We start from the raw sequence: 54,160 nt of genomic DNA on the forward strand, positions 1-54,160 counted from the left end.
GCATACGCTGAAGTGAATGTTGTATAAGAATGATCATTTGATTATGACCATAGTGGTCTATCATCATCGGATATGTTGTTCCCTAAATTGATGAATTTATATCACTGAAAATGAGTTAGCATGGAAACCGGGTGCCATGCTAACTCATTTTTTGCAAAGTGTTTTAGGTTGATTATTCCAGTTAAAACGTCTATACTATAAATGATCATATGTTCAAAACAAAATTTATTAGGAAATAAGCTTTGTTTAGTATAATTGCAAGATTAAAGTTGCGAGAATATGCTAAGATACTTGTTTATCTGGATTTATGAGAGAGGGGATAAAAAAATGAGTACAACAGAATGTTCATCTGATGTAAAACAGTTAGCAGGTCAGTATTTTAAAGAAGGTTATAATTGTGCAGAAGCTGTATTGCGGGCTTTTAGACAGGAACTTAACCTTGATTTGAGTGATGAAGCATTGAAAGTTGGGACTGGATTTGGCGGTGGAATAGGACATGCGGGATGTGTTTGCGGGGCTCTGGCTGCATCTGTTATGGTGCTGGGTATTTTACAAGGTCGTGTAAATACCCGTCAGAGTTTGGCACCTATTTATAATATAAACGAGGAGTTTCACCATAAATTCAGCGAAAAATTTGGGGGATCTTGTTGTCGTGTTTTAAATCGTTATCCTTTTAATTCTAAGGAACATTTGCGCAATTGTTTAAAGTTGACAGGTAGTACAGCCGAATTATTGATGGAATATATTGAAGAAAAGAAGTTGCATTAACTATGTATCAAAGTATCTGAGCTTTTTTCTCTTGAAAATATATTATTAAAAAAAGCACACTATTGAGTGCGCTTTTTTAATGCCCAAATTAGGAACCTTCTTTCCTATGGATAATTGTATTTCCTTAATAAATGGAACGAAGATGCACAGATGTTGTTGGAGAGGTGCATCTTCGTTCATGAAAACTGTCATCAAGTTGGCTGTGATAGTTTCCAAATCGGTTCCACATAAAAATAGTGTACTGACTGTGTAACTATATTATAAAAGTCTGGCAATAATAAGAGTTGAATTTGAAGTAACATTTCAATCCCCCAAAAATTTTAATGATTGATTTTAAACAAATAATAGACTATATTAATATTATAGCCCCCGGGGGTATAGGGAGTAATTGAGGAGCATGATTATGACTAATGAACAGCTAAGAAAAAGTGTGCTTCAACGATTAGGTTCCATCAAAGGTCATATCGCAGGTATTGAAAATATGGTGAAAGGAAACAAAAATTGTGAGGATATTCTTTTTCAGTTGGGTGCTGTAACAGGGGCGGTGAACAAACTAAGTGCTCATATTCTTGAAAGCTATACAGAAGCATGTATAGATGAAGCGAGTATTAAAGATGCCAAAGTGCGTCAGAGAATTGACGATTTAACTAAGATGATGATTACCATGTTAAGAAAGTAAGAGAAGAAAAGATTATATTATACAAAAATCAGAAAGGAACTATTATATGAAAAGTAATATTCAACCATACTTGTTCTGGATTTTATTGATTTTCTTAGGTATAGGGATTGTTTATCCGGTGATTGGCTCAGTCGCCATCATATGTATGTTGGCCCCGGTTTTGCTGGCTCCCTTCAAAGGCCGCTATTGGTGTGGAAATTTCTGCCCTCGTGGCAGTATCTATGATAATGTTATTGCTAAAATATCGCCCCAGAAACCAATACCCGCGCTTTTCCGCAGTAATGGTTTTCGGATATTTATGGTTTTCTTTATTATCGGAGTTTTTACGGTACAGATGTATTATGCATGGGGCGATCTATCTGCTATGGGAGCGGTGTTTGTCCGGATAATTTTAATAACAACAGTCGTAGGGATTATTTTAGGAGTAATGTATCATCAACGTACATGGTGTTCCTTCTGCCCAATGGGAACTCTGGCAAGCTGGTTTAGTACTAGAAAAAAGCCCATGCCTTTACAAGTGGAAAAATCCTGTGTTAACTGCAAACTGTGTACAACAGCATGTCCGCTTCAATTATCTCCTTATATAGCAAAAGAAACTATAGAGGGATTTACTAATAGTGATTGTCTAAAATGCAGTCGGTGTGTGGATAAATGCCCTAAAAAGGCTTTGTCTTTTTAGTATTCTAGGATAGGTTAATTATCATTACTACGTCAGTGTTTGTGGTTGAAATTAAATTCAAAGTTGCTGATATGTCTATTGCATGAGACATCAAATCGCTATTAAAGCAAGAAGACGTATTGATTATATATTTTTTATTGTAATTTCATACCTGTTGGTATATACTACAAATGGGCATATGCCCATTTTGGAGGTGGCTAAATGCCAAGACGACGTTGCTGTGGGTTAGTGGAACAGGAGCCCTGCCACCGTCAACTTACTCCCCTAGATGATGAAGAAAGGGTAGTAACCTTATTAGTTGAAGAATTAGAAACTATAAGGTTAAAGAACCTGACCGGAATGGATCAGGCTGCGTGTGCGGTGACTATGGGAGTATCGCGGGCTACCTTTCAAAGAATACTCAATGCGGCTAGACAAAAAATTACATGACCATGGACACGGTGGTGGCTGCTGCGGTCACTAATCCATACTTGGCTGAAGGGGAGGTTGTTATGCATCATAAATTTGATGTAAAATCATTTGCAAAACTAGATAATCCGGAACGTAGAAAATCATTGCCGGCGGATGCGATTTTGCATAAGTTTGACTTAGAAGATGGTGATGTTGTTGCTGATGTCGGCTGCGGAATCGGTTATTTTACTTTTCCGGCAAGTTCTGTCGTAGGTTTAACAGGCAAAGTGTTGGCGATGGATATATCAGATGAAATGATAGAACAAGTTCGTGATAGAGCAAAGTTATGCGGAGTAACCAATATTGAAACGATCAAAATCGACGAACAAAATTTTTTGTTACCCGATGGTTCAGTTGATGTTGAAATTGTTTTTTTTGTTTTGCATGAAGCACAGAATGCTCTCCAATTTATTTTTGAACTGAATAGGATTTTAAAGCCGGGCGGAAAGCTGGCGTTAATTGATTGGGAAAAGAAGGAAATGCCTCAAGGGCCACCAGTTACGCATCGAATAGACAGGCAGGAAGTAATTTCATTGCTCGCTCAAGCCCGTTTTATTGTAAAAACTGTTGATGTCGGAGAAGATTTTTATGGCCTATTGGCTATAAAACCGGTCTAAGTAGAGCGAAATGGAACTGAGGTATTTGTTTTATGATAAACTACACTAAAGTTTCTTTTAAAAGCGATATTCTTCACCTCAAAACTTGCTAGGTTACCCTGTCCAATTCATGGCTAACTGATCGGCGTGAAATACGTATTTCACAGCAACTGTAAAAAATATAAAAATTGTTTTATTATTCACTTATTAAAAGGCGAATTTAATTATGATTTGTCTATAACCTGAAAGACCCCGTAACAGCGCTTTTCTGTTATGGGGTCCTTGTATTTTACGATATAAATTAAGATAAAAGGGTGGTAGTAAGATGATAGGAAGAGCCGATTAATTCTCCCCAGTCCACCATTGTTAAAGCAGCGGATTCTTCTGTTAACAGTAGCAAAGTGCTGATCAATGAAAAAGCTTTTCTTAGGTAATGGTGTTCTGTTTGCTGAGGAGGATTGATAAAATTGGATACGGTTTCGACAAGATTTCCTGGGCCGATTACGACAAGAGAGTCACCCGCTTTTAAAACTAAATCGGGATTAGGTGATTTGATTGGAATGTTATTTTGAATGACGGCTACAATTGTAGCCTGAGTATGTTGCCAAAAATCAATTTCCTTAATGGACTTACCGATTATATGGGAATTTGGAGAAATGGTGATATCTACCGGATTGAGTAAATCAGAGTATTTTACGTAGTTTAGATAAGTAATTACGTCGTCCAAGGTATTCTTGAGTTCTTGGTCAATGGCCTGTTTTTTCTTAAACGTTTTATCCAGTTTTCGGTAAAGTGAAATCGTTGAGGATTTAGATTGTTGTTGTTCTAAAAAAAGTGAACAACGCTCCGGCGAGGTAACCACAATTTCTTTTCCACGCGAGACGTCCACGATGTTTTCGGCTTTTAGCAAGCTTATCGCCCTTCGTATGGTTTCAGGAGAAACATCGTATTGACTTGATAATAGTGAGCGCCCGGATATTTTTGTGCCAATAGGATATTCACCATTAACAATTTTTCTTGCGAGATCTAAGGCGATTACTTTATAAGTTGCTTGGGAAGCAGATGTATTCACAGATATCCTCCTTTATTCAAGAGTATAATTTATTATATAACAAACAACAACGAAAAAGAAGGAGTTGTTTGTTGTTTGGCGAAGTAGATTATTGTCGAAATTAGGTGATAGTTTTAAATAGCTAATTCCATAATAATTTAGCAATATCCTGCTCCTAATGACGACATAGTTTATTGAAACACAATGTTTTTATAAGGGAGGTGAATGGGGAAACGTAGGCCGAAGTTACCCGGAATTGCTCAGATTAGAAAAATGGAGGAGTTTATGTGGCTCAGAATTTAATGGCAAAGCAGTTGCAGACATCTAATGATCACATTACAACGAAACGGTTATTTTGGTTAGTTCTTGGTTTTGCAGTCATGATGGGAATTGCCTTTTCTCCAATTGCAGCAGGTTTATCAACAGCGGGACAACGTGTTTTAGGTGTGTTGGCTTTTGCTGTTATTATGTGGGTAACGGAAGCTGTTTCTTATCCAGTCAGCGCGGTAGGGATTATTTTATTTTTACTTTTTTTCTTGGGATTTTCTCCAATTAAGGGAGTTGAGGGGCCGCTATTAGGAACAGCCAAGGCAATTCCTATTGCTTTGAGCGGGTTCGTTAATCCAGGTTGGGTTTTGGTTGCCGCAGGGTTGTTTATTGCGGGTTCAATTTTGACAACGGGCTTGGAAAAACGGATTGCTCTGAATATTTTGCGAGTTGTGGGGACGAAAACGAATAGTGTATTTGCTGGTATGATTCTCGTTATGGTGGTACTAGATTTTCTTATTCCTTCGATTACAGCACGGGCTGCAACGATGACACCTATTGCCATGGGATTAATTGCTGCGTTTGGTGTTGATCCGAAAAGTGTATTTGCTCGTAATTTGTTAGTTTGTATTGCAATTTCATCTTCAATATCCGGGATTGGGGTTTTAACGGCAGGAGCACCGAATCCTGTGGCTCTTTCATTCATTTCCGGCGTGTTAAAACATCCCATTTCTTGGGGTGAGTGGCTGATATATGGCATGCCGTTTTGTATCGTCTTGCTGATTGTTTTATATTTTTTGATTACTCGATTAAATAAGTTTGAATTTAGCGAAATACCTGGAGGAAATGAGGCAATTGCTAAGGCGTTAAGCGATCTTGGGCCGATGAGTACTAAGGAGAAAAAGATATCTGTAATATTTTTTATTACGATTTTATTGTGGGCTACGGAGTCCATTCATAAAATAGACGCCAATACGGTATCCATCTTAGCGGTTTTCTTGATGTTATTCCCAAGTATTGGAGTGACAAATTGGAAAGAAGTCGCGAGTAAGGTGGATTGGGGTACTATTTTATTGTTTGGTGCGGGTATTTCATTAGGTGAGGCAATGCTAAAATCCGGTTCAGCTATTTGGTTGGCCAAAACTTGTTTGGGAGGGCTGGGATTAGGTTCGTTAGCTCCTACAATTATGATGGTTATTATTGCTTGTGCGCTATTGGTAATTCGGTTTGCTTTTGCCAGTATTACATCTTCAACAGCTGCTCTTGTTCCAACTGTCTTAGGTTTTTTAGTTAGCTTGAATAATCCCAATTTACCGATGTGGGGGATGACTTTAATCGCAACTTATACTGTCTATTTTGCGTTTATACTTCCAGTTAATTCACCGCAGGCAATGATTCCTTACGCTACAGATACTTTTGAAGTAAAAGATATGGCTAAGATAGGAATTCCTCTTACGATTATATCGTTAGGTGTCTTGGTTCTCTTTATCTTTACTTATTGGCACTGGCTGGGTCTGGTCTAGTATAAAAAGAGTTCCTGCTAAGTAATTTTGCTTTGCAGGAACTTTGAATACAATGGATATAGATTTTACGATATGAATTCATTTTGCATAATTTTAGTTTTGATAAAGATAAGTTAGGAAGGAAATCTCTCTTAATATGAAAAAATCTTTTATTCCAATCACACTATTCATTCTTATATTCCATCTACTAGTTCATGGTCATACGTTATTGGCAATGGCCCAGAAAGATGAACAAAAAGCTTATCTTTGGGCGAATGATTTAAGTCGAAAACCTGAAGATCCAGCCTATTTAAGTCTTTATTATCGATTTAGAAAAACGTATTTTTCCATTGAGCCTCATGCAGTGCAACCTATCGTCTTTTTAGGCGATAGTATTACCGATGATGGTGATTGGTCAAAGTTATTTCCCGGTGAGCCAGTTGAAAATAGAGGAATTGGCGGTGATACCACCACCGGCGTTTTAAATCGTCTTGATCAAGTCATTGAATTAAAACCTTCCCGGATTTTCTTAATGATTGGAACAAATGATCTTTGTTTTAATCGATCCGTTGCGGATACCGTTACGAATTATCGTTATATTCTTACTCGCCTTCATTCGGAATTACCAGACACACCGATTTACATCCAAAGTGTACTACCTTTTAATGATGAAATTTTTCCTTCAAGAAATTTGCGTACGAACGATAATATCAGACAATTAAACATTGAAATCCAGAAATTAGCGAAACAATACCATTATTTGTATATCAATTTAACAGCTGCCGTTACCGATTCGAATGGCAGATTATTTTCTCAATATACAAGTGATGGCTTACACCTTAACGAAGAGGCTTATTTGATTTGGCGTGACCAGATTAAACAATGGGTGAAACCGTTGCCGTGATTTTATTACTTTGAATGTTGCCAGCGTATTTTTGTTAGTAACAAGAAAACTATTTCTTGTTAAGGAAATGTCTACAAACTTGTAGGCTAAGATTTTTGTAACAGACGCTGTTGAATGATTTGGACAAGGTTGCTGACTACCCAATACAAACCAAGTCCGGCAGGAAAGTTGAGGGTCATATAGCCGATAAAAAAAGGCATGGCCAGCAGCATCATTTTGTTTTGTTTGTTGGAAGCATCAGTTGTCATGCTTTGCGAGGACAGATACGTGGTCAAAGCCGCCAAGATTGGAAGAATATAAAGATGATCACTTTCTGACAGATTGTTGATCCAGAGAAAACCAGGATGGCTCACGTAGCTATAATTTCGCAAGGCATAGAACATTCCACTTAAAATGGGCATTTGCAAGAGTAATGGTAAGCAGCCGGCCAGAGGATTAATGCCTGTCTCCTTATATAAATTGGATACTGCTTTTTGTTGAGCTTCTTTATTATTTTTGTATTTTTCTTGCAAGGCTTTTAATTTGGGACTTAATTCTTTCATGGCTTTCATAGATTTCATTTGTTTGGCTGTTAAGGGAAATAATAGGGCCTTAATAACGAGGGTGAATAGAATAATGGCTATGCCATAATTGGGGAAACCTAAATTTACTGTAATGTTATAAAAAAGAGTAACTAGCGATTGTATGAATTCAATAATGTAATCAAACAAAAAATTCACGTCCTTTATATGCAATAAAATCGGTTGTCCAGAAAAAAGGTATTCGACGACAAACAAGCAACTCCTTTATTATTAAAGTTGTTTGTTTGAAAAATAACGATAATATGGATCATAATAGAAAATAGTAGACAAGTCCTGAATCTATATCTAGATTGAGTTTAATTAGGCTAGGATCAGATTAAATGAGGAGGTTTCTATGATGAAAAAAGGTTTTACATATTATGTCGTTGTTGTTCTTGTTGGAATTATGTTTGGAGCAAGTATTATGGTAGGTTGTAGCGGGCGCTTTTTTGCCAAGCCGAATTCACAAGAAACCTCGCAAATTGCTAATTTAAATCAGCCCGTCAATATGGCAGGAGTTTCAGATGCTCGTAATACGGCTATTGTTCGAGCGGCTCAAGCGGTGGCTCCAGCTGTTGTAGGCATTACCAATAAATCATATGCCCGCGACTATTTTAATCGCAAGGTTGTCCAAAAAGGGGAAGGCTCTGGCGTCATTATTGATTCCAATGGCTATATTGCGACAAATAATCATGTTGTCGATGGTGCCCAGGAATTGGTTGTTTCTCTGCCGGATGGACGGACTTTTACGGGTAAGGTTCTTGGTGCTGATCCTGCAACAGATTTAGCAGTTGTAAAAATTGATGCCACAGGATTACCTGCTGCAACGTTAGGCGACTCGGACGGATTATTAGTTGGTGAGCCAGCGATTGCAATTGGCAATCCACTAGGCCTGGAGTTTCAAGGCAGTGTAACAGTGGGGGTGATTAGTGCGCTTAATCGTTCCATTGAAATTGGTGAGCGAAAATTCAAACTGATTCAAACAGATGCCGCCATTAATCCGGGCAATTCCGGCGGTGCTCTTGTCAATGCTGATGGCGTTGTGATTGGTATTAATAGTGCTAAAATTTCTGATACAGGTGTAGAAGGTATCGGGTTTTCCATTCCTATTAATGCGGCACGGCCAATTTTGCAATCCATTATTGAGAAAGGCCATGTTGTACGGGCTTATTTAGGTGTTGGCGTACTTGATAAAGAGACGGCACCGAAATATGGCTATACCTTAAATATTGACAATGGTATTTATGTTGTCAATGTGACCATCGGCAGTCCGGCAGCTAAGGCAGGTATTAAGCCAGGCGATATTATTACGAAGGTTGCAGGCAATGCAATTAATTCTGTACCTGATTTACGGTCGTTTCTTGACGGTCAAAATGTCGGCTCAAAGGTTGATGTAGAATTTATTCGTGACGATCAGCCCAGTACAGTCAGTGTATTGCTGGAAGAAATGCCGACTCAGGCTCTAGAACATTAAATTGCGGAATCCTAGTATTGAGCAGACTATTGTTTAATAAACGATGGTCTGCTCAATAAAGTATTTTACTTACCAAGACCAAGGTGTGTTTTTACTTATAGGGTTCCATTATAATCATTGACAGTATAAGGTGGAACGGGATATTCAAAATTGATTGAACGGAAGTGGAAAAATGAAAGTAAAAAACATTCAAACCAAGCTACTAATTACCTTATTGCCACTTGTTTTTTTGATAATGGGTGTGCTCTCTGGGGTTAGCTATTATTTTTCGCAGCAATCCTTGGCAAAAAGTATCAATCAAACAGCCAGGGCAGTGGGAACTGACTATGGCAATCGAGTGCAAGGGGACATACGACTTATGATGTCGGAACTGGAGGACTTAGCTAGTAACCAAAGCGTTCGTACAGGTATCGAAAAAGATCAGATTATTGAAATTATGGCAGAAGCGCAAAAACGACTAGGTACTTTTGATGCCATTGTTTTTGTTTCTCCCAATGGTGAAGGTGTTAACAGCATGGGAATAACGAATTCATACGGTGATCGCGACTATTTAAAGAAAGTTATTGTAACCAAGAAACCCTATGTCTCAAATCCATTAGTTTCTAAGTCAACCGGAAAATTGGCTGTAGTATTAGCAGTGCCAGTGAAAAATAAGGATCAGTTGACAGGGGTGCTGGTAGGGACTTTTTCATTAGATAGATTGACTGCTATGATCAAAGAACTGAAATTTTTAGACAATGGTTACGGTCAGATATCCGACGCATCAGGCATGGTTATTGCCCATCCCAAAAGTCCTGAAGTCGTCGGTAAATTGAACCTTCTCGAAAAAAAGATCAATCCTAAACTTAAGATGCAACAGACCGAACTCGATGACCGTCTAATTAATTTGGTTAAGACGGCAAGTGAATCTGATAAACAGACGGAGGGAGAATATGTCTTTGTTGACGGCATTACGAGAACCGCTGTATGTACGCCAGTTGACCTGCCAGGTGATCAGCGATGGGTTATGTCGGTGGCAGTGCACAAAGTAGAAGCTACTCGGGAAACTGATATATTGGGGCATACGATGCTTATTCTTTGCATTTTATGTTTAATCATCGCTGCCGTAGCAATTGTAATTATAGCTAAACGGTTTTCTAAACCTATTTCATTGATTCGGGACGAATGCCTGCTCTTGGCTCAGGGGGATTTGAGAGAGCGCGAAGCAAAGGTTTCTTCAGAAGATGAAATAGGCCAATTGGCGAAAGGGTTCCAGGAGATGAGAAGAAATTTGCGTGAACTTGTCGCGAAGGTGCACTCCCAATCGGAGCAACTCGCGGCTTCTTCTGAAGAATTGACAGCTAGTTCAGAGCAGTCGGCTCAGGTTGTAACGCAAGTAGCCGAATCAATTAGCGATGTGGCACACGGCGCAGAAAAGCAATTGAATGCAGTAGGCGAAGCATCTTCTGTGGTAGAACAGATGTCAGTTGGTATCCAACAAGTAGCTGCTAGTGCCAATCAGGCAGCCAGTAATTCATCTCAAGCCGCTGGAAAGGCAATCGATGGTGATAAATCTGTGGAGAAGGCTGTCAGTCAAATGGCTCATATTGAACAGACTGTCAACAATTCCGCACAGGTCATTGCTAAGTTAGGTGAGAGATCTAAAGAAATAGGGCAGATTGTCGATGCGATATCCGGGATCGCTGGGCAAACAAATTTATTGGCGCTTAACGCTGCTATTGAGGCCGCAAGAGCGGGCGAACAGGGCAGAGGGTTTGCCGTTGTGGCCGAAGAAGTCCGTAAGCTTGCGGAACAATCCCAAGAGGCGGCAAAACAAATTGCCACACTGATTGGTGAAATTCAAGGGGACACCGATAAAGCCGTTGTTGCTATGGATGAAGGTACCCGTGAGGTTAAAGTGGGGACAGAGGTTGTCACTACGGCAGGCCGTGCATTTAAGGAAATTGCGAAACTGGTAACGCAAGTAGCTGAACAAGTAAAGGAGATTTCAGCTGCTATTCAGCAGATGGCTAGTGGGAGTCAACAGATTGTTGCATCGGTAAAGGAAATCGACGGGCACAGTAAAGCGGCTGTTGGGAAAACACAAACGGTGTCCGCAGCAACAGAGGAGCAATCGGCATCTATGGAAGAAATCGCCTCATCCAGCCAGAGTCTTGCCAAGCTGGCCCAGGATCTTCAGGAAGCTGTCAGTAAGTTTCGTGTTTAGTATTTGTATGAAAGGATGAGTGATATATTGTGGCCTGAGTCATGTAAAGTTTTTAGAACAATCATGGGGCTATTTGAAATCCGTATTGCTGAAATACTTTCATTCCAGCTGAACTGGTGAGATAATTTAAAAATTCCTGGACAGCTTCAGGTTGTCGGGAATTTTTTAAGATGACACCAGGAAATATGATTGGCGTATGAGAATCAGGTGGTGCAGTTGCCACGCTGGTTACGTTGTCGCTTGTAGCGGCCACTGTGGAAAATACGATTCCGGCATCTGCGCCATATTGACCTGCCGGAACTGTTTCCGGCTCACCAAGGCCATAATGGATTACACTGTTATGGGTTAAATCATTAAAGCTTTTTAGGCCTAACGATGAGTTTTTAGGAACAATTAATACCAGTTTATTACTGACAAGGTTTTTGCGGGTAGCAGCATCAATTAAATTTTTCTTGCATAGTGTTTATAGTTGATTATTCTAGTTGAAACGTCTATACTGTAAATGAGCATATGTTCAAAAAAGAAATTCGTTTATTGGAAATAAGCTGTTTGGAATGATTGTAAGATTAGGGTTGTTAGAGAAAATGTGCTAAGATACTTGTTTATCTGGATTTATGAGAGAGGGGATAAAAAAATGAGCACAACGGAGTATTCATCTGATGTTAAGCAGCTAGCAGGTCAGTATTTTAAAGAAGGTTATAATTGCGCAGAAGCCGTATTACGTGCTTTTAGAAAAGAACTTGACCTTGATTTAAGTGATGAAGCATTGAAAGTCGGGACTGGATTTGGTGGTGGGATAGGACATGCGGGATGTGTTTGCGGGGCTTTAGCTGCATCCGTCATGGTGCTGGGTATTTTGCAAGGACGCGTAAATACTCGTCAGAGTTTGGCACCTATTTATAATATAAACGAAGAGTTTCACCGTAGATTTAGTGAAAAATTTGGCGGATCGTGTTGCCGTGTTTTAAATCGTTATCCTTTTAATTCTAAGGAACATTTGCGTAATTGTCTAAAGTTGACAGGCAGTACAGCAGAATTATTGATGGAATATATTGAAGAAAAGAAGTTGCATTGACTATGTATCAAAATATCTGAGCCTTTTTCTCTTGAAATATTATTAAAAAGCACACTATTGCGTGTGTTTTTTTATGCCCAAATTAGAAATTTTCATTTCACCGAATCAAGCAAATAGGGAGTAACCAACATTGTATTCACCAAATTAGCAAATAATGCTGTAGAGCAAGTAACATCGCAATAGTGTACTGACTGATTACTATATTATAAAAGTCTGGCAATTGTTGGATTCTGTATTCTTGAAAGTTATACAGAAGCATGTATAGATGAGGTCAGTATGAAGATGCCAAAGTGCGTCAGAGGATTGGGGATTTAACTAAGACGATGATTACTATGTTAAGAAAGTGAGAGAAGAAAAATTATATTGGCCCCGGTTTTGCTGGCATCACTAGGGAGTATTATAAAAAAATTGTAGTGGAAAACATATTGATTATATAGTTTTTATTGTAATTTCATACCTGTTGGTATATACTACAAATGGGCATATGCCCATTTAGGAGGTGGCTAAATGCCAAGACGACGTTGCTGTGGGTTAGTGGAACAGGAGCCCTGCCACCGTCAGTTTACTCCCCTAGATGCAAATGAAGAAAGGGTAGTAACCTTATTAGTTGAAGAATTAGAAACTATAAGGTTAAAGAACTTGACTGGAATGGATCAGGCTGCGTGTGCGGCGACCATGGGAGTATCCCGGGCTACCTTTCAAAGAATACTCAATGCGGCTAGACAAAAGATTACTTTTGCTCTAGTTGAGGGGTACACTATTATAATACAGGGAGGAACGTATATGGTTAAAAATCGCAAGTTCGAATGTCAAGATTGTGGACATATTTGGGAAGTTGAGCCTTGTACTGAAGGCGGTAAGCATGGGTATGAAATTGCTTGCCCGAAGTGTGGTAGCATGAAGAAAATAAAAATAGGTGAAGATGGTCAAAAACATGTTTGTGGTGGCAATCACCACGGACATGAGCATGGACATGGCGGTGGCTGTTGCGGGCATTAAATATAAGTAACTTTCTGAAGGGGAAAGGGAGATAGTAAAATGAGCGAAGATTGTAATCAGAATTGCAATACATGCAGCGATGAATGTGCTGAAAGAAAAGATGAAAAAATTGATTTTTCCGCAAAACCACATGAGTTAAGTAATATCAAAAAAGTGATTGGCGTCGTAAGTGGAAAAGGCGGTGTTGGCAAATCACTTGTTACCTCAATGCTGGCGGTAATGATGAAGAGAAAAGGATATAACACAGCGATCCTTGATGCGGATATAACGGGTCCGTCTATACCAAAAGCATTTGGTATTACTGCGAAAGCTGCAGGAAATGAACTAGGTATGTTTCCTGTTAAAAGCAAAACAGGCATCGATATTATGTCGGTTAACCTATTGCTGGAGAATGACACTGACCCTGTAGTTTGGAGAGGTCCGATTATTGCCGGAACAGTTAAGCAGTTTTGGACCGATGTTATCTGGGGCGACGTTGATTTCATGTTTATTGACATGCCACCCGGAACTGGTGATGTACCTCTTACTGTATTTCAGTCTATAGCTGTAGATGGAATTGTTATTGTAACTTCTCCACAGGAATTGGTTTCAATGATTGTATCCAAAGCAGTAAAGATGGCGGAAATGATGAACATTCCAATTATCGGCTTAGTGGAAAATATGTCCTATTTCAAATGCCCGGACTGTGACAAGAAATATAAAATATTTGGGGATAGCCATATTGAGGAAATTGCTCAAAAGCATAACCTTGATATTCTCGCAAAGCTGCCCATTGATTCGAAAATTGCAGCAGCCTGCGACAAAGGTTCGATTGAATATTTTGATGGCGATTGGCTTGATAATATAGCGGAAATTTTGAAAAAAGAAGGAGGAGAAGATATGATTCCAAATCGCAAGTTTGAATGTCAAGACTGTGGACACATTTGGGAAGTTGAGCCTTGTACTGAAGGCGGTAAGCATGGGTATGAAATTGCTTGCCCGAAGTGTGGTAGCATGAAGAAAATAAAAATAGGTGAAGATGGTCAAAAACATGTTTGTGGTGGCAATCACCATGGACATGAGCATGAACATGGCGGTGGCTGTTGCGGTCACTAATCTATGGCTAGAAAATCGGTCTAAGTAGATCGAAATCGAACTGCACCCACCTAGATATTAGATTTATTGGTCTAATATTTGAGGTGGGTGCAGTTTTTATATTTCTAAGTAATGCTCTCAAAGTTATGACAAAGAGCTATCATCGACTGTAGTGCTGGCGAAAGGTATTTGTTTTTATGATAAACTACACTAAAGTTTCTTTTAAAAGCGATATTTTTTACCTCAAAACTTGCCAAGTTACCCTGTTTCAATTCCTGGCTAACTGCTCGACGTGAAATAACGCTAGCACCTAGTCCGGCTATGACCGCCTTTTTTATTGTTTCAGCATTGTTATAAGCTCCGGCGATTCGAATTTTTATGTCATGTTGTTGCATAGTATTTTCAAATAAATCACGCGTGCCACTGCCGGCTTCCCGAACAAAGAAACTTAATTCTGCCAGATCAGATAATGTTATTTCATCCTTTTCTAAAATGCTGCTTTGCGGGGAAATAATAAAGACCAGTTCATCTGACATAAATGGTTGAACAATTAAATACTCTGATTGTATTTTTCCTTCTACCAATGCCATATCCAGATCATCTTTCAATAACATAGTTTCTAATTCTGCCGTATTATGGATTTCTGAAAATATTTCCTGTTGAGGATTTATTTTATACATGTACTGCACCAAATCGACTAATACAGATTCTCCAATTGTTACGCTCGCGCCGATGCGCAGTTTATAGTGTTCACCATAAGATTGCATTGACGCTTCGGCTTGTTGATTCAAATTTACGATATGGCGGGCATATATAAGCAGACGTTGGCCGGCTTCTGTGATAAACAACCTATGTCCCAGCCGTTCAAACAAAAGGGTCTTATAATGAGACTCAAGTTCCTGGATTGCTAGGCTTACAGAAGGCTGGGTCATATGCAATTTAATGGCTGCTTTTGTCATATTGTTTTCATCACAAACACAGATGAAAATTCGCATGTGTCGTAAAGTCATTTCTTCTCCTTATATAGTTTTACCTATTGTTCTTATAAAATTATACTATTTTACATATATATGTGCAAATGGTAGACTACAGAAAGAAAAAGGAGTGATTTTTTTTATGAGCAAACAGTGTATTCCTGGTATTTTATTTTCATTTATTTTTGCCGTTCCGGCTTATTTTTTAGGACAAGTCTATCCTATCATCGGCGGGCCAGTTTTCGGCATTTTACTTGGTATTCTTGCAGCCGGTTTCAAGCGTCCGACTGCTTTTGAGGATGGCATAAGCTTTACCGGTAAAAAAATTTTGCAGTATTCAATTATCCTGTTGGGATTTGAAATGAACCTCTTTCATGTATTGAATATTGGCGCAAAATCATTTTCGGTAATGATCTTTACCTTACTGACTGCTTTTTTTGTGGCTTATTTTGTGGGCAGAATGCTGAAACTTGACGGCAAAACAACTATCCTCATTGGTGCCGGTACTGCCATTTGCGGTGGCTCGGCCATTGCTGCCGTGGCCCCTGTCATTGAGGCCAAGGACAAGGATATTGCCTTTTCCATTTCGACGATTTTTCTCTTTAATGTTATTGCGGTATTTCTTTTTCCGTTTCTTGGTCACCTTTGGGGACTTTCCGATACAGGCTTTGGAATGTGGGCAGGTACGGCAATTAATGATACTTCTTCGGTTGTAGCTGCTGGCTATTCCTACAGTAATGAAGCTGGCAGCTATGCTACGATTGTAAAGCTTACCCGGGCGCTCATGATTGTACCCGTTTGCCTTTTCTTTGCTTTTCTTATGGCACACCAAAAAACGAAAGACAGTTCGCCTCAACTGACAAAAATCTTTCCCTGGTTTATCTTGTGGTTTGTCGTAGCTTCCATTATTAATACAACAGGCATCTTGCCAGTTATCGTTTCACATATCTTAGGCAATGCCGGTAAGTTTGCTATTATCTTAGCAATGAGCGCTATAGGACTTAATACAAATATAAAATCTTTACTCAAAAATGGTTTGCGGCCCATAATTCTTGGCTTGTCATGTTGGTTTGCTGTAGCTTTAGTATCTTTGATTGTCCAACACATTATTGGCCTCGTCTGATGGGCTGATATTCCCATTTAGAATGTACCGATAATTACTCATGCGTAATTTACTGAAAAATAGCTCAATCGATATTACGCATGAATGGTAAAAATTTATGTTGATTTTTTTAGAAAGTTAGGATATATTTTACATATATCCCCCTCCCGGCAGGGGTGGGAATAAAGTGCATTAAGGGGAGAAAAAATGATTATATATAAGCCAAAAGGCGTCTGTTCCAAGGAAATACGATTTGAAATTATAGAAGGCAAAGTCAGAAATCTATCGTTTGTCGGTGGATGTCGTGGAAATTTGCAGGCAATAAGTAAATTGGTTGAGGGAATGCCAGTAGAAGATGTTATTAAGAATTTTGAGGGGAATATCTGTAGGAATAACACATCTTGTACTGATCAGCTTGCTCAGGCATTACGCGAATTTAAAAAATAGTTTTATAAAGGATATACAAGAAATGTGAGGGCTGAATTATGGATAAAGAACAGTCGAAAAAGAGTGTACTGCAACGCTTGGGTACAATAAAGGGACATATTGTAGGAATTGAAAAAATGGTAGAAGAGAATAAGAATTGTGAAGATATTCTTTTCCAATTAAATGCTGTTATGGGCGCTATGAATAAATTAAGTGCCCACATTCTTGAAGGGTGTACCCAAGTGTGTTTGGATGAGGTCAATGATCCTATTTGTCGTCAGAGGATTGAGGTATTGACAAAAACGATGATTACTATGTTAAAGAAATGATCGTTAGAGGATTCTTGCGGCAGATGAGAAGATAAGGGGGATATGTATTTGGAAAACATGACAGTTACTTTTGCTTTCGCAGCAGGAATTCTCTCTTTTTTTTCTCCGTGTATTTTTCCCTTGTTACCAGCTTATGTAGCAAACTTAACGGGTGGACGAATTGATCATGATAAAATCGACGTTTCTCGTGGCTTGTTGCTATTTCGCTCTTTGGGCTTTATTTTGGGTTTTAGTATATTATTTATCTTTATGGGAGCCTCTGCGAGTCTGTTAGGTCAGCTTTTCTTAGAATATAGGGGTTATATAGAAAAAGTTGGTGGCTTCATCATTGTTATTTTTGGTCTTCAAATGGCGGGAATACTGAATCTTTCTTTTCTTTATTATCAAAAGCAGTGGAACTTTCAATATCGACAACAGAAAGACTTTCTCTCGTCTTTTTTGTTAGGAGTTTCATTCGGGGCCGGATGGACGCCTTGTGTTGGTCTGGTATTGTCATCTATTTTATTATTGGCGGGAGCTTCTGATACAGTTTACAATGGTATGTTTTATCTTTTAGTCTATTCTGTAGGATTAGGAATTCCCTTTCTCGCAATTTCCTTCGTACTTACTTATTCTTTGGCAGTATTAAAAAAAATAAATGGCCTATTGAATAAAGTCATTTTATTTAATGCAGGTCTTTTGATTTTCATGGGTTTATTGTTAATGACTGGTCGTTTTCAGGTAGTGAGCGCTTGGTTTTCCAGTATTAGTTTCTAACGTAGAAAGGAAAGATGATATTGAAAAATAAATGGATAATCATTCTATTGCTTGGCGTAGTTGGATTTGGCGTTTATAAAATGACCAGTGACAGTTTCGACCAAACAAAAGCAGAGCCTTCCGTAACCGATAGTTCAGCCAATCAACCTGTAATCGGACTTCAAAAGGGTAATTTGGCACCTGACTTTGAGCTAGTCACTACGGAGGGAAAACATATAAAACTTTCTGAACTGAGAGGAAAAAGATTAATAGTAAATATGTGGGCAACATGGTGTCCGCCATGTAAAGCAGAGGTGCCAGAATTAGAGCGTTTCTATGAAGAACATCACGACGAGGGGATAGAAATACTTGCAGTTGATCTGACAGATTCCGAAAAAAGGCCAGCTGATGTGGCAACGTTTATGAAGGACTACAAGATTACCTATCCAGTAGTTTTGGATGAACGAGGTGAAGTTTCTAAAAAGTATCAAGTAACTTCAATACCGACAACCTATGTAATCAACTCAAAAGGGATAATTCAACAAAAATATGTAGGTGCTTTAAGTTATCAATCTTTAAAAGAAATTTTTGAAAAAATGGATTAGGTTAGCATAGTAGTGGGCGGATTGGGTTTTTTATGATAAACGGTATGACGATTGGAGAAACTTATGAAAAAGTTAAAAGTTTTACTTCACATTGATGATCCTGGTAAGTGGCGGTTAACCTTAACAAATGCCAAAAATCTAATTGAAGATGTGGGTTTAGAGAATGTCGTTTTAGAAATTGTTGCGAATGCTGCAGCAGTACAAATCTTTGATTCCACGAATAAAGACAATGACCAAGAACAGAACGATCTACTGATGCAGATGAAAGAATTGTCAAATCATCATGTTGCAATTGTTGGATGTAGAAATGCTTTGAGAGCAAATTTCATTTCTGAAGAATTGCTACCGGATTTTGTAACAGTCGTTCCGGCGGGAATAACAAGGATTGTAACACAACAAATGGAAGGCTATTCCTATGTGAAACCATGATATTCAGAAGAAACCGGCATGAGGCTGTTCTTGATCCTATTCGCGCGATTTTTTGGATGAAATGGACGGTAAATAGTATGGTTAGTGTATATTAATTATTGAGGAGGTATTATTTATGAAAGTCACTGTTATTATGGATAACACGGTGCCAATCAACTCAAAAATGCCCTTCCGAGGCGAACATGGTTTTTCATTGTTATTAGAACATGAATCAAATAAAATTCTTTTCGATACAGGACAAACAGATGCGGTAATCCATAATTTAAGCTTATTAAAGGTGCATCCATCAGAGATTGACACTGTGGTTTTAAGTCACGGACATTATGATCACACGGGTGGTTTGTTCCATATATTACAGCATGGACGTAAAAGGTATCCGCTTTATGCCCATAGTGATATATTTATGCCGCGTTTTTCTGTGACTCAAGACAGTCGTCATTTTGTCGGAATTCCTTATGTAAAAGATCAGCTGACAACGCTTGGCGTTGATTGGCATCTAAGTAAGGAACCAATAAAAATTGCAACTAACCTTTGGTTCAGTGGTCAAATTCCGCGCACAACCGACTATGAGCTAGGAGATAAAAGGCTTGTCACATGTTGTAATGGTAGTGGTGATTGTCAGGATTCGATACAAGATGATATATCCATGTACTTTATTTCTAACAACGGATTGGTGGTAATCGGTGGTTGTACACACTCTGGTTTAGTAAATACGGTTAATTATGGTTTTCAATTGACCGGGGCAAAGCGCCTACTTGGTTGGATAGGGGGAACTCATCTCGGCCCGGTATCCAGCGGCCAGCAAATAAGGACGTTAGATACACTAGAAAAACTGAAACCGGAATTTATCATGGCAGGTCACTGCACTGGTTTTGCCATGATGGCGGAATTAAATAAACGCTTTGGCAGTCGCTACACTCCTGCATTCGTAGGTGCGAATATAGAATTCTAAGGGGCTTGTCCGTTGAATTTTCGATTTAGTTCATTTTTGATGGGATCTTCATTGCATTTTTGTTTGTGCGGTTTAAATTGCGCAATAGTATATGCTTATTGTTTACGCCGAAAGCTGAAGAATCTTTTAAATAAAGTATTGACTATGGTGCTGTTTTGGTATATTTTATATGTAAATAGTAATTTTAGGTATCGATACAATAGGGTATCAATTAGCCGTCTCAAGATTCGGTTAATTGATACCCTATTGCTTTAAAAATAGTTCGAATTATTAGATCTGTCAGTTCCGGATGATGATTAGGTTCTGGCAGAATCACTAAAAAGGGGGTATAAATCATGATGGATATGCTGGCCGATAAAATCAATCTAGAAGAATTTGAAAAAGATTATCACGATGGAAAAAGTTATCATCGCAGAGCGGAACAGTTTGCACATAAAGGACATCATTTCAGTTTAATATTTAATATAGCTGCTATTGCACTTGAACGCTATCTTGTGGCTTTGTGTGATTTGTACGGTATCATGCCGCAAAACCATAATTATACGTGCCTGATGGATACGTTGGAAGGAATTATCGATTTTCCACCGGCATTAAATGAAGAGATAAGATCTTTGGATTTAATATTTGGTATTTGTTCTCTGGAAAATTATCATCATGGGGCTCCTGAATCATCCGACTCGAAGCGGATTCTTTCTCTGTGTAATGAAGTGCGGCAACTAATTGATCAAATCAGAATTTCATCAATTAGAGCTGCTTTTGAAAATAATCAAGGAGATTTGTGAAGACCTTGGGGAAATGTGACCCGCTAATCAACTGCTATTCCAGCATAAGCCGAATGATTTAGTACCCTAAGTCATTGTATATCTATCTTAACTTAACAAAAATCTTAGGCGCAATCTTAATTAGACTGAGCTTAAGATTTTTGTTTACATGGAAACAAAAATAGGGTATTATAATATTATTTCTAAGTAAACAAAAGGATGGGTTAATATGTATGCGATGCAAATCATAAACTCTCTCATGAAAATCCAGGAACGCTCGAATGTACTTTGGCATGGACAGGAGATTGTTTTTGATGGACTCAACCTGGCGGAAGTACATTGTATTGACTGGATCGGCATGATTGATCATGCAAATGTAACAAAAGTAGCCAACGAGATGGGTATGACGCGGGGAGGCATTAGTAAAATTAGTCAAAAGTTGCTAAACAAAGGATTGATTGAAAGTTATCAGCGACCAGAAAATAACAAAGAAATTTATTATCGGCTGACTAATGATGGACAGCATGTTTATAATGAACACAAAAAGTGCCATAGCAAAGCTAAACAAGAAAAGCTGTCTATTTTGTCAGCTTATAGTGACAAAGAACAGGTCACTATATTGCGTTTTCTTAACGATATTAACCATATGCTTGACAGTAAAATGTCTGAGGAAATATCAAAAGGAGAATAGCGCGGTCTAAAAGGAAAAAGCAAACAAAAAATTATAAAGGACGGTAATTTATTTGAATCGAAAGTATGTTTATTTATTAGCAATAGCACATTTCTCCTGCGATATTGCTACTGGAGCATTACCAGCTATTCTGCCGTTTTTTGTTTCGCAATACGGAATGGATTATAGTTCGGCGGCTGGACTCATGTTTGCTTCTTGCTTTTTGTCGTCAATCGTTCAGCCAGCGTTCGGATGGTTGGCAGACCAAAAGTCGCAAACGTGGTTTATGTCGTTAGGAATCTTACTGTCCGGAGTAGCTATGGGAATGGCGGGCTTATTTAGAAACTATTGGATTATTTTTACGGTCATAACGTTGAGCGGAATTGGGAGTGCCATTTTTCATCCGGAAGCGGCGCGTATGGTTAACAAGGTTTCCGGCAATAACAGAGGAATGGCATTGAGTATCTTCTCAGTTGGCGGTAACAGTGGTTTTGCCATTGGCCCGATGATCGTTGTTGCTTCCATTGCAACGTATAGCATGAAAGGAACGGCAGTATTATGTTTGGTAGCCATTATCATGGCTATAATTTTAATGGTGCTTGTTCCAAAAATGAAAGCAGAAATTGCTCAGGTAACAGCTTTAGGAAACCAAGCTGCCGAAAAAGCTAGTGAGAAAGAAAAGAATGGAAAGAACGACTGGAAAGCATTTGGTCATCTAACCTTATTGATTATTTGCAGTTCAATTGTTATCTGTGGATTAAGAAGTTTTATTCCACTTTATTGGGTAGATGTTCTGGGGCTTTCCGCTGCAGCGGCTGGTTCGGCATTAACATTACTCTTTACTCTCGGGGTGGTGACCACATTGATTGGGGGAATGATGGCAGACAAGTTCGGCTATCTAAAAATTGTTCGGATGAGTTATGTTCTTTTAGCACCAATGGTAGCACTCTTGTCGCAGACGAAGGATCCGATTATAGGGTATTTACTAATGGTACCGATCGGGTTTGCTATGTTTTCGCCATTCAGCTCAGTTATTGTATTGGGGCAAAGTTATTTAGCACGCAGCATTGGTTTTGCTTCTGGTGTCACGATGGGGCTTTCATTTAGCGTTGGAGGTGTGATTGTTCCACTGATTGGCTGGTTTGCTGACAGTCATGGTTTGACGGCCACGATGGAACTTTTGACAGCGTTCGCCGTGTTTGCCGCATTATTTTCATTCTTTTTGCCAACCCCGGAAGGCAAGGAAAAGACAGTGGCGTCAAGTTGTTAATAGCCACTTGGCAGTGCACTAATCTATAAATTTATTTTGAAAGGAATGATTATAGTGGCGAATAAAATTTGTCACAGTATATATTGCGATTATGAACGTAAAATAAACGAAATAATTTATTCTGATAAAGAGTATTATAAAGAATCTTATAAAAGGTCTGATAATGTTATTCTTATAGTCGGTACATTTATTACAGCTTTGGTATTTATCGGAACTGGACTTTACTTTTAATTACTAAATAACAATAGAACCCGTGCTTAGCATATCATATAAGCTAAGCATAGGTTCCGAGGGAACAACCTTCAGAAGTATTTTTCCTGCTGATGTTCATCCCCAACATAGTAGTGACAGGGAATAAAAACAGGGGGGCAGGCACAGCTAACAAATGATTCATAATAGGGAAACAGCTATTTGTCTAGTTACAGACAAATAGCTGTTTTTGTTTTGAAGTAAGATTAGCAAGGCACTGCGAGTAATAGTTTTGTAGATTCGCAGTAGCGGTTATTACCTTTAGCATCAAAAGATGAATTAAAAAACATAAATTGAGAAGTTGCTGAACAAAATAGTACGGCAGGGAGGAGAGCTATAAAGACAAGCTTATGAACTGATTAAGTATAAATATCGGCGGGACAATTATCAGTTGTTATATAGTAAATTATGTTTAGAAACAGGAGGAAACAAATGATGTCTAACAGCAAAGAATTGTCTAGCAAGACAGTTACTGAAACGGAGAGCGTAGCTATAACTTTTGGCGATGAAGTGGAATTGAGCGATCATGATGCCAAGGAAGGCTTAAAGGCAAATTTTTTAGCTAGATTAAATAGTTTGCATGGAAAAGCATTAGCTGAGTCTTCTGATTGGGAAACGTATAGCGCGTTAGCCAGCGTCGTGCGGGACTACATCAGTAAAGATTGGATTGCTACTAAAAAATATTATGCCGATAATAATGTTAAACAGGTGTATTATTTTTCAATAGAATTTTTGTTGGGACGACTATTAGAGTCTAATCTTTTAAATCTCGGAATTCAGGGTGTTTGCCATGATGCATTAGATGAGTTGGGGGTAAACTGGGCTCAATTAGAAGCACAAGAAGAAGATGCGGGTCTTGGTAATGGTGGACTTGGACGTTTAGCTGCCTGCTACCTTGATTCCATGGCCTCTGAACATATTGCGGGGCACGGTTGCGGAATACGTTACAGCTATGGACTTTTTGAACAAAATATTGTCAACGGTTATCAACAGGAGTATCCGGACAATTGGTTAAAAAATGGCTATTCATGGGAATACCGGCGACCGGGCGAAGCAGTAGAGGTTAAGTTTGGTGGCAATGTACGGATGCGATTGAATGGTAAGACGGATTATATTTATGAAAATTATGAATCCATCATGGCAGTTCCTTATGATGTACCGATCGTTGGTTACCATAACCATATTGTTAATACTCTGAGGCTGTGGAGTGCAGAAGAAAGACTAAAAGATTTAGTATGCCCAGTGCGGGGAGATTGTCAGCAAACCATTGAATCCATTCATACCGTACAGAAGATCTCTAATGTTCTTTACCCTGATGATAGTTCTTATGAAGGCCAACTTCTCAGACTCAAGCAAGAGTACTTTCTGGTGTCAGCAGGTCTGCAAAGCATTGTCCGTAATTATAAAGCGGCAAATCCCGATATAAGGCAATTTTCTAATAAAGCGGCAATCCATATTAATGACACGCATCCGGCACTGGCTGTTCCTGAATTGATGAGGATATTGATGGATGAAGAGAGACTCGGATGGGATGAATCCTGGGATATTGTTACAAAAACAATATCTTATACTAACCATACGATCCTGCCGGAGGCACTGGAAAAATGGCCGGTACAAATGTTGAAAACTTTGTTGCCGCGTATTTTTATGATTATAAATGAAATCAATGAGCGGTATTGTAAGGCGCTGTGGGAAAAATATCCTGGCGAATGGAATCACATTCATCGTATGGCAGTTCTTGCTGATGAAAAAGTTCATATGGCCCATCTGGCAATTGTCGGAAGTCATAGTGTAAATGGGGTAGCGAAACTTCATACCAGAATTCTCAAAGAGCAGGTTATGGGGGATTTTTATCAATTCTATCCCGATAAATTTCGAAATATAACGAATGGCGTTACGCATCGGCGTTGGCTTATCTTGAATAATCCAGAACTGACGAAACTGCTGAACGACACGATTGGGCCACGCTGGATAGAATACCCCTGTGATATGGTACGGCTAATGAAATATGCTGATGATGCCGGTTTCCAGCACGATGTTGCCAAAGTGAAACTTCAGAAGAAATTGGTATTGGCTCAACACATTAAAAATAGATATGGCATAGCAGTTGATGTGGATTCAATTTTTGATGTGCACGTAAAACGTATTCATTCCTATAAGCGGCAGATTATGAATGTGCTGCATATCATGAATTTATACAACAGGCTAAAAGAAGTTCCATCGCTTGATATTGTGCCACGTACCTTTATTTTTGGCGGAAAGGCCGCTGCAGGCTACTTTGAGGCTAAATGCACGATTAAGTTGATTCATGCCCTGGCTGACGTGATAAACAATGATAAAAGCATTTGTGACAAAATGAAAGTAGTATTTATTGAAAACTATAATGTTTCATTAGCTGAACGGATTATTCCTGCGGCAGATGTCAGTGAACAGATTCCTACTGCCAGTCGTGAGGCCTGCGGAACAGGAAATATGAAATTTATGATGAGCGGCGCTGTTACCATTGGGACACTGGACGGAGCTAATATAGAAATTCGTGATGTCGTGGGCAATGACAATATCATTATTTTCGGACTGACCGCTCAGGAAGTACTGGATTATTACAACCATGGCGGCTATTGTTCATGGGATATCTATAATAGTGATCGCAGGGTAAAAACCGTTATGGAACAGCTTATTAACGGCTTTTTACCGGTGGGACGGGAAGAATTTCGAGTATTATATGAGTCCTTACTGCAACACAATGACCAATACTTTGTTCTCAAAGATTTCGCCGCTTATGTTGATGCTCAGAAGTTACTCGAAAGCCGGTATCGGGATCATAAAATGTGGTCAAAAATGTGTATAGCTAATATTGCACATTCAGGTAGATTTGCCGGAGATCGGGTATTTGCTGAATATGCTATGAAGATTTGGAAAGTACGGCCGAATGTTCCTGTCCGCTGCGATTGTTCGGAAGACGAATTTACTAGTTCTTATCATACGGGATGCAAGCGTCTAAGTCAGTTAAGCGGCATGTTATTGCAATAGGCCAAGGGAGTGAGATGATCATTGTGAAACAAGCTTTGATTTTCCATAATTCGCAGGAAATAGCTTTTCGCAGCCCCTTTGGGGCTGTTTCTTGTAAACAAAAGATATTGTTGAAGTTGAGGGTTGAATCAGAAAAAGTGCCTGAGACTGTGCTGTTGAGAATTTGGCAGGATGGTGTTGGCGAAACCATTACAACTATGGAGCAGATGCAAGTCAATGGTGATTGTCGGACATATCAGGTTCAAATCTCAGCTCCAAGTAATTCAGGAGTTTTATGGTATTATTTTATGGTGACATTAGAGGGTATACAGCGTTACTATGGCAATAATGCCGCTATTTTAGGCGGAATCGGACAAATCTATGATGCTCCACCACCTTCTTACCAGATTACAGTATTTAAAAAGGGTCTGAACACGCCAAATTGGTTTAAAGAAGCGGTTATGTATCAAATTTTTCCTGATAGATTTTATAATGGTGAGCCTGACGGCAAAATTCTTAATCCTAAGAAAGGCAGTGTGATCCATAGCGATTGGGGAAATACTCCATATTATATTAGGGATGTGGATACTAAGCGGATCGTGTCTTATGATTTTTTTGGCGGTAATCTTCGGGGCGTTATGGCCAAACTTTCCTATCTTAAGGAACTGGGTATTAGCGTTATTTATTTTAATCCGATTTTTGAAGCAGCCAGTAACCACCGTTATGATACGGGTGATTATAAAAAAATTGATCCGATGCTGGGCGATAACCAACTGTTTGCCGAGTTGTGTGCGAAGGCTAGAAAGTTAGGTATTACAGTGATCCTTGATGGTGTATTTAGTCATACCGGCAGTGATAGTGTGTATTTTAACCGGGAGGGACGCTATCTGGGGACAGGTGCTTACCAGTCTCCAGATTCCCCTTATTATAAATGGTATCGGTTTATTGATTATCCTAACGTTTATGAATCTTGGTGGGGAATTGATACTCTTCCGAATGTCGAAGAAACGGAACCTTCCTATGTAGATTTTATCATCGAAGGCGAAGACAGTGTGGTAAAATATTGGCTTAAGCAAGGTACTAAAGGCTGGCGTCTCGATGTGGTGGATGAGCTTCCTGAGCAATTTGTAAAAAAACTGTATAAGACTTTAAAAGCTGCTGACCCCGAAGCTGTTCTCATCGGTGAAGTGTGGGAAGACGCTTCACGTAAAACTAGTTACGGACAATTGCGTCAGTATTTGCAGGGCGAAGAGTTGGACTCGGTAATGAATTATCCATTGCGGAAAGCGTTGTTGGACTTTGTGTTGGGCTATGTTGATGCTCAATATACTCATCAAGTTCTGATGAGTATGTGTGAAAATTATCCTAAAGAAATTTTTTATGCACTGATGAATTTTTTAGGAACTCATGATGTTCCACGGGTGCTTACATTGTTAGGTGAAGCTCCACCAGATAGTGAATTATCAATTGCCGAGCAGGCCCAATATCGGCTGAGTGCTAAGCAGAAAGAACTAGCTATAGCGCGACTGAAAATGCTAGTGTTATGGCAGATGACGTTTCCAGGTGTGCCCTGTATTTATTATGGCGATGAGGCTGGAGTCGAAGGATATATAGATCCTTTTAATCGCGGAACCTATCCTTGGGATCATGAGGATGGAGATTTGCAGGCCTGGTATAGACAAATTATTGGCTATCGGAACAAATATGACGCTTTACGGACTGGTCAATGGATTATTATAAAAGCTGAGGCTGATGTATATGCTTATGTTCGCCGAATTGTTGGTGGGCGAGATGTATTTGGACAAATCAAGGCTGATAATACGTTTTTAGTAGCTTTTAACCGCAATAAAAACCAAGCGTTAACAGTAGAACTGGATGTTCGCCCGTGGTGCCGAGGGTCTATGATAGATGTTTTGAATAAGGATGTCAATATTTCCGTCAAAAGTGGAAAAATAGTTATCACGTTACAGCCCTTGGAAGGAAAGCTGTTGTTGCAGGTGGAAAAATCTGCTTTTAAGCGGGAATGCGGCGTGCTGCTCCATCCTACATCTCTGCCTTCTCAATACGGTATAGGTGATTTAGGTGAAGAAGCTTATGATTTTATTAATTTTCTTCATGAAGGAAAACAAAAAAATTGGCAGATTCTTCCGCTGAATCCAGTAGGATTTGGCGAATCTCCTTATCAGTGCTTGTCGGCTTTTGCTGGCAATCATTATTTGATCTCGTTGGACAGGCTTGTCAAAGATGGACTGTTGTCGGCGATGGAAGTCAAAGCTCATCCAATATTTGATCAGGATAAGGTGAATTTTGATAAGGTAAAAATCTTTAAAGAAGAACTGCTGCGACGAGCTTTTTGTATTTTCGGGAAGCAGGAACCGCCAGCTATATACGGAAAATTTGTAAAAGAAAACAGTAGTTGGCTCGATAATTATGCTCTGTTTATGACACTTAAACAGTATTTTGGTGGTCGGCCGTGGAATTTATGGCCCAAAGATATTGCCTCCAGGGTGAAGGAAGCAGTTGAATATTACCAAAAGTTGTTGGCACCAGAAATTAACTATCACCGATTTTTGCAATACGTCTTTTTTACACAATGGTCGAAACTTAAACATCACGCTAAAATCAAAAAGGTAAAAATTATTGGTGATTTGCCTATTTTTGTTTCGTATGACAGCAGCGACGTTTGGTCTAATCCAGAACTTTTTGAACTGGATGAAGAACGGCTGCCAGTCAAGGTAGCGGGAGTACCCCCAGACTATTTCAGTGCAAACGGCCAATTGTGGGGAAATCCTCATTATCGCTGGGATAGAATGGCGCAAAACGATTATAAATGGTGGCGGGAAAGGTTTAGTATTCTAATAAATTTGGTAGATGTTATTCGTATTGACCATTTCCGTGGCTTCGAGTCTTATTGGGAGATATCGCAGGGAGAAACTACGGCTGTAAACGGACGGTGGGTCAAGGGGCCGGGGGCCAGCTTTTTTACCGTTATGCAGAAATACTTGGGTGAACTTCCGATTATAAGCGAAGATTTGGGCATCATTACGCCAGAGGTAGATGATCTGAAAAATGAGTTCTATTTTCCTGGCATGAAAGTGTTACATTTTGCTTTTAACAGGGACGAGGCAGGCGAATGTATGCCGCTTATGTGTGAAAAAAATACCGCCATTTATACCGGCACCCATGATAATGATACGACCGTAGGTTGGTATAAATACGTTTTGACTGCCGCGCCTTGTGTGGCTGAGTGCGTAAATAAGCTACTGCAGTTTGAGGATGGTCAGACATCTGGTGAACTGTGCTGGAAACTAATTGAAATGGCTTATGCGAGTAATGCCAATACGGTCATTATTCCCATGCAGGATATTCTCTGCCTGGGTGGTGAGGCTCGCATGAATTTTCCCGGCACAATAGGTGATGCAAACTGGGCATGGCGTTGCCGAAAAGCTACCCTAACCGACAAGCTAGCCGGACAGCTTGCTGAGCTTGCGACAAGATATAACAGGTAACTATCCGCAAGTCAATCCCAGTTTGATCGTATTGAATTATTTAAAATTAAAAGTGGCAAAATTAGTAATGGTTCTTTTAGGTATCTTAAAAAAAAGAACTAGGCACAATAAGAATATTATGAAAGGAGGAATTTTTATGTTCAAGGCTGCGAGTAAAAAATATTTATCCAATGGTGTTATTGTTAAACCCAGTAATCCTGAAAAATATCAGAATGTGACCATTGTTTACAATGGATTACTAGCTCAGAGTGGGGCTTGTGAGGTATACGCACATGTCGGTTTCGGTAAACATTGGCAAGGCAGCCGGGACATTAAAATGATTCGCACTTCTTCTGGTTTTGAAGCAACAATTCAAGCGGCAAATGCGGATTCTTTGAATGTTGCTTTTAAAGATCCAATTAATAATTGGGATAATAATTCCTGTATGAATTATAGCTTTAATATCAAAAATTAGTAATAAATAATCGTCGAAAAGGCATGAATTATCATGTCTTTTCAATCATTTTAAGCTATTCTGGGGTGAAATATGACTAAGAAAGAATGCCTTTCTATAATCTTGGCAGGTGGCCAAGGGACTCGTCTAGCGGCACTGACAACCCAAATTGCTAAGCCAGCCATACCATTTGGCGGCAGATATCGTCTAATTGACTTTACTTTGAGCAACTGTTATAACTCAGGTATTGATACTGTCGGTGTGCTGACTTCCAGCTGTCCGTTTAAGCTGGATAATCAAATTAGTACAGGACGGCAACCTGAACTGTATTGTACCCCTTGTACGATACACACACTTCCGCCTATTGACGGAAGCGATTTATATGATGGTACAGCTAACGCTGTATACAAGAACATAGACTTTATTGAACGGTTTTCTCCAGAATATGTTCTTATCCTATCTGGAGATCACATCTATAGAATGGACTATAATCTGCTTCTGAGTTACCACAAGAGTAAGGGAGCTGTTGCAACTATTGCCACTGTTAAGGTTCCATGGGCTGAAGTATCGCGGTTTGGGATTTTAGGGACCCATTCCAATGGTGCCATCGAAGATTTTACTGAGAAACCTACTTTTCCCAGAAATAATACTGCTTCAATGGGGGTTTATATATTTTCCTGGTCTAAATTAAAATATTATCTAAAAATGGATCAGGAAAATTCAAGTTCTAGTCATGACTTTGGGAAGAATATTATTCCCGCTATGATTGCTCATGAGGAAGCAATGTTTGCTTATCCTTTCAATGGCTATTGGAAGGATGTAGGAACAGTGGCTAGTTTGTATGAAGCACATATGGACCTGCTATCAGATCCACCCGGTTTTGACATTGAGGATATGACGTGGCCCATATATTCCACCTTACCACTCATAACGGCGAGTATTGATCATTCAAAGCGATCACTGATTAGTGACGGGTCTTCTATTTTGGGACAAATAGATGGCTCTATTATATTTGCCGATTCGTACATCGGTAAAAGGGCTAAAGTTAAAAATTCAGTGATCATGCCAGGAGCGTACATCGGCATTGACGCATATATTGAAAATGCTATTATTGGGCCAGCAGCCATTGTGGAAAATGGCTGTACTGTGTATGGCGATTTGAACCAATCATTACCTATTGCTATTGTTGGCGAGAAAGCCGTCGTATCCGTGAAAAAGGACAATTGCATTGTAAATCAAAATTGCAGATGAAAACTGCAATCTATATGGAGATTATCACAGCATTTATTTAAATGGAAGTATTCGAGTCATGAGCACACGTAATGTGTTTCTAACCGGTTCTAGTATACCTTTTGGCATACTACACAAAATAAGAAAAGTAAATAATTCAAATTTAAAAAGGGAGGTAACCAGATGATAGAGCTTGAATCTCTGTTAACGACAGGGAATGTACAAAGTTAAACAGAGAAATGTAGAACAGCGTGATACCGGAGCGAGTGTTGGTTCGGGAGCCTTGCCTGATCTGCTGGCTGCACCAGCATTTGCCGCAATGATGATGGATGCTGCAGTTGACACTGTTGAGGATTATCTTCCGAAGGGATTCGTTAGTGTCGGACATAAAATGGAATTTACGCATACAGTGCCCACTGTAATTGGCATGAATGTACAAGTCAGAGCCACTCTGGCAGATGTGCGTGGAGACCGGATGATCTTTAATATCGTGGCCTATGATGAACACGGTGAAATAGGCTACGGCAAACACGAGCGGGTGGTTGTAAATCGTGACAAACTGATTCAACGCGCATATGAACGCGCTGGAGGACAAATGCCTCATCTGCTCTTGAGCAAGGATCGCCACCTTCAAGATTACCTATCCTCAAGCCATAATTCGGGCGGCCCCGCATAGAATAACAATAGACATGAACCATATTGGGCTATGCGAACAGATTAAATGGCGGATTTCGATAAGAAAGATAACCGAGTAAAATATTCAAATTTAAACAATTTTATTGAACAAGACCACCGATTTATTCTGACAAGTCAAGCCAATGTTTGGATTTGATAGTTTTGAAACTGCTAGGAAAGCATTGAATTGAAATTATGTATACAAGAAAGGGCAGATTGAAGAAATTCAATCTGCCCTTTCTGTGGTTGTTTTGATAACAGAATAAAATGACATTCGTACTCAAAAGGTGACGAATGTCATTGAAATTGGTGACAATGTTCAGCTGCTTTTTTTTTACGTTATGGTAAAATCTTAATTGTCGGAATATTATAAAGCGTTTCGAAATATGGAAATTATAGTTATTATTTCTAAAGGAGGAAAGCGATGTTTTATGTAATTCTGGTCAGCCATGGCGAGTTTGCGCCGGGGCTGCATACGGCTGTGAAAATGATTGCCGGTGATCGCGAGAATGTATTGTCTGTAAGTCTTAAAGACGGCATGGATGCCGATACATATGCGGCAGCTTTTACGAAGCTCAGCGCGAAAATCACGCTGGAGGACCGCATCGTATTATTGGCGGATATCATCGGCGGTTCGCCGCTCACGACGGCGATGAATGTTTTGGCAAGCCAAGGCCTCTTGCCGGTGACGCAGGCCTTTGGCGGCATGAATCTGCCGATGGCGCTTACGGTGGTACTGAGCGGGGAGGCCTTTGATCCGTCTGTGTGCAAAGGAACGGTACTCGCTGAAGCGAAGGACGCAATTCAGGAGTTCGAACTTGTAACAGATGAAGACGAAGATGACATCTGAGGAGGAAGAATAATATGTCGATTACATTTGTCAGAGTAGATGACCGCATGATCCATGGTCAGACTTGTACGCGTTGGGCGCTCGAATATCCGTGCGACGGATTGGTTGCTGTTAATGATGCGGCAGCAACCAATCCGGTACTGAAAGCTGCGTATAAGAACGCTGCGGGCAAGAAGACTTTTGTTTGGTCGATGGTAGATTGGCAGAAAAAATGTCAGAAGGTTATCGAAAGCGATACGCGCTATTTCCTGATTACGAAGAACCCGATTGATATGAAAAGGATCCTGGTCGATCAGAAATTTGATCCAGGCATCAAGACAATTATTATCGGTCCATGCAACGATCGTCCGGGTGCAGTCCAGCTTGGCAGCAACCAGTCAATCACGCAGGCGGAAGCTGAGGCATTGGAAGCCATCATGCAGGCTGGTTATGAAGTTGAATTCGCCCTCATCAAGGAAAAAGCCATTGGCAACTGGAAAAAATTCCGCGGCCAATTTGGTTTTAATTAAAAAGAAAGTGAGTGATCAGTCATGGAAATCAATGCAATTCAAGCCGCCTTGTTGGGCCTCTGTGCGTGCTTGTCGAGTATGCCGGGTCTTGGCGGAACCACGTTTGGTAACTATACGCTCGGTCGTCCTTTGGTCGCAGGTCTTATCGTAGGTCTTATTTTAGGCGATGTTCGTTCTGGTATTATTATTGGTGCTGCGATCCAGATCATCTATATTGCGCTCGTGACGCCGGGCGGCACGGTTTCAGCCGATGTCCGCGCCGTCAGCTATATCGGTATTCCGCTTGCCATCTGTGCAGTTAAGGGGATGGGGCTTGATCCGGCAACGCCACAGGCACAGGCGATGGCGGCCGCACTTGGTGCAGCCGTTGGTACGCTCGGTACGGTGCTGTTCTATAGTACGGCGACGACGAATCTCATTTGGCAGCATATTGGCTGGAAGGCTGTCGAAAAAGGTGATTTCGGTAAGCTGTATCTGGTAGATATGGGGCTTCCCTGGATTTCGCATGTCATTTTCTCGTTTCTTCCAACGTTTGTCATCACGATGGCTGGTGCGGGTATGGTCGATGTCATGAAAGCTTATCTGCCGATGAGCGGCATTGCGATGAAGACGCTTTTCACGGTCGGCAGCTTGCTTCCAGCAGTAGGTGTTGCGATCCTTTTGAAACAGGTTGTAAAAAAACCACTCGATTTCATCACGTTTTTCTTTGGATTCACGCTTGCGGCCTGCATGGGCCTCAATCTCATTGCATCGGCGATTATCGGCTCATTTTTTGCGATTATCAATTATAAGGTCATCATGGTGCAGAACCAACGTGCTGCGGCACCGGCAGGAGCAGCAGATGACGATGATGAGGAGGATATCTGATCATGAAGAAACTATCGAAAAAGACGCTGAATAAATCGTTCTTATCATGGTTTTATGGAAATCTAACCTGCTTTTCTCAGGAACATATGCAGACGTTCGGCTATCTGTGTGCGATGCTACCAGTCGTCGAAGAGCTCTATGATACGAAGGAACAGCAAAAAGATGCGATGCAGACCTATACGGCTTTCTTTAATACGGAACCTCAAATCGGCGCTCTTGTTGTCGGTATGACGGCAGGTCTTGAAGAAGCCAAAGCCAATGGACAGCCAATCGACGGCGAGGCCATCAATGGTATTCGCGCTGGTCTTATGGGTCCGCTCGCCGGCATCGGCGATTCGATGATTGTCGGGACGCTCATCCCGATTCTTCTCGGTATCGGACTCGGACTTTCGGGCGACGGCAATCCACTCGGGGCGATTTTCTACATTGTTGTTTGGAACGTTTTGATGTGGTTCGGCATGCGGTATGCATATTTTAAAGGCTATGATCTTGGCGGTAAAGCCGTTGAAGTTCTCGTCGGCGAACAGGCACAGGCCATTCGTGATTCGATCATCATGATCGGTACGATTGTCATCGGTGCAGTTGCCGCTTCCTGGATCAACATCAATACTTCGCTTGTTTTGCCGGGGGGCGGAGAGTTGCAGAAAACCTTGAACGGCATTTATCCGAAGATGCTTTCGGGACTTGCAGTTGTCTTCTGTTGGTGGCTCATGACGAAGAAGAACATCTCACCGACGATGGTCATGCTGTTGCTCGTTATTGTCGCTTTTGTCGGTGTTTTGATTGGATTCTTTGATCCGGGCTTGTCTTATTAAAAACGCGGATTTTCGCACGGGAGGATGTCTATGGAGGCGGAAAAACAGGATGCGCTGCTACGGGAAGCAACGCTGCAGCTCAAGATGGTAAAGAATCTTGAGTGCTGGTTTCGGCTGCTGATCGCAATGTCTGGGATCGGAATCGTTCTGGTCTGGTGGAGTTTTCAGACATCGCCGGGAAAGATTGTGTCAGGTATTAGCGGCGGCGTGGTCGCAACGGCCGCCTTTGTAGCAGCACTGCTTGTGCGTAGGGGTATCGTGAACGGTCGCAAAAATGTCGCAAAGATTTTAGGGTTGGTTGAAAAGGGAAAACAATAAATACCGGGGATGTTGTCGGATCGTGTATCGGACAGCATCTCTTTTCTTTGGTTCTATCCGGAGTGCCTTTCCAGTCAGAAAAGTAGTATAATTTTAGCAAAGTGTTGTTGCAGGATGCGAGGTGAATCATGTTAGAGAAATGCAAAAAAAGGTTGCTTTTATTGCTGCTTTTGCTACTCGTCGGCGGAGTGCTGGCGTTCCTGACAGACAGGTTTTTAGCGCAGGATTATTCGATGCGTCAGAATGAACATCGAATAAAATTTGGTGCGGTCTATATGACACTTAATAATCCGTTTTATGAAATCATTGATGAAGAAATCCGGGCGGTGGTCGAAAATCATGGCGATATTCTGATTTCACGTGATCCGGCACTGAGCGTTTCGCGTCAAGCGGAGGAGATCCAGGCGCTTATCGACAGTGGGATTGATGTTTTATTCCTGAATGCTGTGGATTGGCAGAAAATCGGTCCGGCACTTGAGATCGCCTATAAGGCACATGTCCCCGTCATTGTGATCGATACGAATGTGGAAGATGATAAGCTTGTAGCCTGTACAATTGTTTCGGATAATTATTTGGCAGGGGTCGAATGCGCTGAACATTTGGCGGCAAATGCCCCCGGGGGAAACATTGTTTTGCTCAAGCATTCGGAAGCGAAATCTGCGGTAGACCGCATTCAGGGATTTACGGACACGATACAAAAATATCCTTCGTTCAACATCATTGATGCGGCGGAGTGCAAAGGCCAGCTGGAACTCGCTATGCCGGCAATGGAACAGCTTTTGGCAAAACATAGGGATATCGATATTGTCATGGCACTCAACGATCCGGCGGCGATGGGCGCTATGGCGGCACTCAAGAATGCGGGGCAACTCCAAAACGTACGTGTTTATGGTGTCGACGGGGCACCGGAGACGAAGGAAATGATCGCGGATGGGCACATGACAGCAACCGCGCTGCAGTCACCACGGGTTATGGGACGTATCGCTGCGGCACGGGCGTATGAGATATTGGCTGGAATCCATGGCGATAAACTCATAAAATTGCCGACAGATCTTTTGACACGGGAAAATGTATTTCGCTATAACATCGCGGGGTGGGACTGATGACAGCAGCGAAGAACAGACAAACTATATCCGGTATCCATTATTTCATGTATAGCTTTAATGGGCTTGTGATTTTTCTTTTGGCCGGTTTTATGAGTGTTACGCAGGCAAAGATTAACCTTTCCCTGGCGGCCCGATCGTTTCTTGATCCGTTGTCCGTTGTGCCATGGCCGGCGCAGAAAATTTTCTGCTTGGCCGTCCTCTCTTTTTTAGGGCTCCTGGGAATGAGCTTTCTATACCGTCAGGACAGTCTCAAGGAATCTCTTTGGAAATATCTGATTCTATTCCTGGAGATCTTTTTTTGTGTGGTGGTCATGCGCAGCATCAATATGGCTTATGACGGTGTAGTACTCATGGTTGTGGCTGATCTCGTGCATGGCTATCAGGGCAAGAATCAGCGGGTACTGTTGATGTTCGCGATGCTGGGATTGTATTTGATCGCCAATTATAATCTGGCGGCTCTGCAGATGAAGATGGTACCGATTGAAGCGTATATTTCGTATTATAATCCGGCGGTACAAGGCGTACTGAAGGCTGCCTGCAATATTTTTACTTCGTTCAATTTGATTATTTTCGTCATGTATATGATCATGCTCGTTCAGAGCCAACAGAAGGAAAAAGAACGGATAAAGTCGCTCAATGCTCAGCTTAATGCTGCCAACGAACAGCTCAGAGTCTATGCAATCGAAGTTGAGCGCATGGCGGAGACTCGGGAAAGGAACCGTCTGGCTCGCGAGATTCACGATACGCTCGGTCACGCACTGACCGGTATTGCGGCCGGGCTTGATGCCTGTCTGGCAACGATTGATGCAGCACCGGATTTCACGAAGAGGCAGCTGCAGAAAATCGGTGATACGGCACGTCATGGCATTACGGATGTGCGGCGTTCGGTGAAAAAGCTGCGCCCGGATGGTTTGGAAAAGCTTTCTCTCAAAGCGGCGTTGCAGCAGATGGTGGAGGATTTTTCGGCCGCCAGCGGCATGCGTATTGAACTGATGGGGACCGGCTGGCCGGAGCATTTGCGGGAGGACGAAGAGGAGGTCATTTACCGCGTGGTGCAGGAGGGCATAACGAATGCTAACCGGCATGGCCATGCGGCGAAGATCAGAATCGCGATTACCTGTGAGGAGAACGGACTGCAGATTCTGCTGGAGGATAATGGGATCGGCTGTAGCAATGTCCAGCCGGGGTTCGGTTTGCGGCATATGCAGGAACGGCTGGCGCTGTTAAAAGGAACATTGCAATGCGAAGGGGAAAACGGCTTTATCATAAAGGCGTCGATTCCCATGAGCAGGAAGGAAAGTTATGATGATAAAAGTGTTGATTGCAGATGATCAGGAACTCATCCGTGAGAGCCTGGAGATTGTTTTGAATATGAATCCGGACATGGAGGTCATCGGCGTGGCCGAAAATGGCGCGGAAGTTCTGCAGTTCTTAAAGAAACAGCAGCCCGATGTGATCCTGATGGACGTACGCATGCCGGAGATTGATGGTGTGCAGTGCACGAATCTTATCAAGGAAAAATATCCGAAGATCAAGATCATTATTTTGACGACCTTCGATGACGATGAGTATGTCTACAATGCCTTAAAGTATGGAGCGAGCGGCTATCTGCTGAAAGGCGTATCGGTGACGGAACTTTCAAATGCCATTCGGGCTGTTGTGAGCGGTGGCGCGATGATCAATCCGAACATCATCACGAAAGTTGTGAAGCTTTTTTCCGAGATGGCTCAGAACAATTTTGCCGTAAAAGTCGAGGAACGCGGCGTGGAGGAACTCACGCGCACGGAACGAAAAGCCGTCTGCCAGGTCGGGCGGGGCTTGTCGAACCGGGAAATCGCGGGCAAGCTTAATCTGTCGGAAGGCACGGTGCGTAACAATTTAAGTACGGCGCTCAGCAAACTCAATCTGCGTGACCGCACCCAGCTGGCGATTTGGGCGGTGCAGACCGGCATGGTGCAAAAGAGCGAGCCGGAAGAATAGGCGGGAGCAGAATGATTGTTCAGCAAAAAAAGTGGAAAATAGTATTTGCTGCCGTTGCGCTTTTGCTGTCTGGGTTTGCGGTGAATTATGCTTTATGTCTCCGGCAGGCACCGAAGGTCATTCGTGTCGGTGTTTTTGCCGGTAGTAACTGGAATGTGCCGGCGGGGGATTCTTACGCGATCGTGGATACAGCCATCAAGAGTTTTGAGGCCGAACATCCAGACGTCAAGGTGACATATGTGAGCGGCATCAAAAAAGAAGATTATGCCGAATGGCTGGCCGAGCAGGTTCTGGACGGCAAAGAACCGGATGTGTTCTTTGTACTCGCCGATGATTTTAATCTCTATGCTTCGACTGGTGTCTTGAAAGAGCTGGACCCGCTTGAAGTGGGCGATGATTCTTTTTCTAGCGACGATTATTATCAGGCGGCGCTGACCTATGGGCAATATGCAAGAAAACAATATGCCTTGCCGTTTGAAAGCGATCCGACGCTGATGTTTGTCAACAAGACGCTGCTCGAACGTGAAGGCATACCGATGCCGGACAACAATTGGACTTGGCAGGATTTTTTATCCATTTGCCGCAAGGTTACGAAAGATACGGATGGGGACGGCATTATTGATCAATTTGGTTTTTATGATTATAACTGGCAGCAAGCAGTTGTCACCAATGGGCTGGAACTTTTCCGCAGCGACGGAAATTTTTCGAATTTTGCCGATAGCCGCATGGAAGAAGCCGTAAAATTTATGATGGAGCTTAACGCTGTCAATCATGGCTATAACGTGACGGCTAAAGATTTTGATATGGGAAAAGTCGCGTTCCGTCCATTCACCTTCGCCGAGTACCGCACGTATAAGCCGTATCCTTGGCGGATCAAGAAATATGCGGCTTTTGAATGGGATTGCATCAAACTGCCGGCTGGGCCGTCCGGTAAAAACACCTCAGAGCTTAATACGATGCTCATCGGCATGAGTGCCCGTACAGCGCATCAAGATCTGGCTTGGGCATTTTTAAAGAAGCTCTCTTATGATGAAGAGATCCAACAACTGGTCCTGAGCGATTCCCAGGGGCTTCCTGTACGTCGGGAAGTGATCGGTTCTGAGCGTACTCGGCAGATTTTGATGAAGGATGCACCCGGGGATGAAAAAATTGATGTATCGATCATCAGCGAAGTTATGAGCGATGCGACTGTGCCGCCGAAGTTCCGCAAATATGCTTCGGCGATGATGCGGGCGGACAATGAATTGCGTAAAATCATCAACAATGTCGAACCATTCAACAATGCGCTGAACAAATTACAAAAAGAAATCAATGCATATCTGCAGTATTGATTTTCGGGTAGATATCGTTTGAAAAAATAACAGATGGAGGCAGGAACTTATGTCCTATAAAGCGATTTTTTCAGATATTGATGGAACTTTTTTAACCACGCAGCATGAAGTGCTGCCGACTACGGCAGCGGCGGTAAAACAGCTGACAGAGGAGGGGATTCCCTTTGTGCTGGTATCTGCCCGTATGCCGGCTGCAATCCAGCACATCCTAAAAAGCATCGGTATAAGGATTCCCCTGATCAGCTACAGCGGTGCGCTGGTTTTGTTGGCGGACGGGCGCGAGGTCTATAGCAAAAGAATGCCTGCTGAAGAAACAGCATGCATCCTGGGGCAAATAGAGACCCGCTGGCCGCAGGCGGTTGTTAATTATTATGCGGGAGATACCTGGTATGTACGTGAGACTGGCGATCCCCATGTGCAGCGGGAGATTGCGATCACGCAGGCGATGCCGAGAGAAGCTGAGTTCATCTCGCTGTTGACGCAGGGGCAGCTGCCGCATAAGCTTCTGTGCATGTGCGAACCGACTGTTTGCGAGGCAATGGAGCGTGAACTGCAGGTGGCATTTCCTTTGCTCCATGTGGTGCGCTCCAGCCCGATTTTGCTTGAAATCATAGAGGCTTCGATTTCCAAAGCGAACGGCATCCGCGTGTTGCTCGATGATTTCGGCCTGCGGCCTCAGGAAATTATTGCTTTCGGCGACAACTATAATGACGTCGATATGCTGGAGTATGCCGGTCTTGGCGTGGCGATGGGCAATGCACCGCAAGAAATAAAGGAAGCCGCGGATGAGACCACGGCTTCCAATGACGAGGACGGTATAGCAAAGTTCCTGAAGAACGTCGGTCTGCTGCGAAATCTTCACTAAAGACGTTCATGTAGACCACAAAACAGGAATAATTTATGACTTCAAAAATATTGGCATAGATAAAAGAGTGTGTTATACTACGTATGTAGGATATTTATTGGCTGATCAGTAAACTGAAGGCTGAGGAAACTGCTTATGTGGTTCCCTTAGTCTTTTATTTTTTCTTTAGACAGAGAAATAGATAACCTAAGGCTTAAAAGCAAACGTTCTATGAATGAAAGACGTGTGTGAACAATAGTATTAAAAAAGTCATTACAAGTTCAAATTTTTATCGTCGGGAATAAGTTAATTACGAAAGGTAGGAGAAATATGATTCATTATTTAGCAGTAAGTATTAATATTATAGCAATACTTGGACTCGTGTATATTTTATATTATATGCAACGTAAGCATATGAGTTTTGGGATGCGAGTTATGACAGGACTTATTTTTGGAGCTATATTTGGTGGCGTATTGCAGAGTATTTTTGGTGGTTCATCGGATGTTATTAAACAATCGAATAGTTGGTTTGATGTAATAGGATCGGGTTATGTACGGTTGCTCAAGTTGATTGTTATGCCTTTAATTATCGTATCAATCACATCAGCTATCACGAACCTGAAGGATATTAGAATTCTTAGTAGAGTTGGAGGACTGATTATCGGCATACTGCTTTTCACTACTGCTATTGCGGGTGTAATAGGAGCAGGGTCTTCCTTAGCTTTTCATTTGACGGCGGAGGGGCTGCAGGTAGGCGAGGCTGAGATGGGTGCTGCAAAAAGCGTTGAAGGAAAATTGACTTCATTTAATACCAAACCTGTGCAGCAGCAGTTGATAGAAATAATCCCAACCAATCCCTTTTATGCTATGACTGGTCAAGGTAGTGCGGATACATTATCAGTTGTTTTCTTTTCAACGTTTATTGGTATTGCCGTGCTGGGTATTAAGAAATCGAAACCTCAATCTGCGGAATTTTTCGTCAATGCAATCCAGACAGCAAATGATATTGTGATGAAGCTTGTGGATTTTGTATTGGTATTGACGCCCTATGGAATTTTGGCATTGATGACTAAATTTGTGTCTACAAGTAATTACGCCGATATTTACAAACTAATTCAATTTGTAATTGCTTCTTATGTAGCACTTATCATGATGTTTATAGTGCATTTGATAATACTTGCTTTGATGGGATTCAATCCCGTTATTTATGTCAAAAAAGTCATACCTGTACTGATTTTTGCCTTTACATCTCGGACGAGTGCGGGAACACTTCCGCTAACTATTGAAGCACTGATCAATAAGTTGGGGGTGCCTTCGGGATACGCAAATTTGTCGGCTTCTTTCGGAGTAAGCATTGGACAGAATGGTTGTGCTGGTATATACCCAGCGATGCTGGCCGTGATGGTTGCTCCTACAGTGGGTATTAACCCTCTTGATCTCGCTTTCCTAATTAAGTTAGTAATTATTGTCGCTATCGGTTCTTTTGGGATTGCGGGTGTCGGCGGCGGCGCTACGTTTGCAGCTCTGATCGTGCTTTCAACAATGGGTTTGCCAGTGGGAATCGTCGGTTTGCTGATAGCCATTGAACCGTTGATTGATATGGGAAGAACTGCGTTGAATGTAAGCGGAGCCATGATCGCTGGCGTTGCTACTAGTAGAATAATGAATGAAATAGATTCAGCAACTTACAATCGGAATATACTTGAAGTGAATCCGGAATAATTCATAAGTAAAAATAATAGCTCGAGTGCAAAAAGAAAAAGCGATGATATAATTTTTCCCAATAACTCGAATACCGAGGTAAAGGGATGCTAACTAATCAAAAGTGAAAATGAAGGGACGGTGGGAGTGTCTTTATGCAGACTCAACCACCGTCCCCTTTGTATACTTTTATTTTAATTTAACACTTATTAGAATATGCATGGCATCATTATTATCTTAATCCATTACATACATCACCTTTAATGAATTTTGCCTTTTATCGAGCATCGCTTTAAAAGCTCGGTATCCGGCTGAAAGATGAAATTTGTGCGTAATCATTTCATCCACTCTTATTTTGCCAGATTGTAAGTATTCCATTGCAGCTTTCCATTCATTGCCGGGAAAAGGGGCTGAATAGCTCATCCATGAGCCTGTCACATTAAGTTCGCCACGAAGTATAAGCTCAAATATTTTTGAAGGAATCGTTACGTCGTGGTGTGCCGTACCGATGTAAACAACTGAACCTGTTTTTTTTACAAGACTGAGCACCTGACTTTGCAGAATGTTAACTCCGGCTGTTTCAAAAACATAGTCAACTTTGCCATGCTTTTCAAAATACATAGGCACATCGATTTCTGAAGAATTAATTGTCTTATATGCTCCCATTTTTTTTGCGAGTTCCAGTTTTTCATCCTCGATGTCAATTACATAAACGCATTCGATACCTTTTGCTTTAAGGCATTGCATGGTGAGAATACCAATCGTTCCACAACCGTAGACAATAGCTGTCTTGCCACTCTGTAAATGTGCAATTCGTTCAATTCCGTGAATGGCTACGGTAATAGGTTCAATACAGGCCGCTTGTTCATAGGTGACCTTATCGGTTATTTGGACGATATTACGTGATGGAACTGCTACATATTGAGCCATTGCTCCGTTCTGACGGGAACCGATAAAAGAGTAATGTGTGCACATAGCTGGCCGCCCTTTGGAACAATTTTCGCAAGAATGGCAGGGAATCAGTGGTGCCGCTGTCACTCGTTCACCTTCTTTAAAATTTTTAACTTGGTTACCGATTTTCACAATATTACCAGAAAATTCATGTCCAATGACAATCGGATAAGAATGTACCCCACCATCTTTGGCCCTCGGTATATCGGAGCCGCAAATACCACAGGCCCTTACTTTAACCAAGACCTCATCATCTTGAAGCTCAGGAACCGGAATATCTTTATAAATGAGTTCATGTACTCCCTCAATGACTAATGCTTTCATCATTTCCATAAAGATCGCCCTTTCTGACATAAGTTATTTTACAAGATAAGTTATATCAGAAAGGGCTTTTTAGACATAGTTTGAATATTTCCTCATTGTGAGGAAATATTCAAACTATATAGTTATCAACAGTTTATATTCTATGTAAGCATCAAAGTGTGTCCTGAAGAAACGATTGCAATGAAGGGAGCGCGAAAACTAGCGATTGATTCGCGCTTTGTAAGAGTTGAGGGCAGGTTCCGCATAAATGACAGACTATTTCCGCAATGATAGGAAATAGATGAACTATGCTATACCATTGCTTTTTTGTTAAACTGAATTCAAAGCAGGAGGGATTGTTAAACATGCTAAGTAAGAGACAGCAAAAAATCATCAGATTGCTTCAACAGCATGAGAATCGTATGACAGGAGAAGAACTTTCCCGGTTTATCGGAGTTTCTTCGCGAACGATTCGTACTGATGTAAAAAATGCAGGCGCTTATCTAGCAGAGTGCGGTGCGGTGATTCATTCGGATACGCGCTCAGGTTACAATCTGGAAGTTCAAGAGGCTGATTTATTTCAAAAACTGATGAAGGGAGAGTATACAAATGCATATGTTGTTTCCGCGGAGGATCGTGTGAAGTTTATTATCCAGAGATTCTTATATAATGCTTTGGAAAATACACAGATTACACAACAGCAGCTCGCAGATGACCTCTATATCAGTGTTTCGACACTTAAAATCAGTTTAAAGGAGGTGGCTAAAAAACTTGCAGAATATGATTTAGAGCTTGTAAGTTATAAGACGAATGGTTTACGAATTGATGGCAATGAAACAAAAATTCGTTATTGTATATCAGAGTATATTTTGAATAAAAAACAAGGTGAAAGTACGTATAAGGATATATTTTATCAGCATTTATTTAAGGACATTGATCTCGATACAGTAGAAAGAATTATTTTACGTGTTATTACGGCTTATGAGATTCGCTTGACAGATATGGCAGTGCAGAATTTGTTAGTGCATATAGCTATTATAATGAAGCGAATGAAACAAGAGAATTATATGGTGTATCCGGCTAGTCAGACGAAGATTTTGGAAAAGACGAATGAATTCGAGGTTGCAGCTTCTATTTTTAAGGAGATTTACCGCGAAATGCACGTGGATGTTGCAACAAGTGAAATATATTATTTGACACAGCATTTGTTAGCGAGCAAAAAATATATGGATGTGGATGAACAACCCTTTGCGCATATGGAGAAAATAGTCAAAGAAATACTGACCGTAGTAAATGAAACTGTAGGTATAGATTTTACTCAGGATGCGAATTTGATTAAATGGCTGGCATTACATCTTAAAGCTTCGATTCCACGTATGCGGTTCCAGATGAATATTCGCAATGATGTTTTGGAAGTTATTAAATCTGAATATCCACTGGCATTTCAGATTGCAGTAATTGCTGGCAGCTTTATTGAGAAAAAAGCCCATGTTATAGTAAATCAAAATGAAATAGGTTATATAGCAATTCATTTCGGTGCGGCATTAAGCAGGCTAGACATTAAGAACGACGCCTATGTGAGAAGAGCACTTCTTGTTTGTGCTACCGGAATAGGTACAGCGGTTTTAATTCGGACACGACTCGAGGAATATTTTAAAACTAGAATTAAAGTTGTAGATACGGTTCCGGGATACAAATTGGATCAAGCAGCTATTGACAGTGTAGATATGGTTATTACAACGGTTTCCATAAAGCATATTTCTTCAGACAAAATCGTTTGGTTGCATCATTTGCTGAATCAGAATGAAGTCAACATGATAGAACAGAGATTTTTCTCGGCGAATGCGGCAACAGAATCAGAGATAGACCTTTTTTTCCGGGCTGACTGCTTTAATGTCGGGTTGCAATTCCAAAACAAGAAAGAAACGCTTGAATTTTTAACTGAACAATTGAAGAGTAAAGGGCTCATGAACGATGCCACAAAAGCTTCCGTCTTTGAGCGGGAGGAAGCATCCCCTACAGAGATTGGGAATCTCGTGGCAATTCCGCATCCAATATACAATGATACAACCATTTCATCCATTGCAACATTGATTTTGGATAAACCAATAATGTGGGAAGAACATCATGTACAAGTGGTGTTTCTTATCAGTATTGCCAAGGCACAGTTCAAAATGTGGGAACCTATTTTCATAGAATTATTTAAATATTTGGTAAAATATAATGGTGTCAAAGAGATGATTCATGATGCATCTTATGAATCATTTATAAAAAAATTTAGAAAGCAGTTGTAGCAGGGGTGAAGTGAATGGATATTGCGGATTTAATAAAAGAAGACTTGATTTGCTTGGATGGGCAGGTTGATGATGACAAGACAGCTATCAAAACTTTAGGGGAAATGATGGTGCATCAAGGCTATATAAAACCAGCTTATATCATAGCGGTAAGTGAAAGAGAAAATGATTTTCCGACGGGTATTGTGCTGAAAAATGATGGCATTGCCATTCCTCATGCTACACCGGCTGATAATATAATTAAAAACGGTATTGCTGTACTGCGGTTAACACGAGCAGTTAAATTTCGTAGTATGGAAAATCCTGATAATGTGGTATCTGTTAAATTAATTTTTATGTTGGCATTGAAAAGGGCAAATCAACATTTATCGATATTGCAAAAATTATTCGGAATCTTCCAACAGGAAAAACTTATTCAAAAATTGCAAGAAACAAAAAACAAAGATGAGTTCTGTAAAATCATGATTGAAAATTTGGCATAGCAGGGCAATGAATATTCAAAAATAAAGAAAAACGGGAGTTAAAAATGAAAAAAGTTATTGTGGCATGTGGCGGAGCGGTAGCGACTTCAACAGTAGCAGCAAGTGCAATCAAGGAACTTTGCAAGGAAAATGGCGTAGCTGTGGAAATCCTTCAAATCCGTATGACGGAAATTGAAAGTAATCTTGACGGTGTGGATCTCATTGTTACAACAATGAGGATAAAAAAAGATTATGGCAAGCCCTATGTAAATGGTATGGCTTTCTTGAGCGGTATTAATAAAGAAGCCACAGAAGAAAAGATATTGTCCTATCTAAAGTAACATAATTTTGTATAACATGATTTATTCTAAATATTAAGGGGGGCTTATGAATGGAAACTCTATTATCATTTGTGCAATATTTTGTTGACTTAGGGGCCGCTGTCATGTTGCCAATCGTTATTTTTATCGTTGCAAAGTGCCTCGGCCAGCCCTTTGGCAAGGCGCTTAAATCTGGTATTTCCATCGGGATTGGCTTTATTGGTATTGGCCTGGTTATAGGACTTATGCTTAATAATTTGGCTCCAGCAGCAAAAGCTATGTCAGCAAATTTTGGAATATCAATGAACATTATTGATATTGGTTGGCCTGGTTCATCACCGATGACTTGGGCGAGTAGTATTGCTCTTGTCGCTATTCCAGTGGCCATTGCAGTAAATATTTTAATGTTGGTATTAAAACTTACTCGTGTCGTTAACATTGATATTTGGAATATCTGGCATTTTGCTTTTACAGGCGCTATTGTCAACATTGCGACGGGCAGCTATACTCTTGGTATTTTGGGTGTAGCGCTTCATGCGGCGTATGCATATAAAATCGGTGACTGGTTTGCACCCGTCACCGAAAAATATTTTGGCTTAGAAGGTATTGCGATGCCGCATGGAACAACAGGCTGGTTTGCGCCGATCTCGGTGCCGGTGAATTGGATATTGGATCGTATTCCTGTGATCAAGGACATTGATTTTAACCCTGAGCAATTGGAAAAACGTTTTGGCACACTTGGTGATCCGGCAATTGTAGGGGGCATTATGGGTGTTATCATCGGCATCTTGGCGGATTATAACATTCGCGGCATTCTTACTCTCGGCATTCAAATGGCAGCAGTTATTATTCTTATGCCACAGGTTGTAAAGCATATTATGGCCGGATTGCTTCCAGTATCTGAAACGGCTAAAGCTGTATTACAAAAGAAATTTAAGAATTCCACTTTTTACATCGGTCTGGATTGTGCCTTGCTTCTTGGTGACCCAGCTGTTGTGGCAGCCTCTCTCTTATTTATTCCAGTAACGATTTTTATTGCAGCGATAGTTCCTGGCAATCAAATTCTTCCATTTGGCGATTTACCGACAATCGGTTTTTTCATTGCCATGGCCGTTGGTGTTCACGGTGGAAATTTGTTTAGAACCCTTATCACTGGTTCAATTGTAATGTTCATGACGATTTGGATCTCGAATCAGATGATTGGCTTGCACACGGCTTTGGCAGTAAATGCCGGTCAGATTACAACGGCCGGAGCACAGATCGCGTCACTTGACCAAGGCGGTAGTCCTATAACTTATATTTTGACGCAGATCATGCATACAACAAATGTTACTGGTCTTGCTATTATTGGTGCCTGCTATATTTTCTGTGTGATATGCACCTATTTCTGGCATAAAAAACAAGTAGCGGAACAGGTTCAAGAAGGAAACGTTGCATTAAATAAATAATGAAATACACTCTTGTTTGCAGGCTGATTCTTTGTAAAAAAACAACAAAATCATGGAAGAATGAGGAATAAAGATGCATACGATTTTATCAACAAAACAAATGCTATTAAATGCACAAAAAGATCATTATGCCGTACCAGCATTTAACATTCATAATATGGAAACAATACAGGTTGTAGTAGAAGTTGCAAGCAAAATGCGTTCGCCGCTTATTATTGCGGCAACACCATCGACCGTAGCGTACGCCAATTGCGATTATCTCATGGCGATGGGCGTAACAGCGGCAAGGCAGACGGATATTCCAATTGCCTTGCATCTAGATCATCATGAAAGTATTTTAGATATCAAGGCGGATATCGATGCGGGTTTTCGTTCTGTGATGATTGATGCTTCGCGTGAAGTGTTTGAAAAGAACATCAAGCTTGTAAAGAAAGTAGTCGCTTATGCACATAGGTATGACACGACGGTCGAAGCAGAACTTGGCAAGCTCGTTGGGCAAGAGGACGATCTCATCGTAAGCGATAAAGACAGTAGTTACACTGATCCTGAAACGGCTGTGCAATTTGTTGAAGCTACTGGTATCGATTCTTTAGCTGTTGCCATTGGCACAGCACACGGACTCTATAAAGGTACGCCAAAGCTGGATTTTGAGCGGTTAAAGAGAATTCGTGGAGTGGTAGAAATTCCGCTTGTACTTCATGGTGCATCGGATGTTCCGGACGACTTCGTGCAAAAGGCAATTTCACTTGGTATCTGCAAAGTCAATGTAGCAACGGATCTCAAAATTCCATTTTCAAATGCTGTTAAGAAATTCTTTCTTGAAAATCCGACAGCAAATGATCCTCGCAAATACATGACAGCTGGCAAGGAAGCTATGGCCGATATTACTGCTCATAAAATCAAGATATGTGGCAGCGCAAATCGATATTAAGGTAAGGTGAAATATCTTGATTTTAGTCGTGAATTTAAATGCATCGTTAGATAAAATTTATACGGTCAATGATATAAGGCGCGGTGAAGTTGTACGAGCAAAAAGCGTGCAGAATACAGCCGGCGGCAAGGGAACACATGTTGCCAATATAACGAATATAATGCAGGAAGCTTGTATGGTAACAGGGTTTCTTGGCGGAAAAACGGGCGAATTTATTGCTGATAAACTTGAAGAAAAAGGCATAGCGAATGCATCCGTAAGAATCAATGGTGAAACTCGTGCATGTATCAATATTGTTACACCAGATGGGAAGCAGACCGAGGTATTAGAGCCTGGACCGGTTGTAAGTGAGGAAGAGCAAAAAGAATTTCTTAACGAATATGAAAAACTTTTGGATGATGCAGACATCGTCATTGCTTCCGGCAGCTTGCCACAAAATGTAGCAAAAGATTTTTATAGAAAACTGATTGAAAGCGCCAATACGAAAAGAAAAAAATTTCTGCTTGATACGAGCGGTGCAGCTTTAGTAGAAGGAATAAAGGCAAAACCGTTTTTCATTAAGCCAAATAAGGACGAAATCGAATTTCTCACTGGGTACAAGGTACAATCCGCAGATGAAGCCGCAGTAGAAGTTCGAAAATTTATGGCAGAAGGAATTGCTCTACCTGTTATTTCAATGGGGACGCAAGGTTCGGTTATCGGCTATAATGGGAAAATATATTATGCCATTCCACCAGTGGTAGAAAATATCAATGCAGTAGGTTCTGGCGATGCGTATGTCGCCGGACTTGCTGTAGCGTTGCAACGTAAGCTGGATATTGTCGAGACGATCCGTTTTGCTTCTGCCTGTGGTACGGCAAATGTAACGGAAAAGGAAAGCGGTTTTGTTCGCAAGGAACAAGTTGAGGCTTTAATGGAAAAGGTTATTATAAAAAAAATATCCAGCTATTCGGGTTATTAATTATGAGGCGAAAGATGAGGCAAGAAGTTGTACTCGCGTCAAGCAAGAAAGAACATGGAATAGTAGAAATAGTATTTCTATGGGAATGAGATTTTAAGTGTGTAAATTTTTTTGTTGGCCCCGGTTGGGGCTTTTTTCATTTTTTGTCATAATTTCGTCACATTTATATGCTATTTTATAAATAAGTTAATCCGGTCACCTTATTGGCCGTTAAATAGAATACTTTCGAAAATTTTTCGTTTGCTCTCTCTTATATTAACCGGAGAGCCTTTTTACTATGACAGAAATGTGATGAAACTAGAAAATGTGTTTTGGCATAAAAATAAGCTAAATAGAAAAAAATAAAGGGGAATAGTAATGATTCCAATTGAATTTAATGATTTTGATGATTTATTTGTGCTTGGTTTTTATATTATCACAACAATCATGCAATTATATTTTTTATGGAATATTAGTAAATCACTTAAACGAGTCAAAAGTTAAAAAAGTAATATGTATGTAATAGCGATTGATGTCAGTCGGCGATTAAGGTGGTGTTTGCGATGGATAGTATATTAAGTGAGGAAGAATCCGGAAAATTATCAGTGGAATTAGCAAAATTTATTCATGAATTGTTAGAGATGGATGAATCCAAGGAAGAAAATAGAAATGATTGAGAAAATGTTTCGAAATATATATAGATTTTTTGCGAGATTTTTCTAAAAAGTATCTTTACATTTAATATTATAATAATAATCATTCTCATTTACAAACGGATAGCCTAGCTATATAATAAGACTGTACAAAACATATTGCTTAGAATCTTAGTTTGGAAGGGATGATTATCATGGACAATGCATATTGCCATGAAGAATATGGTGTTACTATACACCAAGAAGGTAAAGACCGTAGTAAAGAAATGACGTTTGATGATAAACTTGTAATTGGTGGCTATATTTTGTCTTTAATAGTTCTGTCAACTTTTGTATTGTATGGAATACCACATGGATTAAATGTCGATCTTTTATCTTTAAAGTGAATTTTTCTTAAAGTTATCGACATGTATTTAAGCCGTAATAATGAAGTCCATCTCTTAGTGATTAGGCTAGAAGGTGGATTTTTGTTATTGGGGATCATTTTCTGCTTCCTAAAGAATGGTTACCAGAGTCCCAAATTTTATCTTATTTTTTTACTTACCCTTTAGTGAAGCTGTTAAACTGGGAAATAGACAGGATATGTCATATATAATCCCCGTTATGGTTGCTCATGATTATTAGAAGATGTTGTGGCGCATTTCCGAAAAAATGATTATAAAATAGCGAAATTTTTATATTGAAGAATATTTTCTAGTCATTTGGATTATTATATTGTATTATTTATTTAATATAATATAAGGGGTGGATTATATATGAAAGTCAGCGGCAGAAATAAATTAGCAGCTACAGTGAAAGAAATTGTTAAAGGTACAGTTATGGCAAAAGTAGTTATGGATTATAAAGGGACTGAATTGGTAGCAGCAATTACTGTTGATGCAGTCGAAGATTTAGATTTAAAACCTGGTGATCAAGTTACTGCCCTTATAAAAGCAACGGAAATGATGGTTATTAAATAACAAATACAGGTGAAGCCTGTCTCTTGGCGATCGTGCTAGGAAATGGGGCTTATGATTAGAGCTCTATTGTTGGTGTTCCTTTGTTAATTGTAGGAAATTGACAGAATGGCATAAGTGTAGTATACTTATAAAATATTAACGCGGGGTGGAGCAGCTGGCAGCTCGTCGGGCTCATAACCCGAAGGTCACAGGTTCAAGTCCTGTCCCCGCAACCATATTGTAATATGTGTGCAGTGTTTAACTGCATAGAATAGAGTCTTTGCTTAGCTTAGTTGCTTAGTGAAGACTTTTCTTGTATTTGATGAGATACTGAACAAACAATCCAGGGGATGCGCGAAATTGCTGATGAAATAGGCTTACGTGGCAATTATGAGGGCCAGTAATGATGGAGAAAGGAACCAAACGACGCGCCATGTAGATTCGCGAACTTCGGTGAGTAGTGCTATAATAGAAATTGGGAAATAGTGGATTGCTTTGAAGCGATTTTAATAAGAGGAGTGATAGTAATGAAAATTGTTGGTCTTGTTGGTAGTCCTAGAAAGAATGGTAATGTTGATACGCTCATGCAGAAGGCATTAGAAGGCGCGAAAACAAACGATGCACAAACGACGATTCTTTATCTAAATGATTTAAAAATTCGTGGTTGCCAAGCTTGTTGTGCTTGTAAAAAAACGGGTAAATGTGCTGTGAATGACGATATGACAGCTGTTTATCGCGCTATTAATGAGGCAGATGCTGTGATTATTGGGTCGCCCATTTATTTCGGACGATTTTCAGCGCAGTTAGCTCCTGTAATGGATCGAATGTATGCTTATTTGAAACCTAATTTTACAAGCAGTCTTGGCAAAGGGAAAAAGTTTGGATTAATATTTGCTCAAAATCAGTCTGATCCTAGCCTTTACTCTGGTTGTATTGATGCAGTAGGAAAATCGCTTAAGGGCATTGGTTTTGAGAATGGATTGAAACCGATTATTGGAGCCGGATTAGGTGAGCTTGATGCAGCTAGTAAAAACGATAAATTTTTGAATGCAGCTTTTGCTTTAGGGCAAGAGTTAGCAAATCATTAATCAAATCATTAAAAATTAAAAAAGTCCAATTCATTGTGCGGAAGCTCAAGTGAATTGGACTTTTTTAGCTGAGTAGCTTTCTAACGTTTTGGCTTGGTAATGTTCACTTGGATAAAATAACACTTGATTTTATGTGATAAAATAAGAAAATGATAATTGTTTGTGAATACTGCGTAAAGGAGAGACGGTTGATGAATTATCAAATTATAGCGATGCAGCCATCGGATTGGAAACAGGTATGTGAAATTTATGCACAAGGCATTCAAACGGGGCAAGCTACATTTGAAACAAAAGTTCCAAGCTGGGAACAATGGGATGAAAATCATCTGAAAATATGTAGAATTGTTGCTTGCTCAGGAGAGAGTATTCTTGGTTGGGCCGTTCTCAGTCCGACTTCAAAGCGCTTTGCTTATGCCGGTGTAGTAGAAGTGAGTATCTATGTTGATAAGAAATATTGTGGTCAGGGAGTTGGGAAGGCTCTGCTGGAAAGGTTAATTTCTTTATCAGAAGAAGTTGGTTTTTGGACGTTACAGTCTACTATTATACGGGAAAATATTGCTAGTTATCGGTTACATGAAAAATGTGGCTTTCGAAAAGTTGGCGTGAGAGAAAAAATAGCGAAAATCGGAAATGAATGGCATGATACAGTTTTAATGGAATGGAGAAGTAAACATATCCAATAAAAATATTTGGAATAAGGCACATCAGGGATTTATTTCTGAGATGTGTTTTTTTTTGCCTTTTGCAATAGCAATCTTCGAATAGTTTAGGCAAAAACGGGCAATTTTGAATAACATAAATTAAAAGGGGGGCAATCAATGAAAGTAGCTATTAATGGAGGGCACTGTCCCGGCGTAGACAGTGGTGCTGTTGGAGTCAGCGGATTACAGGAAGCTGTAGTTGTTTGTGATATTATGAAAAAGGTAGCGCAGTATTTACGTGCTGTTGGTTATCAGGTGATAGAGATACAGGAAAATGCAATGGATCAGATTTTGCAATCGGCAAATGAGTTTGGTTCTGATTTGTTTATAGCCATTCATTGTGATAGTGCAGAGAACATTTTTGCGCAAGGAACAGAAACCTTTTGTTATCAATTTGGTGGAGAATCTGAAAAATTAGCGAGATGCATTCAATCGCAAATTATTACTAATCTTGGTAGTGTGGATCGTGGGATTAAAAAAGCAAATTTTGAAGTACTTAGAAAGACAAATTGTCCATCTGTACTGATTGAGGTGGCGTTTATTAGTAATTCGTATGATGAAGTTATGCTGGCTAATCCAGTTAAACGCGACCAATTTTCCGCAGCCATTGCGAGAGGAATTACGGATTATTGTGCAAATTTTAGTTTGAATGATTGATTGTCATCATTTTGTCACATGTAGTGCTTATAGTTGAGATAAGCGTTACAAGGAGGCGATTGATATGCATGGACATGGATTGTTTGGTCTTGTGGGAATAGGTGTTCATTTTATTTTGGCAGGTGCTTTCTTTTATTTTTTGTTTCATATAACGAGGTCACTAAAAAGGATTGCAATTCATTTGGAAAGTAAAAAGATAGGATGATCAAGAAAACGATCTGTTGGATGATTCAGCAGGTCGTTTTTTTAATAATCGGCATTTACTTTCGGGTAAATAGAAATTGTTTAGTCATGTAAAAGAAGTGAATGATTTGTTGCGTTATGAAAAAAGCATTGACACAATAAAATGCCTGTGATAAGATAAACGAGTCGCTAAAAACGACAGACAAATGCTTCCACAATTACGGTTGTGAAGCAAAAAAATATGTTGACAATATCGCTTGCGATGTGGTAACATATAAAAGCTGTCGCAAGACAACATGCTCTCTGAAAACTAAACAATGGTAATGATT

53 protein-coding genes, 1 tRNA gene and 1 pseudogene are annotated in these 54,160 nt (G+C 40.4%); 50 read left to right on the forward strand and 5 right to left on the reverse strand.

Annotated elements, in window-relative coordinates:
- The first annotated feature begins 327 nt into the window (after positions 1 to 327).
- From Ga0466249_RS11895 to Ga0466249_RS11915, 5 genes are all read left to right on the forward strand, one after another.
- On the forward strand, positions 328 to 768 hold the full coding sequence (locus Ga0466249_RS11895) for a C-GCAxxG-C-C family (seleno)protein (protein WP_215829672.1): 441 nt from the start codon (positions 328 to 330) through the stop codon (positions 766 to 768).
- Positions 769 to 1,171: 403 nt separating this feature from the next.
- Entirely contained in the window at positions 1,172 to 1,447 is a 276-nt protein-coding gene (locus Ga0466249_RS11900; RefSeq protein ID WP_215829673.1) for a metal-sensitive transcriptional regulator, read from the forward strand.
- Positions 1,448 to 1,493: 46 nt separating this feature from the next.
- Entirely contained in the window at positions 1,494 to 2,126 is a 633-nt protein-coding gene (locus tag Ga0466249_RS11905; protein WP_215829674.1) for a 4Fe-4S binding protein, read from the forward strand.
- A gap of 201 nt (positions 2,127 to 2,327) precedes the next feature.
- Positions 2,328 to 2,555 (forward strand): DUF134 domain-containing protein, encoded by a 228-nt coding sequence (locus tag Ga0466249_RS11910; RefSeq protein WP_215829675.1) that lies wholly within the window; start codon positions 2,328 to 2,330, stop codon positions 2,553 to 2,555.
- Between the two features lie 62 nt (positions 2,556 to 2,617).
- Positions 2,618 to 3,193 (forward strand): class I SAM-dependent methyltransferase, encoded by a 576-nt coding sequence (locus Ga0466249_RS11915; RefSeq protein WP_215829676.1) that lies wholly within the window; start codon positions 2,618 to 2,620, stop codon positions 3,191 to 3,193.
- 280 nt (positions 3,194 to 3,473) lie between these two features.
- Here the strand turns inward: Ga0466249_RS11915 and Ga0466249_RS27540 are convergent, their stop codons facing one another.
- The gene (locus tag Ga0466249_RS27540; RefSeq protein WP_215829677.1) at positions 3,474 to 4,244 is read right to left on the reverse strand and encodes a GntR family transcriptional regulator; all 771 of its coding nucleotides are present in this window, start codon (positions 4,242 to 4,244) and stop codon (positions 3,474 to 3,476) included.
- Between the two features lie 266 nt (positions 4,245 to 4,510).
- On the opposite strand from Ga0466249_RS27540, the gene Ga0466249_RS11925 reads away from it, so the two are divergent.
- Together Ga0466249_RS11925 and Ga0466249_RS11930 are read left to right on the forward strand one after the other, a co-directional pair.
- Complete coding sequence (locus Ga0466249_RS11925; RefSeq protein WP_215829678.1) at positions 4,511 to 6,013, forward strand: SLC13 family permease; 1,503 nt, start codon at positions 4,511 to 4,513, stop codon at positions 6,011 to 6,013.
- Positions 6,014 to 6,149: 136 nt separating this feature from the next.
- A complete protein-coding gene (locus Ga0466249_RS11930) occupies positions 6,150 to 6,896 on the forward strand; it encodes a GDSL-type esterase/lipase family protein (protein ID WP_215829679.1) in 747 nt (248 codons plus the stop codon).
- A gap of 86 nt (positions 6,897 to 6,982) precedes the next feature.
- Here Ga0466249_RS11930 and Ga0466249_RS11935 read toward each other — a convergent pair whose 3' ends face one another.
- On the reverse strand, positions 6,983 to 7,624 hold the full coding sequence (locus Ga0466249_RS11935; protein WP_376769300.1) for a YidC/Oxa1 family membrane protein insertase: 642 nt from the start codon (positions 7,622 to 7,624) through the stop codon (positions 6,983 to 6,985).
- A 190-nt stretch (positions 7,625 to 7,814) separates the two neighbouring features.
- On the opposite strand from Ga0466249_RS11935, the gene Ga0466249_RS11940 reads away from it, so the two are divergent.
- Positions 7,815 to 8,930, forward strand: a complete 1,116-nt coding sequence (locus Ga0466249_RS11940) for a S1C family serine protease (protein ID WP_215829731.1) — start codon at positions 7,815 to 7,817, stop codon at positions 8,928 to 8,930.
- A gap of 172 nt (positions 8,931 to 9,102) precedes the next feature.
- Positions 9,103 to 11,136, forward strand: a complete 2,034-nt coding sequence (locus Ga0466249_RS11945) for a methyl-accepting chemotaxis protein (RefSeq protein WP_215829681.1) — start codon at positions 9,103 to 9,105, stop codon at positions 11,134 to 11,136.
- Between the two features lie 61 nt (positions 11,137 to 11,197).
- Here the strand turns inward: Ga0466249_RS11945 and Ga0466249_RS27795 are convergent.
- Positions 11,198 to 11,581: pseudogene (locus Ga0466249_RS27795) on the reverse strand (extracellular solute-binding protein); the annotation flags it as partial.
- A gap of 189 nt (positions 11,582 to 11,770) precedes the next feature.
- Between Ga0466249_RS27795 and Ga0466249_RS11960 the strand changes: the two are divergent.
- From Ga0466249_RS11960 to Ga0466249_RS11970, 3 genes are all read left to right on the forward strand, one after another.
- A complete protein-coding gene (locus Ga0466249_RS11960) occupies positions 11,771 to 12,211 on the forward strand; it encodes a C-GCAxxG-C-C family (seleno)protein (RefSeq protein WP_215829683.1) in 441 nt (146 codons plus the stop codon).
- Positions 12,212 to 12,718: 507 nt separating this feature from the next.
- Complete coding sequence (locus Ga0466249_RS11965) at positions 12,719 to 13,210, forward strand: DUF134 domain-containing protein (protein WP_215829684.1); 492 nt, start codon at positions 12,719 to 12,721, stop codon at positions 13,208 to 13,210.
- A gap of 39 nt (positions 13,211 to 13,249) precedes the next feature.
- Complete coding sequence (locus Ga0466249_RS11970) at positions 13,250 to 14,305, forward strand: P-loop NTPase (protein WP_215829685.1); 1,056 nt, start codon at positions 13,250 to 13,252, stop codon at positions 14,303 to 14,305.
- A gap of 104 nt (positions 14,306 to 14,409) precedes the next feature.
- Here Ga0466249_RS11970 and Ga0466249_RS11975 read toward each other — a convergent pair whose 3' ends face one another.
- Positions 14,410 to 15,294 carry a LysR family transcriptional regulator gene (locus Ga0466249_RS11975; RefSeq protein ID WP_215829686.1) on the reverse strand — a complete coding sequence of 295 codons (885 nt, stop codon included), beginning with the start codon at positions 15,292 to 15,294 and terminating at the stop codon, positions 14,410 to 14,412.
- A gap of 106 nt (positions 15,295 to 15,400) precedes the next feature.
- Here Ga0466249_RS11975 and Ga0466249_RS11980 point away from each other — a divergent pair, with 106 nt between their 5' ends.
- The 26 genes from Ga0466249_RS11980 (at position 15,401) to Ga0466249_RS12105 (ending at position 41,984) form a co-directional block, all read left to right on the forward strand.
- On the forward strand, positions 15,401 to 16,381 hold the full coding sequence (locus Ga0466249_RS11980; RefSeq protein WP_215829687.1) for a YeiH family protein: 981 nt from the start codon (positions 15,401 to 15,403) through the stop codon (positions 16,379 to 16,381).
- A gap of 186 nt (positions 16,382 to 16,567) precedes the next feature.
- Positions 16,568 to 16,807 carry a TIGR03905 family TSCPD domain-containing protein gene (locus tag Ga0466249_RS11985; protein ID WP_215829688.1) on the forward strand — a complete coding sequence of 80 codons (240 nt, stop codon included), beginning with the start codon at positions 16,568 to 16,570 and terminating at the stop codon, positions 16,805 to 16,807.
- A 38-nt stretch (positions 16,808 to 16,845) separates the two neighbouring features.
- Positions 16,846 to 17,115 carry a metal-sensitive transcriptional regulator gene (locus tag Ga0466249_RS11990; protein ID WP_215829689.1) on the forward strand — a complete coding sequence of 90 codons (270 nt, stop codon included), beginning with the start codon at positions 16,846 to 16,848 and terminating at the stop codon, positions 17,113 to 17,115.
- Between the two features lie 57 nt (positions 17,116 to 17,172).
- Positions 17,173 to 17,871 (forward strand): cytochrome c biogenesis CcdA family protein, encoded by a 699-nt coding sequence (locus Ga0466249_RS11995; RefSeq protein ID WP_246588675.1) that lies wholly within the window; start codon positions 17,173 to 17,175, stop codon positions 17,869 to 17,871.
- A 20-nt stretch (positions 17,872 to 17,891) separates the two neighbouring features.
- A complete protein-coding gene (locus Ga0466249_RS12000) occupies positions 17,892 to 18,455 on the forward strand; it encodes a TlpA disulfide reductase family protein (RefSeq protein ID WP_215829691.1) in 564 nt (187 codons plus the stop codon).
- A gap of 63 nt (positions 18,456 to 18,518) precedes the next feature.
- On the forward strand, positions 18,519 to 18,884 hold the full coding sequence (locus tag Ga0466249_RS12005; protein ID WP_215829692.1) for a DsrE family protein: 366 nt from the start codon (positions 18,519 to 18,521) through the stop codon (positions 18,882 to 18,884).
- 115 nt (positions 18,885 to 18,999) lie between these two features.
- Positions 19,000 to 19,836: an MBL fold metallo-hydrolase gene (locus tag Ga0466249_RS12010; RefSeq protein ID WP_215829693.1), complete on the forward strand. Its 837-nt coding sequence runs from the start codon at positions 19,000 to 19,002 to the stop codon at positions 19,834 to 19,836.
- Positions 19,837 to 20,171: 335 nt separating this feature from the next.
- On the forward strand, positions 20,172 to 20,618 hold the full coding sequence (locus Ga0466249_RS12015) for a hypothetical protein (RefSeq protein ID WP_215829694.1): 447 nt from the start codon (positions 20,172 to 20,174) through the stop codon (positions 20,616 to 20,618).
- A gap of 208 nt (positions 20,619 to 20,826) precedes the next feature.
- The gene (locus Ga0466249_RS12020) at positions 20,827 to 21,288 is read left to right on the forward strand and encodes a MarR family winged helix-turn-helix transcriptional regulator (RefSeq protein WP_215829695.1); all 462 of its coding nucleotides are present in this window, start codon (positions 20,827 to 20,829) and stop codon (positions 21,286 to 21,288) included.
- 52 nt (positions 21,289 to 21,340) lie between these two features.
- Positions 21,341 to 22,537 carry an MFS transporter gene (locus tag Ga0466249_RS12025; protein ID WP_215829696.1) on the forward strand — a complete coding sequence of 399 codons (1,197 nt, stop codon included), beginning with the start codon at positions 21,341 to 21,343 and terminating at the stop codon, positions 22,535 to 22,537.
- 681 nt (positions 22,538 to 23,218) lie between these two features.
- Complete coding sequence (locus tag Ga0466249_RS12030) at positions 23,219 to 25,816, forward strand: glycogen/starch/alpha-glucan phosphorylase (protein ID WP_246588657.1); 2,598 nt, start codon at positions 23,219 to 23,221, stop codon at positions 25,814 to 25,816.
- A 14-nt stretch (positions 25,817 to 25,830) separates the two neighbouring features.
- Positions 25,831 to 29,304: a bifunctional glycogen debranching protein GlgX/4-alpha-glucanotransferase gene (locus Ga0466249_RS12035; protein ID WP_215829697.1), complete on the forward strand. Its 3,474-nt coding sequence runs from the start codon at positions 25,831 to 25,833 to the stop codon at positions 29,302 to 29,304.
- Positions 29,282 to 29,758: a carbohydrate-binding protein gene (locus Ga0466249_RS12040; protein ID WP_246588658.1), complete on the forward strand. Its 477-nt coding sequence runs from the start codon at positions 29,282 to 29,284 to the stop codon at positions 29,756 to 29,758. The genes Ga0466249_RS12035 and Ga0466249_RS12040 overlap by 23 nt, the downstream gene beginning before the upstream one ends.
- Positions 29,759 to 29,830: 72 nt before the next feature.
- On the forward strand, positions 29,831 to 30,988 hold the full coding sequence (locus Ga0466249_RS12045; protein ID WP_215829698.1) for a glucose-1-phosphate adenylyltransferase: 1,158 nt from the start codon (positions 29,831 to 29,833) through the stop codon (positions 30,986 to 30,988).
- Positions 30,989 to 31,184: 196 nt separating this feature from the next.
- Positions 31,185 to 31,643 carry a thioesterase family protein gene (locus Ga0466249_RS12050; RefSeq protein WP_215829699.1) on the forward strand — a complete coding sequence of 153 codons (459 nt, stop codon included), beginning with the start codon at positions 31,185 to 31,187 and terminating at the stop codon, positions 31,641 to 31,643.
- Positions 31,644 to 32,066: 423 nt separating this feature from the next.
- The gene (locus tag Ga0466249_RS12055) at positions 32,067 to 32,492 is read left to right on the forward strand and encodes a PTS sugar transporter subunit IIA (RefSeq protein ID WP_215829700.1); all 426 of its coding nucleotides are present in this window, start codon (positions 32,067 to 32,069) and stop codon (positions 32,490 to 32,492) included.
- Positions 32,493 to 32,506: 14 nt separating this feature from the next.
- Positions 32,507 to 33,001, forward strand: coding sequence for a PTS sugar transporter subunit IIB (locus tag Ga0466249_RS12060; protein ID WP_215829701.1), 495 nt, complete (start codon positions 32,507 to 32,509; stop codon positions 32,999 to 33,001).
- A gap of 21 nt (positions 33,002 to 33,022) precedes the next feature.
- The gene (locus Ga0466249_RS12065; RefSeq protein ID WP_215829702.1) at positions 33,023 to 33,868 is read left to right on the forward strand and encodes a PTS mannose/fructose/sorbose/N-acetylgalactosamine transporter subunit IIC; all 846 of its coding nucleotides are present in this window, start codon (positions 33,023 to 33,025) and stop codon (positions 33,866 to 33,868) included.
- A 2-nt stretch (positions 33,869 to 33,870) separates the two neighbouring features.
- Positions 33,871 to 34,683: a PTS system mannose/fructose/sorbose family transporter subunit IID gene (locus tag Ga0466249_RS12070; protein ID WP_246588659.1), complete on the forward strand. Its 813-nt coding sequence runs from the start codon at positions 33,871 to 33,873 to the stop codon at positions 34,681 to 34,683.
- Between the two features lie 30 nt (positions 34,684 to 34,713).
- Positions 34,714 to 35,001, forward strand: a complete 288-nt coding sequence (locus tag Ga0466249_RS12075; protein ID WP_215829703.1) for a hypothetical protein — start codon at positions 34,714 to 34,716, stop codon at positions 34,999 to 35,001.
- Between the two features lie 128 nt (positions 35,002 to 35,129).
- Positions 35,130 to 36,104 carry a sugar ABC transporter substrate-binding protein gene (locus Ga0466249_RS12080; RefSeq protein ID WP_215829704.1) on the forward strand — a complete coding sequence of 325 codons (975 nt, stop codon included), beginning with the start codon at positions 35,130 to 35,132 and terminating at the stop codon, positions 36,102 to 36,104.
- On the forward strand, positions 36,104 to 37,438 hold the full coding sequence (locus Ga0466249_RS12085) for a sensor histidine kinase (RefSeq protein WP_215829705.1): 1,335 nt from the start codon (positions 36,104 to 36,106) through the stop codon (positions 37,436 to 37,438). The genes Ga0466249_RS12080 and Ga0466249_RS12085 overlap by 1 nt, the downstream gene beginning before the upstream one ends.
- Positions 37,410 to 38,087: a response regulator transcription factor gene (locus Ga0466249_RS12090; protein WP_246588660.1), complete on the forward strand. Its 678-nt coding sequence runs from the start codon at positions 37,410 to 37,412 to the stop codon at positions 38,085 to 38,087. The genes Ga0466249_RS12085 and Ga0466249_RS12090 overlap by 29 nt, the downstream gene beginning before the upstream one ends.
- An 11-nt stretch (positions 38,088 to 38,098) precedes the next feature.
- Entirely contained in the window at positions 38,099 to 39,418 is a 1,320-nt protein-coding gene (locus tag Ga0466249_RS12095; RefSeq protein ID WP_215829706.1) for an ABC transporter substrate-binding protein, read from the forward strand.
- Between the two features lie 49 nt (positions 39,419 to 39,467).
- Positions 39,468 to 40,283 carry a Cof-type HAD-IIB family hydrolase gene (locus Ga0466249_RS12100; protein WP_215829707.1) on the forward strand — a complete coding sequence of 272 codons (816 nt, stop codon included), beginning with the start codon at positions 39,468 to 39,470 and terminating at the stop codon, positions 40,281 to 40,283.
- A gap of 414 nt (positions 40,284 to 40,697) precedes the next feature.
- The gene (locus tag Ga0466249_RS12105; protein WP_281422635.1) at positions 40,698 to 41,984 is read left to right on the forward strand and encodes an L-cystine transporter; all 1,287 of its coding nucleotides are present in this window, start codon (positions 40,698 to 40,700) and stop codon (positions 41,982 to 41,984) included.
- A 216-nt stretch (positions 41,985 to 42,200) separates the two neighbouring features.
- Here the strand turns inward: Ga0466249_RS12105 and Ga0466249_RS12110 are convergent, their stop codons facing one another.
- Entirely contained in the window at positions 42,201 to 43,247 is a 1,047-nt protein-coding gene (locus Ga0466249_RS12110) for a galactitol-1-phosphate 5-dehydrogenase (protein ID WP_215829708.1), read from the reverse strand.
- A 335-nt stretch (positions 43,248 to 43,582) separates the two neighbouring features.
- Here Ga0466249_RS12110 and Ga0466249_RS12115 point away from each other — a divergent pair, with 335 nt between their 5' ends.
- From Ga0466249_RS12115 to Ga0466249_RS12170, 12 genes are all read left to right on the forward strand, one after another.
- The gene (locus tag Ga0466249_RS12115; protein ID WP_215829709.1) at positions 43,583 to 45,511 is read left to right on the forward strand and encodes a BglG family transcription antiterminator; all 1,929 of its coding nucleotides are present in this window, start codon (positions 43,583 to 43,585) and stop codon (positions 45,509 to 45,511) included.
- 14 nt (positions 45,512 to 45,525) lie between these two features.
- Positions 45,526 to 45,993 carry a PTS sugar transporter subunit IIA gene (locus Ga0466249_RS12120; protein ID WP_215829710.1) on the forward strand — a complete coding sequence of 156 codons (468 nt, stop codon included), beginning with the start codon at positions 45,526 to 45,528 and terminating at the stop codon, positions 45,991 to 45,993.
- Positions 45,994 to 46,037: 44 nt separating this feature from the next.
- Positions 46,038 to 46,313, forward strand: coding sequence for a PTS galactitol transporter subunit IIB (gene gatB, locus Ga0466249_RS12125; RefSeq protein ID WP_215829711.1), 276 nt, complete (start codon positions 46,038 to 46,040; stop codon positions 46,311 to 46,313).
- A gap of 50 nt (positions 46,314 to 46,363) precedes the next feature.
- Positions 46,364 to 47,740: a PTS galactitol transporter subunit IIC gene (locus Ga0466249_RS12130; protein WP_215829712.1), complete on the forward strand. Its 1,377-nt coding sequence runs from the start codon at positions 46,364 to 46,366 to the stop codon at positions 47,738 to 47,740.
- 73 nt (positions 47,741 to 47,813) lie between these two features.
- Positions 47,814 to 48,671: a tagatose bisphosphate family class II aldolase gene (locus Ga0466249_RS12135; RefSeq protein ID WP_215829713.1), complete on the forward strand. Its 858-nt coding sequence runs from the start codon at positions 47,814 to 47,816 to the stop codon at positions 48,669 to 48,671.
- Positions 48,672 to 48,687: 16 nt separating this feature from the next.
- Complete coding sequence (locus Ga0466249_RS12140; protein ID WP_215829714.1) at positions 48,688 to 49,632, forward strand: 1-phosphofructokinase family hexose kinase; 945 nt, start codon at positions 48,688 to 48,690, stop codon at positions 49,630 to 49,632.
- A gap of 826 nt (positions 49,633 to 50,458) precedes the next feature.
- Positions 50,459 to 50,650, forward strand: coding sequence for a hypothetical protein (locus tag Ga0466249_RS12145; protein WP_215829715.1), 192 nt, complete (start codon positions 50,459 to 50,461; stop codon positions 50,648 to 50,650).
- 369 nt (positions 50,651 to 51,019) lie between these two features.
- Positions 51,020 to 51,223, forward strand: coding sequence for a TOBE domain-containing protein (locus tag Ga0466249_RS12150; protein ID WP_215829716.1), 204 nt, complete (start codon positions 51,020 to 51,022; stop codon positions 51,221 to 51,223).
- A 139-nt stretch (positions 51,224 to 51,362) separates the two neighbouring features.
- A tRNA-Met gene (locus Ga0466249_RS12155) sits at positions 51,363 to 51,438 on the forward strand.
- Between the two features lie 291 nt (positions 51,439 to 51,729).
- Positions 51,730 to 52,290, forward strand: a complete 561-nt coding sequence (locus tag Ga0466249_RS12160) for a flavodoxin family protein (protein WP_215829717.1) — start codon at positions 51,730 to 51,732, stop codon at positions 52,288 to 52,290.
- Positions 52,291 to 52,481: 191 nt separating this feature from the next.
- Complete coding sequence (locus Ga0466249_RS12165) at positions 52,482 to 52,973, forward strand: GNAT family N-acetyltransferase (protein WP_215829718.1); 492 nt, start codon at positions 52,482 to 52,484, stop codon at positions 52,971 to 52,973.
- 135 nt (positions 52,974 to 53,108) lie between these two features.
- On the forward strand, positions 53,109 to 53,648 hold the full coding sequence (locus Ga0466249_RS12170) for an N-acetylmuramoyl-L-alanine amidase family protein (protein WP_215829719.1): 540 nt from the start codon (positions 53,109 to 53,111) through the stop codon (positions 53,646 to 53,648).
- The last annotated feature ends 512 nt before the right edge of the window (positions 53,649 to 54,160 follow it).

The sequence above is a fragment of the Pelorhabdus rhamnosifermentans genome (assembly GCF_018835585.1).
GTDB classification, from domain to species: Bacteria; Bacillota; Negativicutes; order UMGS1260; family UMGS1260; genus Pelorhabdus; species Pelorhabdus rhamnosifermentans.

Bases quoted from the DNA above. Each gene is read 5' to 3' on its own strand.
- Ga0466249_RS11895 (WP_215829672.1), top strand. From the start codon at position 328: ATGAGTACAACAGAATGTTCATCTGATGTAAAACAGTTAGCAGGTCAG.
- Ga0466249_RS11900 (WP_215829673.1), top strand. From the start codon at position 1,172: ATGACTAATGAACAGCTAAGAAAAAGTGTGCTTCAACGATTAGGTTCC.
- Ga0466249_RS11905 (WP_215829674.1), top strand. From the start codon at position 1,494: ATGAAAAGTAATATTCAACCATACTTGTTCTGGATTTTATTGATTTTC.
- Ga0466249_RS11910 (WP_215829675.1), top strand. From the start codon at position 2,328: ATGCCAAGACGACGTTGCTGTGGGTTAGTGGAACAGGAGCCCTGCCAC.
- Ga0466249_RS11915 (WP_215829676.1), top strand. From the start codon at position 2,618: ATGCATCATAAATTTGATGTAAAATCATTTGCAAAACTAGATAATCCG.
- Ga0466249_RS11930 (WP_215829679.1), top strand. From the start codon at position 6,150: ATGAAAAAATCTTTTATTCCAATCACACTATTCATTCTTATATTCCAT.
- Ga0466249_RS11940 (WP_215829731.1), top strand. From the start codon at position 7,815: ATGAAAAAAGGTTTTACATATTATGTCGTTGTTGTTCTTGTTGGAATT.
- Ga0466249_RS11945 (WP_215829681.1), top strand. From the start codon at position 9,103: ATGAAAGTAAAAAACATTCAAACCAAGCTACTAATTACCTTATTGCCA.
- Ga0466249_RS11960 (WP_215829683.1), top strand. From the start codon at position 11,771: ATGAGCACAACGGAGTATTCATCTGATGTTAAGCAGCTAGCAGGTCAG.
- Ga0466249_RS11965 (WP_215829684.1), top strand. From the start codon at position 12,719: ATGCCAAGACGACGTTGCTGTGGGTTAGTGGAACAGGAGCCCTGCCAC.
- Ga0466249_RS11970 (WP_215829685.1), top strand. From the start codon at position 13,250: ATGAGCGAAGATTGTAATCAGAATTGCAATACATGCAGCGATGAATGT.
- Ga0466249_RS11975 (WP_215829686.1), bottom strand. From the start codon at position 15,294: ATGACTTTACGACACATGCGAATTTTCATCTGTGTTTGTGATGAAAAC.
- Ga0466249_RS11980 (WP_215829687.1), top strand. From the start codon at position 15,401: ATGAGCAAACAGTGTATTCCTGGTATTTTATTTTCATTTATTTTTGCC.
- Ga0466249_RS11985 (WP_215829688.1), top strand. From the start codon at position 16,568: ATGATTATATATAAGCCAAAAGGCGTCTGTTCCAAGGAAATACGATTT.
- Ga0466249_RS11990 (WP_215829689.1), top strand. From the start codon at position 16,846: ATGGATAAAGAACAGTCGAAAAAGAGTGTACTGCAACGCTTGGGTACA.
- Ga0466249_RS11995 (WP_246588675.1), top strand. From the start codon at position 17,173: ATGACAGTTACTTTTGCTTTCGCAGCAGGAATTCTCTCTTTTTTTTCT.
- Ga0466249_RS12005 (WP_215829692.1), top strand. From the start codon at position 18,519: ATGAAAAAGTTAAAAGTTTTACTTCACATTGATGATCCTGGTAAGTGG.
- Ga0466249_RS12010 (WP_215829693.1), top strand. From the start codon at position 19,000: ATGAAAGTCACTGTTATTATGGATAACACGGTGCCAATCAACTCAAAA.
- Ga0466249_RS12015 (WP_215829694.1), top strand. From the start codon at position 20,172: ATGATGGATATGCTGGCCGATAAAATCAATCTAGAAGAATTTGAAAAA.
- Ga0466249_RS12020 (WP_215829695.1), top strand. From the start codon at position 20,827: ATGTATGCGATGCAAATCATAAACTCTCTCATGAAAATCCAGGAACGC.
- Ga0466249_RS12030 (WP_246588657.1), top strand. From the start codon at position 23,219: ATGATGTCTAACAGCAAAGAATTGTCTAGCAAGACAGTTACTGAAACG.
- Ga0466249_RS12035 (WP_215829697.1), top strand. From the start codon at position 25,831: ATGATCATTGTGAAACAAGCTTTGATTTTCCATAATTCGCAGGAAATA.
- Ga0466249_RS12045 (WP_215829698.1), top strand. From the start codon at position 29,831: ATGACTAAGAAAGAATGCCTTTCTATAATCTTGGCAGGTGGCCAAGGG.
- Ga0466249_RS12050 (WP_215829699.1), top strand. From the start codon at position 31,185: ATGTACAAAGTTAAACAGAGAAATGTAGAACAGCGTGATACCGGAGCG.
- Ga0466249_RS12055 (WP_215829700.1), top strand. From the start codon at position 32,067: ATGTTTTATGTAATTCTGGTCAGCCATGGCGAGTTTGCGCCGGGGCTG.
- Ga0466249_RS12060 (WP_215829701.1), top strand. From the start codon at position 32,507: ATGTCGATTACATTTGTCAGAGTAGATGACCGCATGATCCATGGTCAG.
- Ga0466249_RS12065 (WP_215829702.1), top strand. From the start codon at position 33,023: ATGGAAATCAATGCAATTCAAGCCGCCTTGTTGGGCCTCTGTGCGTGC.
- Ga0466249_RS12070 (WP_246588659.1), top strand. From the start codon at position 33,871: ATGAAGAAACTATCGAAAAAGACGCTGAATAAATCGTTCTTATCATGG.
- Ga0466249_RS12075 (WP_215829703.1), top strand. From the start codon at position 34,714: ATGGAGGCGGAAAAACAGGATGCGCTGCTACGGGAAGCAACGCTGCAG.
- Ga0466249_RS12080 (WP_215829704.1), top strand. From the start codon at position 35,130: ATGTTAGAGAAATGCAAAAAAAGGTTGCTTTTATTGCTGCTTTTGCTA.
- Ga0466249_RS12085 (WP_215829705.1), top strand. From the start codon at position 36,104: ATGACAGCAGCGAAGAACAGACAAACTATATCCGGTATCCATTATTTC.
- Ga0466249_RS12090 (WP_246588660.1), top strand. From the start codon at position 37,410: ATGATGATAAAAGTGTTGATTGCAGATGATCAGGAACTCATCCGTGAG.
- Ga0466249_RS12095 (WP_215829706.1), top strand. From the start codon at position 38,099: ATGATTGTTCAGCAAAAAAAGTGGAAAATAGTATTTGCTGCCGTTGCG.
- Ga0466249_RS12100 (WP_215829707.1), top strand. From the start codon at position 39,468: ATGTCCTATAAAGCGATTTTTTCAGATATTGATGGAACTTTTTTAACC.
- Ga0466249_RS12105 (WP_281422635.1), top strand. From the start codon at position 40,698: ATGACAGGACTTATTTTTGGAGCTATATTTGGTGGCGTATTGCAGAGT.
- Ga0466249_RS12110 (WP_215829708.1), bottom strand. From the start codon at position 43,247: ATGGAAATGATGAAAGCATTAGTCATTGAGGGAGTACATGAACTCATT.
- Ga0466249_RS12115 (WP_215829709.1), top strand. From the start codon at position 43,583: ATGCTAAGTAAGAGACAGCAAAAAATCATCAGATTGCTTCAACAGCAT.
- Ga0466249_RS12120 (WP_215829710.1), top strand. From the start codon at position 45,526: ATGGATATTGCGGATTTAATAAAAGAAGACTTGATTTGCTTGGATGGG.
- gatB (WP_215829711.1), top strand. From the start codon at position 46,038: ATGAAAAAAGTTATTGTGGCATGTGGCGGAGCGGTAGCGACTTCAACA.
- Ga0466249_RS12130 (WP_215829712.1), top strand. From the start codon at position 46,364: ATGGAAACTCTATTATCATTTGTGCAATATTTTGTTGACTTAGGGGCC.
- Ga0466249_RS12135 (WP_215829713.1), top strand. From the start codon at position 47,814: ATGCATACGATTTTATCAACAAAACAAATGCTATTAAATGCACAAAAA.
- Ga0466249_RS12145 (WP_215829715.1), top strand. From the start codon at position 50,459: ATGGACAATGCATATTGCCATGAAGAATATGGTGTTACTATACACCAA.
- Ga0466249_RS12150 (WP_215829716.1), top strand. From the start codon at position 51,020: ATGAAAGTCAGCGGCAGAAATAAATTAGCAGCTACAGTGAAAGAAATT.
- Ga0466249_RS12160 (WP_215829717.1), top strand. From the start codon at position 51,730: ATGAAAATTGTTGGTCTTGTTGGTAGTCCTAGAAAGAATGGTAATGTT.
- Ga0466249_RS12165 (WP_215829718.1), top strand. From the start codon at position 52,482: ATGAATTATCAAATTATAGCGATGCAGCCATCGGATTGGAAACAGGTA.
- Ga0466249_RS12170 (WP_215829719.1), top strand. From the start codon at position 53,109: ATGAAAGTAGCTATTAATGGAGGGCACTGTCCCGGCGTAGACAGTGGT.